The organism is Bradyrhizobium sp. HKCCYLRH1034, assembly GCF_051168375.1.
Classification (GTDB): domain Bacteria; phylum Pseudomonadota; class Alphaproteobacteria; order Rhizobiales; family Xanthobacteraceae; genus Bradyrhizobium.
Map to the genome: position 1 here is coordinate 113,659 of NZ_JBNPUW010000003.1, position 56,938 is coordinate 170,596.

The 56,938-nt window shown below is 66.1% G+C and carries 51 protein-coding genes (1 of these 51 cut by a window edge); 20 read left to right on the plus strand and 31 right to left on the minus strand.

Features of this window, described 5'->3' with window-relative positions; all coding sequences use genetic code 11:
- The 3 genes from ACQR0W_RS07630 to ACQR0W_RS07640 all read left to right on the plus strand — a co-directional run.
- Positions 1-1,056, plus strand: the 3' portion of a protein-coding gene (locus ACQR0W_RS07630) for an acyl-CoA dehydrogenase family protein (RefSeq protein WP_316170972.1). It extends 9 nt beyond the left edge of the window; only the last 1,056 of its 1,065 coding nucleotides appear in the window; its start codon lies beyond the left edge, outside the window; the stop codon is at positions 1,054-1,056.
- Positions 1,057-1,075: 19 nt separating this feature from the next.
- Positions 1,076-2,233 (plus strand): acyl-CoA dehydrogenase family protein, encoded by a 1,158-nt coding sequence (locus tag ACQR0W_RS07635; RefSeq protein WP_315752289.1) that lies wholly within the window; start codon positions 1,076-1,078, stop codon positions 2,231-2,233.
- Positions 2,234-2,387: 154 nt separating this feature from the next.
- On the plus strand, positions 2,388-3,194 hold the full coding sequence (locus ACQR0W_RS07640; protein ID WP_315752290.1) for an enoyl-CoA hydratase/isomerase family protein: 807 nt from the start codon (positions 2,388-2,390) through the stop codon (positions 3,192-3,194).
- Between the two features lie 110 nt (positions 3,195-3,304).
- Here ACQR0W_RS07640 and ACQR0W_RS07645 read toward each other — a convergent pair whose 3' ends face one another.
- The 3 genes from ACQR0W_RS07645 to ACQR0W_RS07655 form a co-directional block, all read right to left on the minus strand.
- Positions 3,305-4,078 carry a hypothetical protein gene (locus ACQR0W_RS07645; protein WP_316170973.1) on the minus strand — a complete coding sequence of 258 codons (774 nt, stop codon included), beginning with the start codon at positions 4,076-4,078 and terminating at the stop codon, positions 3,305-3,307.
- Positions 4,079-4,204: 126 nt separating this feature from the next.
- Entirely contained in the window at positions 4,205-4,999 is a 795-nt protein-coding gene (locus ACQR0W_RS07650) for an enoyl-CoA hydratase (protein ID WP_316170974.1), read from the minus strand.
- Between the two features lie 200 nt (positions 5,000-5,199).
- Complete coding sequence (locus ACQR0W_RS07655) at positions 5,200-6,384, minus strand: ABC transporter substrate-binding protein (RefSeq protein WP_316171116.1); 1,185 nt, start codon at positions 6,382-6,384, stop codon at positions 5,200-5,202.
- A 223-nt stretch (positions 6,385-6,607) separates the two neighbouring features.
- On the opposite strand from ACQR0W_RS07655, the gene ACQR0W_RS07660 reads away from it, so the two are divergent.
- Together ACQR0W_RS07660 and ACQR0W_RS07665 are read left to right on the plus strand one after the other, a co-directional pair.
- Positions 6,608-7,384 carry a thermonuclease family protein gene (locus ACQR0W_RS07660; RefSeq protein ID WP_316170975.1) on the plus strand — a complete coding sequence of 259 codons (777 nt, stop codon included), beginning with the start codon at positions 6,608-6,610 and terminating at the stop codon, positions 7,382-7,384.
- A 48-nt stretch (positions 7,385-7,432) separates the two neighbouring features.
- Positions 7,433-8,899 (plus strand): M48 family metalloprotease, encoded by a 1,467-nt coding sequence (locus ACQR0W_RS07665; protein WP_315715427.1) that lies wholly within the window; start codon positions 7,433-7,435, stop codon positions 8,897-8,899.
- 15 nt (positions 8,900-8,914) lie between these two features.
- Here ACQR0W_RS07665 and ACQR0W_RS07670 read toward each other — a convergent pair whose 3' ends face one another.
- The 6 genes from ACQR0W_RS07670 to ACQR0W_RS07695 form a co-directional block, all read right to left on the minus strand.
- On the minus strand, positions 8,915-9,328 hold the full coding sequence (locus tag ACQR0W_RS07670) for a hypothetical protein (protein WP_315752294.1): 414 nt from the start codon (positions 9,326-9,328) through the stop codon (positions 8,915-8,917).
- Positions 9,329-9,500: 172 nt separating this feature from the next.
- Positions 9,501-10,331 (minus strand): CarD family transcriptional regulator, encoded by an 831-nt coding sequence (locus ACQR0W_RS07675; protein WP_315825512.1) that lies wholly within the window; start codon positions 10,329-10,331, stop codon positions 9,501-9,503.
- A 501-nt stretch (positions 10,332-10,832) separates the two neighbouring features.
- Positions 10,833-11,171: a ferredoxin FdxA gene (gene fdxA / locus ACQR0W_RS07680; protein WP_315715248.1), complete on the minus strand. Its 339-nt coding sequence runs from the start codon at positions 11,169-11,171 to the stop codon at positions 10,833-10,835.
- Positions 11,172-11,285: 114 nt separating this feature from the next.
- The gene (locus ACQR0W_RS07685; RefSeq protein WP_315752296.1) at positions 11,286-11,591 is read right to left on the minus strand and encodes an RNA-binding S4 domain-containing protein; all 306 of its coding nucleotides are present in this window, start codon (positions 11,589-11,591) and stop codon (positions 11,286-11,288) included.
- Between the two features lie 22 nt (positions 11,592-11,613).
- The gene (locus tag ACQR0W_RS07690) at positions 11,614-15,183 is read right to left on the minus strand and encodes a helicase-related protein (RefSeq protein ID WP_315752297.1); all 3,570 of its coding nucleotides are present in this window, start codon (positions 15,181-15,183) and stop codon (positions 11,614-11,616) included.
- Between the two features lie 554 nt (positions 15,184-15,737).
- Positions 15,738-16,514, minus strand: coding sequence for a DUF3108 domain-containing protein (locus ACQR0W_RS07695; RefSeq protein ID WP_316166456.1), 777 nt, complete (start codon positions 16,512-16,514; stop codon positions 15,738-15,740).
- A gap of 615 nt (positions 16,515-17,129) precedes the next feature.
- Between ACQR0W_RS07695 and rpmB the strand changes: the two genes are divergently transcribed.
- Positions 17,130-17,438 (plus strand): 50S ribosomal protein L28, encoded by a 309-nt coding sequence (gene rpmB, locus ACQR0W_RS07700; RefSeq protein WP_172114511.1) that lies wholly within the window; start codon positions 17,130-17,132, stop codon positions 17,436-17,438.
- A gap of 343 nt (positions 17,439-17,781) precedes the next feature.
- Positions 17,782-19,044: a T6SS phospholipase effector Tle1-like catalytic domain-containing protein gene (locus tag ACQR0W_RS07705; protein ID WP_315715245.1), complete on the plus strand. Its 1,263-nt coding sequence runs from the start codon at positions 17,782-17,784 to the stop codon at positions 19,042-19,044.
- A 60-nt stretch (positions 19,045-19,104) separates the two neighbouring features.
- Here the strand turns inward: ACQR0W_RS07705 and ACQR0W_RS07710 are convergent, their stop codons facing one another.
- The 3 genes from ACQR0W_RS07710 to ACQR0W_RS07720 form a co-directional block, all read right to left on the minus strand.
- Positions 19,105-19,353 carry a hypothetical protein gene (locus ACQR0W_RS07710; RefSeq protein ID WP_315715244.1) on the minus strand — a complete coding sequence of 83 codons (249 nt, stop codon included), beginning with the start codon at positions 19,351-19,353 and terminating at the stop codon, positions 19,105-19,107.
- Between the two features lie 158 nt (positions 19,354-19,511).
- Positions 19,512-19,748: a transcriptional regulator gene (locus ACQR0W_RS07715; RefSeq protein ID WP_315715243.1), complete on the minus strand. Its 237-nt coding sequence runs from the start codon at positions 19,746-19,748 to the stop codon at positions 19,512-19,514.
- Positions 19,749-19,884: 136 nt separating this feature from the next.
- The gene (locus tag ACQR0W_RS07720) at positions 19,885-20,091 is read right to left on the minus strand and encodes a cold-shock protein (RefSeq protein WP_315715242.1); all 207 of its coding nucleotides are present in this window, start codon (positions 20,089-20,091) and stop codon (positions 19,885-19,887) included.
- Between the two features lie 458 nt (positions 20,092-20,549).
- On the opposite strand from ACQR0W_RS07720, the gene rpsU reads away from it, so the two are divergent.
- A complete protein-coding gene (rpsU, locus tag ACQR0W_RS07725) occupies positions 20,550-20,873 on the plus strand; it encodes a 30S ribosomal protein S21 (RefSeq protein ID WP_315715241.1) in 324 nt (107 codons plus the stop codon).
- Positions 20,874-20,920: 47 nt separating this feature from the next.
- On the opposite strand, the gene ACQR0W_RS07730 is transcribed toward rpsU, so the two are convergent.
- The 12 genes from ACQR0W_RS07730 to cobS form a co-directional block, all read right to left on the minus strand.
- Complete coding sequence (locus ACQR0W_RS07730; protein ID WP_315715240.1) at positions 20,921-21,109, minus strand: hypothetical protein; 189 nt, start codon at positions 21,107-21,109, stop codon at positions 20,921-20,923.
- Positions 21,110-21,368: 259 nt separating this feature from the next.
- Positions 21,369-22,979 (minus strand): ABC transporter ATP-binding protein, encoded by a 1,611-nt coding sequence (locus tag ACQR0W_RS07735; protein WP_315825514.1) that lies wholly within the window; start codon positions 22,977-22,979, stop codon positions 21,369-21,371.
- Between the two features lie 3 nt (positions 22,980-22,982).
- A complete protein-coding gene (locus ACQR0W_RS07740) occupies positions 22,983-23,822 on the minus strand; it encodes an ABC transporter permease (protein WP_316170976.1) in 840 nt (279 codons plus the stop codon).
- Positions 23,819-24,790 carry an ABC transporter permease gene (locus tag ACQR0W_RS07745; protein ID WP_316186614.1) on the minus strand — a complete coding sequence of 324 codons (972 nt, stop codon included), beginning with the start codon at positions 24,788-24,790 and terminating at the stop codon, positions 23,819-23,821. The genes ACQR0W_RS07740 and ACQR0W_RS07745 overlap by 4 nt, the downstream gene beginning before the upstream one ends.
- A gap of 78 nt (positions 24,791-24,868) precedes the next feature.
- Entirely contained in the window at positions 24,869-26,416 is a 1,548-nt protein-coding gene (locus ACQR0W_RS07750; protein ID WP_434840663.1) for an ABC transporter substrate-binding protein, read from the minus strand.
- A gap of 322 nt (positions 26,417-26,738) precedes the next feature.
- Complete coding sequence (locus ACQR0W_RS07755) at positions 26,739-27,161, minus strand: hypothetical protein (RefSeq protein ID WP_315715425.1); 423 nt, start codon at positions 27,159-27,161, stop codon at positions 26,739-26,741.
- 183 nt (positions 27,162-27,344) lie between these two features.
- On the minus strand, positions 27,345-28,445 hold the full coding sequence (locus ACQR0W_RS07760) for an LLM class flavin-dependent oxidoreductase (protein WP_315715235.1): 1,101 nt from the start codon (positions 28,443-28,445) through the stop codon (positions 27,345-27,347).
- Positions 28,446-28,626: 181 nt separating this feature from the next.
- Positions 28,627-30,519: an RDD family protein gene (locus ACQR0W_RS07765; RefSeq protein ID WP_316170978.1), complete on the minus strand. Its 1,893-nt coding sequence runs from the start codon at positions 30,517-30,519 to the stop codon at positions 28,627-28,629.
- Positions 30,520-30,610: 91 nt separating this feature from the next.
- Complete coding sequence (locus ACQR0W_RS07770; RefSeq protein ID WP_316170979.1) at positions 30,611-31,723, minus strand: NADH:flavin oxidoreductase/NADH oxidase; 1,113 nt, start codon at positions 31,721-31,723, stop codon at positions 30,611-30,613.
- Between the two features lie 103 nt (positions 31,724-31,826).
- Entirely contained in the window at positions 31,827-32,903 is a 1,077-nt protein-coding gene (locus ACQR0W_RS07775) for an esterase-like activity of phytase family protein (RefSeq protein ID WP_316170980.1), read from the minus strand.
- Positions 32,904-32,969: 66 nt separating this feature from the next.
- Complete coding sequence (gene cobT / locus ACQR0W_RS07780; protein ID WP_316170981.1) at positions 32,970-34,871, minus strand: cobaltochelatase subunit CobT; 1,902 nt, start codon at positions 34,869-34,871, stop codon at positions 32,970-32,972.
- A gap of 144 nt (positions 34,872-35,015) precedes the next feature.
- Entirely contained in the window at positions 35,016-36,014 is a 999-nt protein-coding gene (gene cobS / locus ACQR0W_RS07785; protein WP_315715231.1) for a cobaltochelatase subunit CobS, read from the minus strand.
- 295 nt (positions 36,015-36,309) lie between these two features.
- On the opposite strand from cobS, the gene ACQR0W_RS07790 reads away from it, so the two are divergent.
- Positions 36,310-36,966: a DedA family protein gene (locus tag ACQR0W_RS07790; RefSeq protein WP_315752305.1), complete on the plus strand. Its 657-nt coding sequence runs from the start codon at positions 36,310-36,312 to the stop codon at positions 36,964-36,966.
- A 14-nt stretch (positions 36,967-36,980) separates the two neighbouring features.
- On the opposite strand, the gene ACQR0W_RS07795 is transcribed toward ACQR0W_RS07790, so the two are convergent.
- The gene (locus tag ACQR0W_RS07795) at positions 36,981-38,204 is read right to left on the minus strand and encodes a citrate synthase family protein (RefSeq protein ID WP_316170982.1); all 1,224 of its coding nucleotides are present in this window, start codon (positions 38,202-38,204) and stop codon (positions 36,981-36,983) included.
- 83 nt (positions 38,205-38,287) lie between these two features.
- Between ACQR0W_RS07795 and ACQR0W_RS07800 the strand changes: the two genes are divergently transcribed.
- Positions 38,288-39,376, plus strand: coding sequence for a citrate synthase/methylcitrate synthase (locus tag ACQR0W_RS07800; RefSeq protein WP_316166241.1), 1,089 nt, complete (start codon positions 38,288-38,290; stop codon positions 39,374-39,376).
- Between the two features lie 43 nt (positions 39,377-39,419).
- Here the strand turns inward: ACQR0W_RS07800 and ACQR0W_RS07805 are convergent, their stop codons facing one another.
- Positions 39,420-40,064 (minus strand): J domain-containing protein, encoded by a 645-nt coding sequence (locus ACQR0W_RS07805; protein WP_315715227.1) that lies wholly within the window; start codon positions 40,062-40,064, stop codon positions 39,420-39,422.
- A gap of 110 nt (positions 40,065-40,174) precedes the next feature.
- Between ACQR0W_RS07805 and ACQR0W_RS07810 the strand changes: the two genes are divergently transcribed.
- The gene (locus ACQR0W_RS07810; protein ID WP_316166243.1) at positions 40,175-40,444 is read left to right on the plus strand and encodes a BolA family protein; all 270 of its coding nucleotides are present in this window, start codon (positions 40,175-40,177) and stop codon (positions 40,442-40,444) included.
- Between the two features lie 7 nt (positions 40,445-40,451).
- Here ACQR0W_RS07810 and ACQR0W_RS07815 read toward each other — a convergent pair whose 3' ends face one another.
- The 3 genes from ACQR0W_RS07815 to ACQR0W_RS07825 all read right to left on the minus strand — a co-directional run bounded on the left by ACQR0W_RS07815 (position 40,452) and on the right by ACQR0W_RS07825 (position 43,640).
- Positions 40,452-41,756, minus strand: a complete 1,305-nt coding sequence (locus ACQR0W_RS07815) for an HlyC/CorC family transporter (protein WP_315715225.1) — start codon at positions 41,754-41,756, stop codon at positions 40,452-40,454.
- Positions 41,757-41,829: 73 nt separating this feature from the next.
- Positions 41,830-42,978 (minus strand): 3-dehydroquinate synthase, encoded by a 1,149-nt coding sequence (aroB, locus tag ACQR0W_RS07820; RefSeq protein WP_315715224.1) that lies wholly within the window; start codon positions 42,976-42,978, stop codon positions 41,830-41,832.
- The gene (locus ACQR0W_RS07825; RefSeq protein WP_315715223.1) at positions 42,975-43,640 is read right to left on the minus strand and encodes a shikimate kinase; all 666 of its coding nucleotides are present in this window, start codon (positions 43,638-43,640) and stop codon (positions 42,975-42,977) included. Before ACQR0W_RS07825 ends, aroB begins: the two co-directional genes overlap by 4 nt.
- Positions 43,641-43,796: 156 nt before the next feature.
- On the opposite strand from ACQR0W_RS07825, the gene ACQR0W_RS07830 reads away from it, so the two are divergent.
- The 7 genes from ACQR0W_RS07830 (at position 43,797) to ACQR0W_RS07860 (ending at position 51,617) form a co-directional block, all read left to right on the plus strand.
- Positions 43,797-43,943: a histidine kinase gene (locus ACQR0W_RS07830; protein WP_315715424.1), complete on the plus strand. Its 147-nt coding sequence runs from the start codon at positions 43,797-43,799 to the stop codon at positions 43,941-43,943.
- A gap of 171 nt (positions 43,944-44,114) precedes the next feature.
- The gene (gene xerD, locus ACQR0W_RS07835) at positions 44,115-45,071 is read left to right on the plus strand and encodes a site-specific tyrosine recombinase XerD (protein WP_316166245.1); all 957 of its coding nucleotides are present in this window, start codon (positions 44,115-44,117) and stop codon (positions 45,069-45,071) included.
- Between the two features lie 219 nt (positions 45,072-45,290).
- A complete protein-coding gene (locus ACQR0W_RS07840; protein ID WP_316170983.1) occupies positions 45,291-46,253 on the plus strand; it encodes an acetyl-CoA carboxylase carboxyltransferase subunit alpha in 963 nt (320 codons plus the stop codon).
- A 294-nt stretch (positions 46,254-46,547) separates the two neighbouring features.
- Complete coding sequence (locus ACQR0W_RS07845) at positions 46,548-48,035, plus strand: L,D-transpeptidase family protein (protein ID WP_316170984.1); 1,488 nt, start codon at positions 46,548-46,550, stop codon at positions 48,033-48,035.
- A gap of 846 nt (positions 48,036-48,881) precedes the next feature.
- On the plus strand, positions 48,882-49,346 hold the full coding sequence (locus ACQR0W_RS07850) for an Rrf2 family transcriptional regulator (protein ID WP_315735202.1): 465 nt from the start codon (positions 48,882-48,884) through the stop codon (positions 49,344-49,346).
- A complete protein-coding gene (locus tag ACQR0W_RS07855; RefSeq protein WP_434840662.1) occupies positions 49,336-50,043 on the plus strand; it encodes a class I SAM-dependent methyltransferase in 708 nt (235 codons plus the stop codon). The genes ACQR0W_RS07850 and ACQR0W_RS07855 overlap by 11 nt, the downstream gene beginning before the upstream one ends.
- A gap of 260 nt (positions 50,044-50,303) precedes the next feature.
- Positions 50,304-51,617, plus strand: coding sequence for a hypothetical protein (locus tag ACQR0W_RS07860; RefSeq protein WP_316170986.1), 1,314 nt, complete (start codon positions 50,304-50,306; stop codon positions 51,615-51,617).
- 57 nt (positions 51,618-51,674) lie between these two features.
- On the opposite strand, the gene ACQR0W_RS07865 is transcribed toward ACQR0W_RS07860, so the two are convergent.
- Positions 51,675-52,568, minus strand: coding sequence for a hypothetical protein (locus tag ACQR0W_RS07865; RefSeq protein WP_315715215.1), 894 nt, complete (start codon positions 52,566-52,568; stop codon positions 51,675-51,677).
- A 321-nt stretch (positions 52,569-52,889) separates the two neighbouring features.
- Between ACQR0W_RS07865 and ACQR0W_RS07870 the strand changes: the two genes are divergently transcribed.
- Positions 52,890-54,962: a putative bifunctional diguanylate cyclase/phosphodiesterase gene (locus ACQR0W_RS07870; RefSeq protein WP_316170987.1), complete on the plus strand. Its 2,073-nt coding sequence runs from the start codon at positions 52,890-52,892 to the stop codon at positions 54,960-54,962.
- Between the two features lie 131 nt (positions 54,963-55,093).
- On the opposite strand, the gene ACQR0W_RS07875 is transcribed toward ACQR0W_RS07870, so the two are convergent.
- Positions 55,094-56,275 carry a substrate-binding domain-containing protein gene (locus tag ACQR0W_RS07875; RefSeq protein WP_316170988.1) on the minus strand — a complete coding sequence of 394 codons (1,182 nt, stop codon included), beginning with the start codon at positions 56,273-56,275 and terminating at the stop codon, positions 55,094-55,096.
- A gap of 185 nt (positions 56,276-56,460) precedes the next feature.
- On the opposite strand from ACQR0W_RS07875, the gene ACQR0W_RS07880 reads away from it, so the two are divergent.
- Positions 56,461-56,904, plus strand: a complete 444-nt coding sequence (locus ACQR0W_RS07880) for a MarR family winged helix-turn-helix transcriptional regulator (protein WP_315715212.1) — start codon at positions 56,461-56,463, stop codon at positions 56,902-56,904.
- The last annotated feature ends 34 nt before the right edge of the window (positions 56,905-56,938 follow it).

Genomic DNA, 56,938 nt, shown 5'->3' on the forward strand with positions numbered 1-56,938 from the left:
GCTGAGAACATCGTCGTTGCGACCGCGGAAAGGATCTTCGCCGATCTCGCCGACCCGCAGACGATCAACCACGACAAGGACGGCCGCTGGACGGCGCCGCTGTGGCGGGCGCTGAGCGAGGCCGGCCTGACGCTCGCCTGGGTGGGCGAGGAGTTCGGCGGCGCCGGCACTGACCTCGCCGATGGCTTTGAGATCATCAATGCCGCCGGCCGTTTTGCGATTGCGGTGCCGCTGGCCGAGACGCTGCTCGCGGGCTGGCTGCTGCAACAAGGCGGCATTGCCTCCCCCGACGGCGCCATGACGATCGCGCCGGCTCATCCGAGGGACCGGATCACGCTCGACACTGACGGCACCTTGTCCGGCCGTGCCCGCGGCGTGCCGTTCGCAAGGACGGCGCAGCACGTTGCCGTGCTCGCCGAGGGCGGAGACGGCGTGTCGATCGCGCTGGTCGAGACCGCGCGGCTGCGCATCGACGCGGGCCTCAACCTCGCCAACGATCCCAGCGACACGGTGACGTTCGACAAGATCATGCCGCTGGCATGCCGGCCGGCACCGGCCGGCTTCGACGGCACCACCTTGATGCTGATGGGCGGCGTCGCCCGCGGACTGCAGATCGCTGGCGCGCTGGATCGGCTGCTCGCGATCAGCGTCAACTATGCGGGTGAGCGCGTCGCCTTCGAGAAGCCGATCGGCAAATTCCAGGCCGTGCAGCACAACCTGGCACGGCTGGCCGGTGAGAGCGCCGCCGCGAGCGCGGCCGCGACATCCGCCGCGGATGCGATCGCGCGGGCCGCCGCATTCGACGAGGCGGTGTTTCTCGAAGCCGCCGCGGCCAAGATCCGCTGCGCCGAGGCCGCCGAGAAGGGCGCGGCGATCGCGCATCAGGTCCACGGAGCCATCGGCTTCACCACCGAGCACATCCTGCACCGCTTCTCGCTGCGCGCGCTGGCCTGGCGCGACGATTTCGGCTCCGAGAGTCATTGGGCCGTCGAGCTCGGCAAGCGCGTCGCTGCGCGCGGCGCCGATGAGCTGTGGCCGCTGGTCGCCTCGCGCTGACCCCGAAGAGGATTGTTGCATGAGCGCACTTCGTTTCGATCCGATCCGGCTGCCGAGGGAATGCGAGGAGCTGCGCAAGGAGGTGCGCGCCTTCCTCGCTGATGAGATCGCGGCCGGCACCTTCAACCCGTACCAGCCCAAGCGCGAGGACGCCGACGCGCGCGAGTTTGCAGCCCGCGTCGGCGCGCGCGGCTGGATCGGCATGACCTGGCCGAAGCAATATGGCGGCCACGAGCGCTCGTTCCTGGAGCGCTACGTCGTGACCGAGGAAATGCGCGTCGCCAACGCGCCGGTCAGGCGCTTCTTCGTCGCCGACCGGCAGAGCGGGCCGATCCTGCTGCGCTACGCGCCCGAGCATATCAAGATGGACATCCTGCCGCGCATCTGCCGCGGCGAGCTGTGCTTCGCGATCGGCATGAGCGAGCCGAACTCGGGCTCCGACCTGTTCGCCGCCAAGACACGCGCGACGAAGACCGAGGGCGGCTGGCTGATCAACGGCTCGAAGATCTGGACCACGTCGGCGCACATGGCCGACTACATGATCGCGATCTTCCGCACCTCGCCGTCGACCAAGGAGAACCGGCGTCATGGCTTGACGCAGTTCCTGGTGAACATGAAAACGCCCGGCATCAAGGTGAACCCGATTGGGCAGATCACCGGGCAGAAGGAGTTCAACGAGGTCGTCTTCACCGACGCCTTCGTGCCGGACGATCATCAGCTCGGCGAGATCGACGGCGCCTGGAAGCAAGCGACCTCCGAGCTCGCCTATGAGCGCTCGGGACCGGAGCGCTTCCTCGAAACCTATTACGTGCTGACCGAGCTGGTGCGCGCGGTCGGTCCCAACCCCGACACGCGCAGCGCGGAGGGCATCGGCCGGCTGGTGGCTCAGCTGCACACGATGCGGCGGATGTCGGTGTCGGTCGCCGGCATGCTGCAGGCCGGCAAGGAGCCGGTGGTCGAGGCCTCGATCGTCAAGGACGTCGGCACGATCTGGGAGCAGCAGCTGCCGCACCGCGTCCGCGACCTCGCCGCGTTCGTCGAGGAGAACGCAGGAAATCGCGAAACCTTGGAGAACCAGCTGACCTTTGCGATGCAGACCGCGCCGAAGCTGACGATCCAGGGCGGCACCACCGAGGTGCTGCGCGGCATCATCGCGCGCGGGCTGGGATTAAGGTGAGGGTCGACGACACGCCGCGATCGTCGCAGCCGCGCCCACGGGCAAGTAGCTCCGTCATCGCGAGCGCAGCGAAGCGATCCAGGACCGCACCAACAGTCTGGATTGCTTCGCTACGCTCGCAATGACGCTGGAGAAGCAGAATCGGAGACCCACCATGACCCACTTCCCTGACATCGGCGTCGAGATCCACGGCCATGTCGGCCTGATCGAGATTCGCCGGCCGCCGCTCAATTTCTTCGACATTGCGCTGATCAACCAGATCGCCGACGCGCTCGAAGGCTTCGACCGCGACATCGAGATCCGCGCCTCGGTGCTGGCGGCGCAGGGCAAGGCGTTCTGCGCCGGCGCCAATTTCACCGATCCGGCACGCCAGGCGCAGGAAGCGGCCGGCGCCAAAGGCGATCCGGCCGACAGCCTCGGGGCGATCAACCATCTCTACATGCAGGCGGTGCGGATCTTCCGCTGCAAGAAGCCGGTGGTCGCCGCCGTGCACGGCGCCGCCATCGGCGGCGGGCTCGGCCTCGCCGTCTCGGCCGACTTCCGCGTCACCTGTCCGGAAGCGCGCTTCTCCGCCAATTTCACCAAGCTCGGCTTCCACCCCGGCTTCGGCCTGACGGTGACGCTGCCGGAACTGGTCGGCAAGAACAACGCCGAGCTGATGTTCTACACCAGCCGCCGCGTCACCGGCGAGGAAGCGCTGAGGATGGGCCTCGCCAATGAATGCGTGCCGCAGGACCAGGTGCGGACGGCTGCGATGAAGCTCGCCGCGGAAATCGCCGAATGCTCGCCGCTCGGCCTGCTGTCGACCCGCGCCACGATGCGCGCCAATCTCGCCGACCGTGTGATGGCAGCAACCGAGCACGAGCTCGCCGAACAGACCCGGCTGCGCGCGACCGAGGATTTCAAGGAAGGCGTCAAGGCAACGGAGGAGCGGCGCTTCGCGAACTTCAGGGGGCGGTGACGAACCGCGAGCTTCGATCGACGTCATGGCCGGGCTCGTCCCGGCCATGACGTCTTGATACGAGGAAAGACGAACGTGGATGCCCGGTCAAGCTCGGGCATGCCGATCGACTAATTGGCGACCGCCCCCTGCAACGCGAAGGCAACGCCGCCAGTTGTGAAGCAACCGCCTGAAACCGCATAGCCACGGGCGCGCGCAGCGTCGGCCACACGTGCAGCATCGGCGACGCGGAACGTCAGGCCGCTCATGAGTTCGCGCTCGCCGGGTTCGACACGGATACGGGCGTTCGGCAAGTACAACCGCTCAACACCATCGCTGCCGGCCGCCGGCACCACATCGAGAATGCGCCCCCAATGCGCGGCAAGTAAAGCCGGCGCGGGGCTCTGCAGCACCACCTCGGTCAGCGCCGACGTCACGTCGCTGCGGATCGCGCGCGTCCAATCCGGCCCGGCGGGCGGATACGGGCCGAGCACATCGTCGCTGCCCTCGGTGTGATTGAGCTCGATGAAGGCGGCGCGGCAGTCGCGGGGATGCAGTTGCACCCCGTGATAGGGCGGATGATCGATGACGTTGGCGATCCGCACACCCATCTCGTTGGCACGGGCGGCACGGCCATCGGGATCATCGCAGGCGAAGATCGCCATGTAGCCACCGCGGCCGCCGGTCTTGTCCAGGAAGCGTCCCGCCGCGGTGTCCTCGCGGGTCGGCGCGATCACCTCGAGCAGGATCGGCCCGACCGGCAGCAGCGCATTCTCCAGCCCGTATTTGCCGACATGCGGATCGCGGTAGCAGACCTCCAGCCCCATGATCGCGGCGATGTCCGAGACCACCGGCTCGAGCCGGGGCGCGACCAGGCAGATCTGACGGAGGTGGAGGTAAGCCATCGCAGCCCTCTTTGCGGAATCCCCTGCTCACACAAGCCCGCCGCGTCATTGCGAGCGACGCGAAGCAATCCAGAGCTCAGGCCATAACCCTGGATTGCTTCGCCCGCAATGACGGAGAACGCGGAGCTATCGGCCCTGAAACACCGGCGCGCGCTTCTCGACGAAGGCCTTCGCCGCCTCCTTGTGATCCTCGGTGTCGCTGCAGCGCGAGTGATGCATCGCCTCGGCGTCGAAGCAGGCCTCCAGCGTCATCGTCTCGGCATTGTTGATGTTGCGCTTGATGTAGCCGAGCGTCACGCTCGGCCCCTGCGCCAGCGACATCGCCAGCGCGCGCGTGGCCGCTTCGACCTCGGCGTCGGGCACGACCTTGGTGACCATGCCCAGGGTGAGCGCCTCCTGCGCCGTCAGGACTGGCGAGGTCAGATACAGCTCCCGCGCCTTGGCGCTGCCGAGCAGTTGGGTGAGGAAATAGGTGCCGCCGAAATCGCCCGACAGCCCGACCTTGGCGAAGGCCGTCGTGATCTTGGCCGACTCGCCGGCCACCCGCAGATCGCAGGCCAGCGCGATCGACAGGCCGGCGCCGGCGGCCGCGCCGTCGATCTGCGCCACCACCGGCTTCTGCATCTGGTGCAGCAGCCGCGACACCTCCATGCGCTCGCGCAAGGTCGTCACCTTGGTCTCGAACGAGGGCGCGGTCTTGGCTTCGGCCATCGCCTTGACGTCGCCGCCGACGCAGAACGTGCCGCCGGCGCCCTTGAGCAGCACCGCGCGCACCTCCGGATCATTGGCCGCACGATGCGCCGCCTCGACCAGGCCCTTGGTCAGGTCGCTGTTGAGCGCGTTGCGCCGCTCCGGCCGGTTCATCGTGATCGTGAGCAGGCCGGAGTCGAGGTGCTGCAGAACTGTGGTGTTGGTGGTCATGGCCGGCGCTCCTTGTTGTTTCCCGGTGTTATGTCTCCGTCATTCCAGGGCGACGCGTCAGCGTCGAACCCGGAATCCCGAGCTGATGGACTCACATCGAGGTTCCGGGTTCAACGCTGCGCGTTGCCCCGGAACGACGGATGTCGCGGCAGCGTTTGCGCCTTGCTCAGGCGCGCCCCGGAATGCCGTCGCCCCGGCCGTCACTTCTTCACCAGCGGGCAGCGCGACGCTTCCAGCGGCTGGAACGCCTCGTTGCCAGACACGGTCGCGAGCAGCTTGTAGTCGTCGGACCTGGTCTTCGATTCCGATGGCTTCTTGACCTCGAACAGATACATGTCGTGCACCATGCGGCCGTCCTCGCGGATGCGGCCGCCCTTGGCGAACATGTCGTTGATCGGGGTCGCCCGCATCAGCTTCATGACGGCGTCCGCATCCGTGGTGCCCGCGGCCTTCACGGCTTTCAGATAGTGCGTGACGGAGGAATACACGCCGGCCTGGGCCGAGGTCGGCACGCGCTTGGTGCGCTCCATGAAGCGCTTGGTGAAGGCGCGGGTGTCGTCGTTGAGATCCCAGTAGAACGCTTCCGCGACCAGCAGCCCCTGCGCCGTCTCGAGCCCGACGCTGTCGATGTCGGAGACGAAGGCGAGCAGCGGCGACAGCTTCTGGCCGCCCTTGGTGAGGCCGAATTCGGCGGCCTGCTTGATCGCGTTGATGGTGTCGCCGCCGGCATTGGCGAGCCCGATCACCTTGGCCTTGGAGGCCTGCGCCTGCAGCAGAAAGGAGGAGAAGTCCGAGGTGTTGAGCGGATGACGCACGCTGCCGAGCACCTTGCCGCCCGACTTCACCACCACGGCGGTGGTGTCCTTTTCCAGATCCTGGCCGAACGCGTAGTCCGCGGTCAGGAAGAACCAGGTGTCGAGGCCAGACTTCACCGCCGCCAGGCCCGTGACGTTGGCCTGCGCAAAAGTGTCGAACACGTAGTGCACGGTGTACGGGCCGCAGGCCTCGTTGGAGAGCCTGACAGAGCCGGGACCATTGAAGATGATGATCTTGTTGCGCGCCTTGGCGATCTCGCCGGCGGCCAGCGCGGTGGCGGAGGCTGCGACATCCCAGATCATCTCGACGCCCTGGTTGTCGAGCATGTCGCGCGCGATGTTGGCGGCGAGATCAGCCTTGTTGAGATGGTCGGCCGCGATCACCTCGATCTTGCGGCCCAGCACCTCGCCGCCGAAATCCTCCACCGCCATCTTCGCCGCGGTCTCGCTGCCGGGACCGGTGATGTCGGCGTAGAGGCTCGACATGTCGAGAATGCCGCCGATCTTCAGCGGCGGCTTGCTCTGCGCATGCGCCACGCCTGCGGACAACGTCAGCGCCGACGCCAGCATAAACAACGACGCCGCCGCGCCGCGGATGGTTCTGCTCATCGATATCCTCCCTGCCGGGCGCGTCGCTACATGGCGACGGCCTCTTTGATAGTTCGCATCATGGCGCACGCTTTCGCATGCGGCAAGCGCTCAGCACGCTCATCAAAAGCGTCGCCGGTCGCCGCTTTCCGCTCAGTGGAATGGAAATTTCGTGCGATGATGCAGCATGACGAGAGAGCGCAGGATGCGGAGCAGACGGAGGCTGATTGCGCTCGGCGCGAGCGTCGCGACCATCGCGATGATGTCGGCGAGTCACGCCACACCGTGCATGTTCGCGGAGCTCGGCGAAGGCCACGTCAGCGAGATCATCGATGCACGCAGCTTCCGTCTCGACGACGGTCGCGAGGTCAGGCTCGCCGGCATCGAGGTGCCGCCGGAGGAGCAGCGCGCGACGTCGATGGATGCGTTGGGCGTGCTGCTGCGCGGCCGCGACGTCGTGCTGCGCGGAGAGGACGACACCCCTGACCGCTATGGCCGGCAGCGGGCCTTCGCGTTCGTGGCCGGCGCAGACCAGCCAGTGCAGAGCGAGCTGCTCCGGCAGGGCGCCGTGCTGCGCGGGGTCGACCTGCCCGACCGGGATTGCGCCCTCAGCCTGGGCGCGGCGGAAGCCGAGGCACGCAGCGCCGGGCGCGGCCTTTGGAAGATTGGGGCCGTCATAAAAAACACGGAAAGTCCAGACGATATTTTGTCTCGCGTAGGGCTATTTACGGTTGTCGAAGGGAAGGTGTTGTCCGTACGACAGACGGGGACAACAACTTATCTGAACTTCGCTCGTAGCTGGACACGGGGCTTCGCGGTGATTATTCCAAAGCGTATGATGGCGGTATTGGAAGGTGCCGGTATCGACGTCAAATCACTTGCGAATCGGCAGGTTCGCGTGCGCGGTTGGGTTGAGGCGCATGCGGGTCCGAGACTGGAACTGACACAGACTGCCCAGATCGAGATTTTGAGCGGGAATTGACCGCTGAGGTACGTGAGTAGCGACGTGAACCTGTCTGTTCGAAAGCGCATGACGGTGATGAACTGCGGTTCGCGGATCGCACCGGCGCTGCTGTGCCTGGGACTGGCGTTGGCCGGTTGCAGCGACATGGGCAAGTTGCAGCAGGCGACGGCGCCGATGCCGACGCCGCGGCCGAAGCCGGCGATGGTGCAGACGACGCCGGCGAGTGATCGCGAGCACGAGCGCATTCTCGCAACCTATGGCGGCGCCTATGAGGATCCCCAGCTCGAGGGCCTGATCGGCAAGATCGTCGACCGGCTCGTGGCCGTGTCCGATCGCCCCGACCAGGGCTACAAGGTCACGATCCTGAATTCCGGTGCGGTCAACGCCTTCGCGCTGCCGACCGGCCAACTCTACGTGACACGCGGCTTGATTGCGCTCGCCAACGACACCTCCGAATTGTCGTCGGTGCTGAGCCACGAGATGGCGCACGTGCTGGCGCGCCATGCCGCGATCCGCGAGGACCAGGCGCGGCAGGCCGCCGTGGTGACCCGCGTCGTCTCAGATATGGGCAACGATCCGGACCTGACGGCGCTGGCGCTCGCCAAGACCAAGCTGACGATGGCGAGCTTCTCGCGCACTCAGGAGTTCGAGGCCGACGGCATCGGCGTCGGCATCTCCGCCAAGGCGAAGTTCGATCCCTACGGCGCGGCGCGCTTCCTGAGCTCGATGGAGCGCAATGCCGAGTTGAAGGCCGGTAAAGTCGCAATCGACCCGCGCGCGCAGGACTTCCTGTCGTCGCATCCGGCGACGCCGGAGCGGGTGCAGAACGCCGCCGCCATCGCCAAGCAATACGTCTCCCCCGAGGCCAGGGAGCATGACCGCGAGACCTACTTGGCTGCAGTCGACAACATCGTCTACGGCGAGGACCCGAGCGAGGGCTTCGTGCGCGGCCGGCGCTTCCTGCATCCGAAGCTCGGCTTCACCTTCCAGGCGCCGGAGAACTTCACGCTCGACAACACCGCGCAGGCGGTGATCGGCGTGCGCGAAGGCGGCGCGCAGGCGATGCGCTTCGACGTGGTGCGCGTGCCGGCCCAGCAGACGCTCGGCGACTATCTGAATTCCGGCTGGATGGAGAACGTCGACAAGTCGGCGACCGAGGAGCTGACGATCAACGGCTTCCCGGCGGCCTCGACCACGGCGAGCGGCGATCCCTGGCAGTTCAAGGTCTACGCGTTGCGCGTCGGCAGCGACGTCTACCGCTTCATCTTCGCCTCGCGGCAGAAATCCACCGAGAGCGAGCGCAATGCGCGGGAGACGGTGAACTCGTTCCGCCGGCTCAGCCTGGAGGAGATCCAGTCGGCCCGGCCGCTGCGCATCAAGGTGATCACCGTGCAGCCGGGCGATACCGTCGAATCGCTTGCGCACCGCATGACCGGCGTCGACCGCCCGGTCGAGCGCTTCCGCGTTCTCAACGGCCTCGACGCCCGCGCCCAGGTCAAGGTCCGCGACCGCGTCAAGATCGTGGTGGAGTGACGGGGCTGCGGCGGCTCAGCTCGGCCAGCTTTCCGGAGGACGTCGTTCCAGCTGGGAAGTAGGAAAAACCGGCTCACGGCGCCGAATGTAGCCTATCATCTTTACGAGACGAGCAAGCGCGCCGACATCGCAGCCGGAGCCGTGGCCGACCACGAATTCGTCGAGGCGATGTAGAACATCCTGCTCTTCCGCACTGCCTATGGCCACCGGCTGGAGATCGTCCGGGTCCTGCTGTCCGTCGTGGACGAACAGCTCCCGGTGGTGCAGCCCCTCAGCATCGGGCATCCTCGATCGCTGCAGCCAGAGCGCGATCGGCTGACCGTCCACGGTCTCGAAACGGGCATCGTATGAACCGCCGTCGCGATACACGTCGACGAATACGAGCTCAGCAAGAGGGCTGGATGCCAGTCCAAGCACCGGATTTGACATGGCGTCCCCCTATGTCGAGGCAAAGCATGGGACGCCCGCTGCGCAGACACCCCCGCAGCTGACGATCCAAGAACAGTAGCGGGACGTCGTCAAGGCGACACGCCCAAACAAAAAAGCCCGACCTTGCGGCCGGGCTTTCGTAAGCAACTAATTCGAAAACGCAAACGGTCGATCAGGCGGCCTCGTCGGCCACGGCGGTGTCGTCGCCATCGATGTCGTCACCCTCGCCTTCCGCATCACCTTCGGCGACCGCATCGGCTTCGGTCTTGGCACCGCGGCGCGGGCTCTTGGCGAGCTGCGTCTCGATCTCCTTGACGGCCTCGGTCTCGGTCGAGTGCTGCACGACGGCGATCTCGCGCGACAGACGGTCGAGCGCCGCTTCGTAGAGCTGGCGTTCGCTGTAGGACTGCTCGGGCTGCGACTCCGAACGGTAGAGATCGCGCACGACCTCCGCGATCGCGACGATGTCGCCCGAATTGATCTTCGCTTCGTATTCCTGGGCGCGACGCGACCACATGGTGCGCTTGACGCGGGCACGGCCCTTCAGGGTCTCCAGCGCCTTCTTCACCAGCGCCGGGTCGGACAGCTTGCGCATCCCGACATTGGCGACCTTGGCGGTCGGCACCCGCAGCGTCATCTTGTCCTTGATGAAGTTGATGACGAACAGCTCGAGCTTGGCGCCCGCGATCTCCTGCTCCTCGATGGCCAGGATCTGGCCGACGCCGTGAGCCGGATAGACGACGAATTCGTTGGTCTTGAAGCCCTGGCGCTGGGTCGGCAGCTTCTTTTCCTCGACGCGCGGCGCGGCCGCGGCGGGAACAGCCGGCTTGGCGGCGACGGCGGGCTTGGCAACAGGGGCAGCGGCCGCGGGAACGGCGGTCTTGGTGGCAGCCTTGGGCGCAGCGGCGGCCTTGGCAGGCGCAGCCTTGGCAACAGAGTCCTTTGCAAGAGTGGTCTTCGCGGCGGATGCTTTCGCGGCAGTCTTGGCAGTCTTTTCAGGCATTGCGCTTCTTTTGTTCTTGGTGGACTTGGCAGCCGAGGCCTTCGCGGCAGCCCGAATCTCCTTTACAGGAGCCCGGGCACGGCCCTTGGAAACGCTGCGGCTGGCCGCGGCGGCTTTTTTTGTACTCTTGGAAGCACTCTTTTTACGCGTTTTCTGTGACACAGCCTGCGCGCGGAACTGCCACGCCCCTGTTTGATGTTGCGGGAACCTAAAAGGGCGGCCAAAAAAGGTTACGCATGGCCGGGTTCGGCTCTGAGAATGTGCTATATATAGCACATTTGCCGCAAAAATCAATGATTTAGAGGCCGCAGGGGCGGTATTGTGACGGATCCACGAAGTTAGGGTTAAGTGCAACGTGCCGGAATAGAACAACTCATGCAGCGGTTCCCGCTCACCGCATGAGGTGTTCTAGGCCATTGTTTCCGCGCAACGATTTCGATCGGCGCGATGGCGCCCCGCAGGACGGGGCGCGCTGGTGCCGCGCAGGTAGCGAGACGACCGTCAGTCTCCGGCGCCGGGCTTCGACGAAAAATATTTCTGGAACTTTCCATCCTCGCCGTCGTGCTCCTTGGCATCGGCCGGCGGGTCCTTCTTCTGGGTGATGTTGGGCCAGGACTTGGCATATTCGGCGTTCACGCCCAGCCACTTCTCCAGCCCCGGCTCGGTATCCGGCTTGATCGCGTCGGCCGGGCATTCCGGCTCGCACACGCCGCAATCGATGCATTCGTCCGGATGAATGACCAGCATGTTGTCGCCCTCGTAGAAGCAGTCTACCGGGCAGACCTCGACGCAATCGGTGTATTTGCACTTGATACAGTTTTCGGTGACGACGTAAGTCATCCAAGGCTCCGGAACGGATCGACAATTCGGCTGGCTTGGACTAGCGCAGGACGTGGTGTGCCGCAAGTGAAGCGGGGCGAAGAACTGAACCGGACATTGCTCTGGCGCAATCGATCAGGATCGTCCGCCATCCAGATCATCGTACAGTCCGCGCACCGAGGCAGCATCGCCGCGACGCTCGGCAAAGCCGGTCACCTTGAGAACGCGCACGCTGCGATCGAGCGCGATGGTCAGCACATCACCGGTCTTCACCCCATGGCCCGGCGAGGTCTCGCGCACACCATTGACCCGGACGTGCCCCGACGACACCAGCGCCGCGGCGCTGGTGCGCGCCTTCACCAGCCGCGCATGCCACAGCCATTTGTCGAGGCGCTGGCGCTCTGACGGGGTGTCGGACGTCGGCGTTGTCCTTCCAACCAATCTTGCCAACCGATCTTGCCGCTCAGTCCTTGCGGTTGTTCCCCGCGAGTTGCTCCTTGAGCGCGGCGAGCTTGGCGAACGGCGAATTGGGATCGACCGGACGGTCGCGATCCCGGCCGCCGCCGCTGCTCGATGCGTAGGGCCGCAGCGCCGGGCCGCTGTCGCGCTTGTCGCGCCCCCCCTTGCCGAAGTCGCGGCCGCCGCGCCCCTCGCGGTCACCGCCGAACTTGCCACCCTTGTTGCGATCACGGTTCTGGTCGCGCCCCTTGGCATCATGATCGCGGCGCGGCCCGCGATCCTCGCGCGCCGGAGCCGATGCGCCCTCGGCTGGTGGAGCCGCACCAGCCTCCGGCGGGCCCTTGCGGAAGTCCTTGCCGAACTCCTTCATCCGGTCGCGCCGGCCATGGCCGCGGTGATGGCGCTCGCGCGCCTCGCCGCCCTCGGCCGGAGCGGTCCCGGCCGGTGCCTGGCCGCCGCCGGCGGCCTGCCCGCGCTCATGCTGCGGACGGTTGGGCCGGCCGCGATGATGATGGTCGTGGCGCGGCCGGCGCTCCTCCGAACGCCCGCCCGGCCGCCAGACCTCGACCAGGACGGGCTCGGCAGCAGGCGCGGCCTCGGCGGGAGAAGCCTCGGTAGCGTTCGATCCAGCAGCAGTTTCCGCCGCGGCGGCTTCAGCCGAAGCGTCGCCGATGCTCGTTGCCTCGTTCGCGACGGCCTCAGCGGCTTCGGGCTGCGGCGCATCCGCAGCGACGGCGGTTTCCGCCTCGGCGACGACGCTTTCGGTAGCCGTCTCGGCCACGGACGCCTCGTCCGCCACATCCGGCGTGACGAAATCGACGGTCGGCAGCGATGCCAAGGCCGACACCGACGCGGCTTCCGCCTGCTCCTCACCGACCACCGCGGGCACGGCGACGGCCTGCTCGGTCACCGGAGCGACGGCGGCCTCCGCGACGGTGGGAACCTGCTCGTCGGCCGGCTCGCCGGCGACAACTGCGAGGTCCTCGGCCGGCACGGCCTGCGCATCTGCCGGCTCAGCCGGAGCGGCTTCCGCAGCGGCAGCCTCTGCGACGGCAGCAGCCTCGACGGGCTTCTCAATCGGCTTGGGCGGCAGCGGCGGGCGCTTCTCCATGCGATAGCCGAGCGCGCGCAGGATCGAGGCGAAGTCCTCGCCGGCCGAGCCGGTGAGCGAGGTCATCGCCTGCGTCACCACGAAGCCGCGGCCGTCGAAGGCGCCGGCCGGCTTTTCGCCCGGTGCATTGTCGCGCCAGGCCAGGGCGGGACGAATCAGGTCGGCCAGCCGCTCCAGGATGTCGACGCGCACGGCGCGCTCGCCCGCCTGCTTGTAGCCGAGCACGCGATAGGCATCGCGCGGCAGCGCCTTGTCGACCGGGAACGAGGTCCGGCCCGAGCTCGCCAGATGCTGCGCGCCGGTCAGCGCGGACATGTCGACATTGCCCTGCTTCTCGGCCCACAGCAGCGCAGCGAGCGCGCGCGCGGCGGGCTTGAGCAGCGCCGGGACGTAGATGTGGTAGGCACCGAAGCGCACGCCGTACTTGCGCAAGGTGGCGCGCGACGGCTGGTCCAGATCCTTCATCTCGGCGGCGATCTTGGCGCGCTCGATGACGCCGAGCGCCTCCACCAGCTGGAACGCGATGCCGCGGCCGATGCCGGTGATGTCCTCGGCCTTGGACAACTCGAACAGCGGGCCGAGCAGCTTCTCGATATGCGTCTTCAGCCACAGATCGAGTCGCGCCTGGACCTTGTCGCGCGCAGCACCGGTCAGCCGCTCGTCGGCGATGATGCGCAGGCGCGGATGCAGCGCGTCGTCGGCCGCGACCAGCTTGGCGACCGCGTCGCCGGTCCAGCGCACCGTGCCGTCGGCGGTGAGCACGATGTGCTCGTCAGGCGCGCTGGACAGCTTCTCGGCGCGCGCCTCGATCTCGCCGGCCAGCGCCTTCTGGGCAGCAGCCTGCAAGGCCTTGGCCTCCGAGCCGGCTTCGGCGGCGTCGGGCGCGAAGGTGAATCCATCCAGGCGGCCGATCGCGTGCCCTTCAACGATCACTTCGCCAGTCTTGCCGATTTCCGTATTCAAAACACTGTTCTCCCGCAGGCGCCGCATCAATACACTGGTACGACGATCAACGAAACGCTCCGTGAGCCGTTCATGAAGGGCGTCTGACAATTTATTTTCGAGTTCGCGGGTAATCCCCTGCCAATAATCAGGGTCGCGCAGCCAGTCGGGCCGGTTGGCCACGAAGGTCCAGGTACGGATCTGTGCAATCCGCCCCGACAGCGTATCGATGTCGCCATCGACGCGGTCGGCCTGATCGACCTGGGCCGCGTACCAGGCGTCCGGAATACGCCCCTTCTGCATCAGGAAGCCGAACACGGTGGTCACCAGCTCCGCATGGGCGGCCGGCGACAGCCTGCGATAGTCGGGAATCTGGCAGGTTTCCCACAGACGCTCGACCGCGGCCGCGCCGTGAGCGATGTCGCGCACCTCGGCATCGCGCGCGGCGTGATCGAGCACGCGCAGGTCCTCCGCAATCGGCGCGCGCGTCAGCGCCTCATGCGCCGGCGCGACCGCCAGCGAGACCTGAAGCGCGCTCAAGGACGCGAAATCAAGCCGGGAGTTGCGCCATTGCAGCACCTTCACGGTATCGAAGGCATGGTTCTGGAGCGCATTGACCAGCTCGGGCTCGAATGGCGCACAACGTCCGGTGGTGCCGAACGTGCCATTGCGCGTCGCGCGTCCGGCACGGCCGGCGATCTGGGCAAATTCCGACGGCGTGAGCCGGCGGAACTGATAGCCGTCATATTTGCGGTCGGACGCGAAGGCGACGTGATCGACGTCGAGGTTGAGCCCCATGCCGACCGCATCGGTGGCGACGAGATAGTCGACGTCACCGTTCTGGAACATCGCCACCTGCGCGTTGCGGGTTCGCGGCGACAGCGATCCCAGCACGACAGCGGCGCCGCCATGCTGGCGGCGGATCAGCTCGGCGATGGCGTAGACCTCGTCGGCCGAGAACGCCACGATGGCGGTCCGGCGCGGCTGTCGCGTGATCTTGCGATCACCGGCGAATTCGAGTTGCGACAATCGTGGCCGCGTCACCATCGACGCGCCCGGCAGCAGACGCTCGATGATGGGACGCATCGTCGCAGCACCCAGCAGCAGCGTTTCGTCGCGACCGCGGCGATTGAGGATGCGGTCGGTGAAGACGTGGCCGCGCTCCAGATCGGACGCGATCTGGATCTCGTCGACGGCCAGGAACGACACGTCGAGATCCCTGGGCATCGCTTCGACGGTCGACACCCAGTAGCGCGGATTTTTCGGCTTGATCTTCTCCTCGCCGGTGATCAGCGCGACGGCCTCGCTGCCGACGCGATCGGCGATCTTGTTGTAGACCTCACGCGCGAGCAGCCGCAGCGGCAGTCCGATGATGCCGGAGGAATGCGCGAGCATGCGCTCGATCGCCAGATGCGTCTTGCCGGTGTTGGTGGGGCCGAGCACGGCGGTGACGCCGCTTCCGGGAGCGCGGTCGGACGTGCGCTCGAAAGGCGAGGCAGCCGAAGAGGACGAAAAAGCCATTCGTTAAATGTGGGTCTCGAAGCCGGCGTTGGAAGCGCGCCGTTCACGCGCGACGGATGCGGAATGATCGTGTGTCTGGAGAGGCTGCGATGCTGACCCCTGTCTCACATTGTGACGCATATAGTGACGCAGCTTAAGCTTCGGAACGCCTTGAGAACGAATCGCGAAGGAATCGCTGACTCCGTCGGCTTTCCGGCTTCGTTCACCGCAACATCTCGCGCTCTGCCATCAAGCCAGCACTAGATCAAGTTTTCGCGGGCTCCACAAGCAACGCTTTCGCGATGGAACTGGCGCGCGTTCAGCGCGTCCCGAGTCGAATCAGAATCAGGGAAGAGTCAAACGGATTCACGCGCAGCAGACAGTATCGATAGGGGGTCCCGACAAATCGGAGCTCATGAGCCCGTCAGTCCGGAGATCATGCAGCGCGAACCCCGAATCTCCATCGGATTCAAGCGATAGCGGACGGCATGCCGTCAGGCCTTCACGCCACGGCCGCTGACGGGGCTGTGCCGCAACGACGAGATTCCGATGTGGAGGAGCAGCGAAACGACGCACTACTGGGTCTTGGCGACGTGCGGCGCCGCCTGGGTGATGAACGACGTCGCTTCCAGCATCGCGGTCCCCAGCGGGGTCGGGATCACCATCTTGAACGGCACCAGCACACGGGTGCCGGCGATCGGCACGAAGAAGATCTCCATGTTGCGGGCCTGAGCCAGATATTTGATGACCGGCCGGTCCGGGATGTAGCCCGCGACTGGCGTGAAGTAGATCGCGCAGACCAGGGCCGGGCCACGATAACCCTTGTCTGCCTTGACGTTCTCCATGCGCTTGTAGTCGAGCTTGAGCTCGTAGCGCATGCGTCCGTCGAACACGGGCGCAGCGCCGCGGCACGAGTCCGGCGACAGCAGCTCGCCGTTGCCCGGCACGCGCACCAGAGAGGCCGTCATCGGATCGAGCACGCCACGCTTGTGGGCATCCGTCACCGGAATGCGGTCGGGATCGACCGGAGGCGCCGGCTCGATGGCGAAGTCCTTCACAGTACCGTTCTGCAGATTGATGCGGATCTGCTCGGATTTCTTTCCCGTCGTGGTCGAGGCCTGGTAGCTCTGGCCGACCAGGGCGCCGTTGACGACGCGCCCCTGCACCGAGCCGGTGCCTGATCCTTGCGAGAAGCTCTTGAGCAGGCCGGCGGTGCCGCCCTGAGCCGCGGCACCATACTGATCATCCCCGATCTCGACCGCCCAGGTGCCCTTGCCGACGGGGATGCCAGCCAGGGAAGCCTCGTATTGAGCGTCCAACCGAGCCTGCGCCTGGGCGTTTTGCGCCAGCAACAACAGGCAGAGCGCTGCCCCGGCCGCGGCCAGGCGACAGGAGAGAAATGAGGGAACCGAGATGATGGTCACGTGACGAATGATCCTACCGATCCGCCTGCCTGAGCGCCGGACCGATCCGACGCGCCGTCCTTGCTACTTAAGCCAAAAACGCCTTCAAACAACGCGAACCGTCCGACAATGGCGGTTTGTCCAGCGCTTTGCAGCTGAACAGCACTCAGACCGTCATCCGCAGCTCTGCCGGAACCGAGCCGCGAACCTCCGACCGCGCCAGCATGCCGCCATTCCGGCATTTCGGACTGTTCGCGGGATATCCATCCATCACGTCCGAATGCGCCCTTTATATGGTCTAAACTATCGGCTATACTATTGATTATACGCCTGCTTTTCTGCTGGTTGGCGATTTCGGCCCGACCAGGAGGATGCACGGGTCGCGCCCTTCGGGTTCGCCGGCCCGGCTCCCTCTATTCGCTGCGGCCTTCAAAACCTTGACGAAAAGCCGCATCCCCCCTATACGACCGCATCTCCCAGAGACGAGCTGGACGAGTTTTGGACCCCCGCGGCCCGCCGACATAGGCGGACGAAGGGTGCGGGGATGAGAGAGGATTTATTGCCATGTCGCGGCGCTGTGAACTGACGGCCAAGGGTCCCCAGGTTGGCCACAAGGTCAGCCACTCCAACATCAAGACCAAGCGGCGCTTCCTGCCGAACCTGTGCAACGTGACCTTCATCTCGGATGCACTCGGCCGCAACGTGCGCCTGCGCGTCTCCACCAACGCGCTCAAGAGCGTCGACCACAATGGCGGCCTCGATGCCTATCTGCTCAAGGCCAACGCCGCGACCCTGTCGCCGCGCGCGCTGGAGCTGAAGCGCGCCATCGAGAAGAAGGCGGCGGACGCTGCCCCGGTCGCCAAGGCGAGCTGAGAGAGCAAGCCGAAATTCAGGATTGATGCAGAAGCCGGACGCGTCACGGGCGCGGCTTCAAGCTGAACGAGATGTCGAAACGGCCGGGTCGAGAGATCCGGCCGTTTTGCTTGCGGATGCCGTGACCAACTGACAACTCTGGACACGGGCAGCAGGCGTGGGGCGGCAGGACTGGTCGGGTGACCATCCGTTCGTACAACGGCGCCCCGCAGTCACTTCGCGATGTCCGCCGCGCCGCGCGCAACAGCGACCCAGACGAAGTGCCATAGGGAACCGACCTCCCCAACACCAGCCGGATGCTCTACACTCGTTGCGGTAGCATTATTGCGGACATTCCTTTGCCATGAAGAATATTGTCATCTGCTGCGACGGCACCGGCAACGAGATCAGCGAGAACATCTCGAACGTGCTCAAGCTTTATCGGTGCCTGCGCAAGACCGACAAGACGACACCGCATCAGGTCGTGTTCTACGATCCCGGCGTCGGCACGTTGACGCAGCCCGACAGCTGGCATCGCTTCAAGGCCAATTTCAACATGGTGCTGGGGCTCGCGACGGGCTACGGCCTCGACGACAACGTCATCAACGCCTACTCTTTCCTGGCCACGCAGTACCAGGACGGCGATCGCATCTTCCTGTTCGGCTTCTCGCGGGGCGCCTACACCGTGCGCGTGCTCGCCGGGCTGATCCACAAGATCGGGCTGATCTCGCCGGGCCAGATCAATCTCGTCGGCCCGGGCGTGATCGCCTACAAGAAGTATTCCTCCGACAATCCGAAGGCCGGGCGCGGCATCACCAAGGAGCTCGAGAGCACCGAGGAGGACGGGCCGATCCCGGAGAGCCGCGCCGACCAGGCGGCGCAGTTCGCGCGGATCACCTCGACGCGCTGGCCGACGATCCATTTCGTCGGCGTGTGGGACACGGTGGCGAGCGTGATCGTGCCGCGCACCGACCGGCTGTTTGCGCTGCCGAGCCTCGAGGAGCTCGCCTTCACGATCGAGAACCCGAGCGTGAAGATCTTCCGTCAGGCTGCGGCGATCGACGAGCGCCGCTGCATGTTCCGGCTGAAGCCGTGGGGGATGCCGCAGACCTTCACGCCGAACCGCTTCAACAAGGCGCAGGCGCGACCGCAGGACGCCAAACAGGTGTGGTTCGCCGGCGTGCATTCCGACGTCGGCGGCGGCTATCCCGAGGTGCGGTCGGCGGCTTCGAAATATCCGCTGCTGTGGATGATCGACGAGGCGGTCGAGGCCGGGCTGACGGTCAATCCGCGCACGGTGAATCAGCTCGCCTGGGGCGTGCAGCGCAAGAACAGTCCGTTCTCCTATGTGGCGCCGAGCGTCCAGGGCCCGCTGCACGATTCGATGACGCCGGCCTGGCGGCTGCTGGAATGGCTGCCGAAGAGCGCGACGTACAAGGAGTGGCCGGAGCGCAAGGCGCATTTCGGATTGTACGTTCCGAATTGCGAGCCGCGCTTCATTCCCGAGGGCGCGTTCATCCACGAGAGCGTGCTGATGCGGATCGCGGAATCGCAGGACTACCGGCCCGTCAATCTGCCCGCGTCCTATGAGCGCGTCCCGCTTCCGGTCAAACAGAAGGCGGAGTAGCAGCAACGGCGCGTTGCGCGTCGGGCAGCGTCTTCAGAGGCCCGCGTGTGGCGGATCGCCTCAGATCATGCGCAGATGGATGACGCCGTCGGTCACCTCGCCACGGGCGAACTGCTCGCGCGCCATCTGCTCGAACGCCGTGCGGTTTCGCTGCAGATAGGCGAACGCCTGGTTGCGGGTGCAAAAGCAGGTCTCGAGATGACAGACCTGCCGCGTGGCGCCGATTGCGAGCGCGAATGCGATCGTCTGGCCTCCACGCTGCGTCTCGTCCTTGGCGATGCGAACGTCTGTAGCTGTCGACTTGGCCACGTCAGCCTCCTCGGTACGAAGGTCGGGTCTGTACGCGGGACGCGGTTGAGACGTAATGATCAGGCATGGATCGCCCGTCTGTTCGAGCACCGGCAACGGATCCGAAGTTCCGATAGTTCCACCGGGCAGCCGACGTCGGAAGGCGAGACGAAACCGCCCTAGCGAGCGACCTTCTTCCGCCGCTTCGGCGCAGGCGCCGCGTCAGAACCCGCTTGCGCAGCTTCCGCTTCCTTGGCGAGCCGCAACACGCGCAGCCGCTCCATGTTCTTGCGGACCGCCGTCGCGCGCTGATCCCATTCGGCGCGCGCCTTCGCCCCGTCCTCGGCGGCGACGCGCTGGCGCTCCGACCGCGCAATGCTTTCGGGGGAGCGTTCTGACATCTTCTTGGTGGCCATCGACTGATCCTTCCGGAAACGCGGGTTACCGTCGAGACGCAGAAAGCCCGCTCAATACAGGATCGAGCGGGCAAACCGGCCATTTCAGTACATCCGTGAAATGGCCCAAGACGTCAGAGACGTCAGATCAGTGCGATCAGACCAGCGCGAGATTTTCTGCGCTGGTTTTACCGCGCATCTTGTCCGTCTTGACCTCAAAACTGACTTTCTGGCCTTCAGCCAGACCGGCGAGACCAGCGCGTTCAACAGCGCTGATGTGAACGAACACGTCGTTCCCGCCATCCTGCGGCTGAATGAAACCAAAGCCCTTCTGGCCATTGAACCACTTGACCGTACCCTGCATGTCTATCTCCAAATCATTCACCGCGCGACCATCACGCGATCTCATTCAACTGAGCGATGACTTTTGGAAATAGCCCACAGGCACATTCAGAAAGGCACAGCGGCTAATCGAACTACCTCAAGGTAGAGATTTTCTCGGGGATTACAAGGCCGCGCGGCAAATATAGTTTGCCGAGGGCCGGAACCGTTGAGTCGGCTCGCGCTGGCAATATCAGCAGATTGCCCCTATCTTCACAGCACCATCGGTAACGGCATGGCCATCGATGGCTGAGAGACACTCGTGCTCCCGCCTTCCGACGAAGGGGATCACCGTGTCTCGCACGTATCGTGACTCATAACATTGTGAGCAACACGTTTCATTGACGCCGCTCTGCTGAGCGCGCCGTTCGCCCCGCCGCAGCGCCGCTCGGCTTTGCCAACCGAATTTCATCGATAGAGATGAAGACAAGGAGGACACTTTTGCAGGTTCTTGTTCGTGACAACGACGTCGAGAAGGCGTTGCGCATCCTGAAGCGGAAGATGCAGCGCGAAGGCGTATTCCGCGAGATGAAGCGCCGCAGATCCTATGAGAAGCCATCGGAGCGCAAGACGCGCGAGAAATCCGATGCGATCAGGCGCCATCGCAAAGTCGCGCGCAAGCAGGCCATCCGCGAAGGGTTGCTGCCGGCGCCGGTCAAGAAGGTACCCGCAGCGCGGCCGGGCGCGCTCCCCTCAACGACCTCGACGCACACCGATCGTGAACGGCCGCGGGACCAGCTTACCGCTACGCCCCCGCGCAGCTGAGCAAGCGACGGCATGCCCGCCGAAATCGACGGGAAGAGGCTGGCGGTTCACGCCAGCTTCTTCGGCTGTTTGCCGGCGCCGTCAGCCGCTTCACGCGCCAATCGCTCGGCCTTCAGTCGCTCGCGGTTCTGATCGAAGGCGCTCTGCGCCTTTTCATAATCGCTTCTCGTCGGCTCGGCCGGCTTGAAGGCTTTTTGAGCCTCGCGCACGGCGGCCGTTGGCTTGCGCTCCGACATGATGAGAGTCCTCGTTGGGATGGTGAACGCCGCTGCGACATCCTGTCGAGACTGGCGCAGCACGGCACGGTTCAATGAAGGCCGCGGGTAGAGGGAGCACGAGCCCGCTGTCTTGGCGCGTACCAGCTCGGGCGACCACCCTGCGGCCCCATCGGGGTCCAGTCTTATTATAATCCAAATACGCCGAAGATGTTGCAAGCATTTGAACCCGACCCGGCACGATGCTCCATGGTTCCGACCGGCGGCCGGCTTACGCAAATCACGCCGTACCGTGCTTGCGGCCGGGAACGGCAGCGAGCAGCTCGCGCGTATAGGCGTGTTCGGGATTGGCGAACAGCGCCGCGGTCGGCTTCAGCTCGACGATCTCGCCCTTTTGCATGACGGCGATCCGATCGCAGATCTGCGCGGCCACCCGCAGGTCATGCGTGATGAACAGCATCGACAGACCAAGGCGCGCCTTCAAATCTTCCAGGAGCCGCAACACCTGCGCCTGGACTGACACATCGAGCGCCGACACTGCTTCGTCCGCGACGATGATCTCCGGATCCAGCGCGAGCGCGCGCGCAATGCCGATGCGCTGACGCTGGCCGCCGGAGAATTCGTGCGGATAGCGGCCGATGGCGCCGGCGTCGAGCCCGACCATGCCGAGCAGATCCTGGGCGCGCTTCAGCGCCGCGTCGAGCGGCGTGCCGCGCGCGACCATGCCGTCGGCAATGATGCGGCCGACCTTGCGGCGCGGGTTGAGCGAGGCGAACGGATCCTGGAAAATCATCTGGATGCGGTGACGCTGCGCGCGCAAGGCGCGACCCTCCAGCGCCGTGAGATCGACATCGCCGATCCGCACCGTGCCGCGATCGGCCTCGATCAGCCGCATCACCAGACGCGCAACGGATGACTTCCCCGAGCCGGACTCGCCGACGAGTCCGAGCGTCTCGCCCTGGTGGATCGCGAAATTGACCGCATGCGCGGCGCGCGTCTCGCGCTTCGGGCGGAACCAGCCGGTCGGCGTCACATAGGTCTTGTCGAGGCCGATCACCTCCACCGCCCGAGGCGCAGCCTCGCGTGACTGCCGCGGCGGCGGGTCGAACGACGGCACGGCGGCGAGCAGCGCCTTGGTGTAGTCGTGCTGCGGCTGGCCGAGCACGGCGGCGGCCGTACCCTCCTCCACCACCTTGCCATGGCGCAGAACGACGACCTGGTCGGCGATGTCGGCGACGACGCCGAAATCATGGGTGATGAACATCACCGCCATGTTGTGGCTGGCCTGCAGGTTGCGGATCAGCTTGAGGATCTGCGCCTGCGTCGTCACGTCGAGCGCGGTGGTTGGCTCGTCCGCGACGAGCACCGCAGGCTCGAGCGCCAGCGCCATCGCGATCATCGCACGCTGGCGCTGGCCGCCGGAGAGCTGATGAGGATAGGCGCGGATGATCCGTTCGGGATCGGGCAGGCCGACCTCGCGCACCAGCGCCAGCGCCTTGGCGCGGCGCTCGCGGGGGTTCAGCAGATCATGCGCCTCGAACACCTCCATCAGTTGCTCGCCGATCCGCATCAAGGGATTGAGCGCGGTCATCGGCTCCTGGAACACCATCGCGATGCGGCGGCCGCGCAGATCGCGCCAGCCGTCCTCATCGACGGCAAGCAGGTCGCGCCCCTCGAAGCGCATCTCGCCGCTCTCCACTTTCACCGTATCGGGCAGCAGCCCGAGCAGCGCATGCGCGCACATCGACTTGCCCGAGCCGGATTCGCCGACCACGCAGACGATCCTGCCCGCGGTAAGATCGAAGGAGACGCCGTCGACGGCGTGGGCGCGCTCGGCGCCCGGCGGCAAAGCGATACGGAGGTTGCGGATGGCAACGACGGGATCAGCCACGGCTCACCTGCCCTCGCGCGACAGGCGCGGGTTGAGCGCATCGTTCAGGCCCTCGCCGATCAAATTGAGGCCAAGCACCGACAACAGGATCGCGACGCCGGGAAACACGGTGATCCACCACGCCTGACGAATGACGGTGCGGCCGGCGCCGACCATGTAGCCCCAGGAGATCAGGTTGGGATCGCCGAGGCCGAGGAATGACAGAGAGGATTCCAGCAGGATCGCGGTCGCGACCATCAGCGAGGCCAGCACGATGACAGGCGACAGCGCGTTGGGCAGGATCTCGCGCCAGATGATCCAGGCATTGCTCTGGCCGGTGACGACCGCAGCCTGGACATATTCGCGGGTTCGCAGGCTCAGCACCTCGCCCCGGACGAGGCGCGCCACCGGCGGCCAGCTGACGAAGCCGATCGCGGCGACGATCGAATAGATCGACGGCTGCAGGATCGCGACCAGCACGATCGCGAGCGCAAAGCTCGGGATGGTCTGGAAGAACTCGGTGAAGCGCATCAGCGCGTCATCGACCCGGCCGCCGAAATAGCCGGCGATGGCGCCGAGCGGCACGCCGACGATCAACGCCACCAATGTCGAGACGAGGCCGACCAGCAGCGAGACGCGCGCGCCGAAGATCAGGCCGGCGAGCACGTCGCGGCCGAGCGCATCGGTGCCGAGCGGGACCTTCGACAGCGTGAACGGCGGAACGAACGGCCGCTGCGCCATGCGCCACGGCGAGTTGGGAAAGTAGAACGGGCCGGCCACCGCGACGACGATCGCCAGAGCGAGAATGATCAGCCCGATGATGCCGCTCGGGCTGCGCAGCATGGTTCGCCAGAACTGCCTCATGACGCGTACTCGATGCGCGGATCGACCAGGCGATAGACGAGGTCGGTGACGAGGTTGAAGATCAGCACCATCGCCGAGGAGACCACGAACACACCGAGCAGGAGATTGTAGTCGCGCTGGATCAGCGCGTCGTACATCAGCCGGCCGATGCCGGGCCAGGCGAACACGGTCTCGGTCAATACCGCGCCGCCGACCAGCGTTCCGGCGTGGACGCCGGCGAGGGTCACCACCGGCAGCAGCGCGTTGCGCAGCACGTGGCGGCGCAGGATGACGCCGTCACGCAGGCCCTTGGCGCGCGCGGTCTTGACGAAGTCGAGCCGCTTGACCTCGAGCATCGAAGCGCGGGTCATGCGGGTGTAGGTCGCCATGAAGAACAGGCCGAGCGTCACGGCCGGCATCGCGAGATGGGCGGCGACGTCGAGCGCGTGGCGGACTCCCGTATAGCCGGCACCGACCGTTTCATAGCCGAAGCTCGGCAACCAATCGACCCAGACCGAGAACAGCAGGATCGCGATCAGCGCGATCCAGAACAGCGGCGTCGCGTAGAAGATCAACGCGAGCACGGTAATTGCAGTATCGAGGATCGTGCCGGCGAAGCGCGCGGCGAGCGCGCCGAACAGGATGCCGAGACCGAGCGAGATCGCGAACGCCGTGAGCGTCAGCAGCAGGGTCGCCTGCAATCGTTCGGCGATCAGCCTGGCGACCGGCGCCTGCTGACGGAACGAGAAGCCGAGATCCAGGCTGGCGATACCCTTGACGTAGATGAGGAGCTGCTCCGGCAGCGGACGGTCGAGGCCGAATTTTTCGCGCAACTGCGTCACGAAGATCTGGTCCGAGGCACCGGCCTCGCCGGCCATGACCACGGCCGGATCGCCCGGCGCCAGCCGGATCAGGAAGAAATTCAGCACGATGATGGCGAGAAGGACGATGACGCCTTTCACGACGCGCTGGGCGATGAAGGAGAGCATGAAAGGTCCGTGAAGGTCAGCTCGGCGGGACAGCGAAACACCGGAGCGGGGGTCATGGCCGCGCCCCGGAGTGCACCACTATTTGTCGAGCCAAGCGTCTCGGAAGCCGTCGTTGACGCCGATGCCGGTGGTGATCAGGTTCTTCACCTTGCACTTGGTGATGGTCGGGAACTGGAGCTCGAGCAGCCAGGCCACCGGCACGTCCTCAGCCAGGATCTTCTGCACCTTGTCATAGGCCTCCTTGCGTTTGGCGTCGGTCGGCGCCGTGGCGCCCTCCGCGAACAGCTTGTCGACCTCCGGGTTCGAATAGCCCTCGACATTGTTGAAGAGCTGGCCCTTGGCGATCGCCGAGGTGATGTAGTTGCGGGACACGCCGAGCGCGGGATCGCCGTACTGATACAGATAGGTGAAGGCGATGTCGTAGTCCCACTCCATGATCTTCTGGTTGCCGCCGGGCACGTCGGTCGCGATCGTCTCGATGTTCATGCCGACGTCCTGAAGGTTCTGCTTCACCGCCTCGCCCCAGCGCTGCCAGGTCTCGCCATAGGCGAGCGGCAGCATGCGAATCTTCTCGCCCTTGTAGCCGGCCTCCTTGAGCAGCGCCTTGGCCTTGGCCGGGTCGTACGGATATCTCGGCACGTCGTCGGAATAGAACTTGATGGTCGATGCCGAAGGTCCGGTTGCGACCTTGCCGAGGCCGTTCCAGATCACGTCCTTGGCGAAGTCGCGATCGATGGCATACATGATGGCCTGGCGCACCTTCTTGTTGGCCAGGATCGGGTGGCGGTTGTTGAGCCACATCCACGACAGCGGCGAGAAGAACTCCCAGCCGGCCCCGGTGACGCAGGCGCCCGACAGCTTGGAGACGCGCGGCACGTCGAAATTCTCGATCGAGCCGCCCGGCAGCACGTCGACCTTGCCGGTCTCGAAGGCAACCGCGCGCGCGGCGGCGTCGGGAATGATCTGCCAGTAGACCTCGTCGAGATAGGGCTTGCCCTTCTCGTGGTAGTTCGGATTTTTCACCATCCGGATGAAGGATCCCTTCTGCCATTCCTTGAACATGAAGGGGCCGGTGCCAACAGGCGCGTTGTTGTTCGGATTGGTCTTGTAGTCGGTGCCTTCATACAGGTGCTTCGGCACCATCGGCATCGAGCCGACCTCGAAGATGCCGATGAAGGGACCGAACGGCTCCTTCAGCGTGAACACCACCGTGAGATCATCCGGCGCCTCGACCTTCTCGACAATCGCGAGGTTGTTGCGAGCGCGCGCATGCGTTTGCTTCAGCATGTCGATCGAGAACAGCACGTCGGCCGACGTGAACGGCTTGCCGTCGTGCCAGGTCACGCCCTTCTTGAGCTTGAAGGTGTAGACCTTGGCATCCGGGCTGATGGTCCAGCTCTCGGCGAGGCCGGGCAGCGGCTCCAGCTTGGGACTGTAGCGCAGCAGGCCTTCGAAGATGTTGCCGGACACCATCTGCGTCGGGCCGTTCTGGACCATCGCCAGCATCAGGCCGGGCGGCTCGGGCTGGATCACCGCGTTGACCACGCCGCCGATCTTCGGCTCCTCCGCTTGCACCGCGGACAGTCCGCAGCCAATGACCACACCCAGCAGCACCCGTTTCAACATGATGAACTTCCCAAATGTCATTGCCGGCCGCGATGCATCAAGCGCGCCAAGGTGCGCGATATCGCCATGCAGCTTCTGATGTGATGCCTGCTCTGGGCGCATGGACTGTTGGATCGTCCGCGCGCAGCGCTGTAGAACGGCTCCAATACGACTGCGGGCAACGCTTTGGAAACGTCGCCAGGACCTGTGTCGGTCGCGCAATGCGCCCACGAACGACGCGGCATCACAGGTCGAGCCCCTGATGCAAAGGCTCACACGATCATAATCGCCGCCGCAAGATGAAACTCGCGACAGCGTTAGCCCAAGAATTGAACAGGGAAAATCAGCGCCGCAGACGGGCGATCGCGCCGGAAACGATCTGCATGATCACGCCGATGATCCAGCCGACCATGATCAGCGACGTCCAGACGATGTGCGGATCTTCGCGCAGGATGATGATGGCAACGGCGAAGAACGCCGTGAGGGTTGCGAGGAAGGTCCCGAAGGCGCTCAGAAATTCGGCCGTATCGATCTTCGCCTCCGGCGAGTTCTCCTCATGAGGATGAAAAGGCAGTTGCGGCGTGTCGATGCCGAGATAGAAGCCCAGTGCCCCAGACAGCATCATCACGATCAGGAAGCCCTGTGTGGTCAGCAACGGAACGCTGGAGCCGACATGGGCTCCGACGAAGACGCCGCAGGCGGCGCCCGCCAGAGCCAGACCCGAGCGTTCGAGGATATGGGCAAACTTCCTGACGCGAAACCGCATGACCTGCCCCCAAATGTCAGACCCGCCACGCATGCGGCGGATTCGACGCCTGGATCCGTCCTAACGGCAAGACCGTCACCCAAACGTCAAATCTGAAGCTGCACTCGCGCGAAAATTTTAGCTACATTTCTTTTGACGCCAGCATTGCCCGAAAGGGAGAGTGAATGCTGGCGCCAAGAGAGACTAGGCGGCCTTGGTGAGGCCGGCATTGAGGTGGCTCAATCTCGGCATCACCTCCTGCTTCAACAGGCGCAGCGAGTTGTGCCAGGCTTCCGGCCTGTGCTTGTAGTCGAAGCCGAACACGCACAGCGTGCCGAAGCCGCCGACCTCATGCCAGATCTTCTCGATCTTCTCGGTCACCGTCGCCGGCGAGCCGACGATCCAGTTGCGCCTGGCGCAATAGTCCACCGTCACGTCGGAATCGGGCACGTCGGGTGAGTGCTTCAGATAGTCCTTGAAGCCGAAATGACCGAGCAGGGGCAGGAAGTACTCGCCCATCATCCGTCCCATCATGTCGCCGGAGGACAAACGCCAGGCTTCCTCGTCCGTATCGGCGACGAACACCTCGCGCACCAGCCGCCAATCGCTGCGGCTGGGCTTGCGACCGGACTTCGCGGCGCCGGCCTCGACGGAGTCCCAGTGCGACGACACATAGGCGGGGTTGAGGTTGAGGCTCATCGGGATGAAGCCACGCTCACCGGCGAGCTTCAGCGTATCGGAGTTCTTCGACAGGCCGGCGACGCCGATCGGCGGATGCGGCGCCTGCACCGGCTTGATGTGCGGCTTGAGGAAGTCGAACATCACGTCGGGCTTGGTCACCGTCCAGTACTTGCCCTTGTACGTCCATGGCGCGTCCTCGGACCACATCTTCAGGATGATCTCCAGCGCCTCGCGCGTCATCTCGCGGTTCTGGCCGCTCATGCCGTCGACGTTGAACATCGCCCAGTCGCTCGGCAGGCCGGATGCGGCAATGCCGAAATTGAGCCGGCCGTCGGAGAGGTGATCGAGCATCGCGACGCGATTGGCGAGCTCGGCCGGGTGATGATAGGGCAGCAGGAAACCGCCGGGCCCGAGCCGGATGTTCTTGGTTTCACGGAAGGCCTGCGCCAGAATGAGATCGGGTGCCGGGTGGGGCTCCCAGGGCGCGGTGTGATGCTCGCCGATCCAGGCTTCCTGATAGCCGAGCTCGTCGAGCCACCGCAGGACCTGCAGATCCCATTCCTGCCCTTCCTTCAATCCGCACTCCGGCGGATGCGAGGGCATCGTGAAATATCCGATTTCCATGGCGCTTTCCTCTCGCGTTTGTATTGCGGCGCATCTTCGTGATGCGCTCATCGTCACGCGAGACGAAACACGACCAGACGAGTCGGCATCGCCGCACGTGGTCTGCGAAGTCTAGCACGTCATGAGACGCCGACAATCACCGACTGTTTGAGGGGCGAGCACACGTCAGCGCAGCTCGCGGCTATTTGAGGCCCGTCATGGGTGATGGAAAGCGACCGGGAGGTTTCTCCGACTGGAGTCGCTGCACGAGGTCCGGCGGCAGGTAAACCGTGGGCCGCGGCGGGGCAGGTGCGGCCGACTGCTCGCTGTTCGGGGCGGCGCCATCCACCGCGATGGTTCGAACCTTCGTTGCCGACGCAGCCGCGGCAGTTGCGGTCGCAGGCACGAGGCGGGTCGCGACATGCTCCCTGAGCAGTTCGGCATGGTCAGGAAACCACATCGAGCTCGGCTCCGCCATATTGGCGCGTTCGGCAAAGGCGCGGGACAGCCCCAGGTTCTGCAGCCGCTCCTCCTCGATCGCTATGGTCCGGCTGCGCTCGGCAGCGGTGATTCCGCGATAGGAGGGCTGATGGAAACCGAGCCGTGCATCTGACACGACGATGCGGTCCTTGCCGCCCAAGAAGACAATGGTGCAGGCCGACAGGCATTGCTTCTCGACCAGGGTCGACAATCCGCGCGCCTTGATCAGGTCGGACATCCGTTGCGCCTCGCGGATGCGGCCGCCGGCCGAATCGAGCCGCACCGTCTTGACCTCCGACATCGCGTTCAGGAAACCTTCGAGCTCCTTGGCCGTGCCGTACTTGATGCCACCGGTGAATTCCAGCATTTCGCCAGAGGCGAGGACCTTGAATTGGTGCGGTCCCAGAGAGCTGTCGCCGGCGACGATTTCGGCAATGCCTGCGATCCGCGGCAGGCCTTGCGTGAAGAAATGCCAAACCGAGATTCCGACGCCGAGCGCGACCATGATCTTCGCCAGGCCGCCCCACGCGCCGTTGTCGCCACCGCTATAGCGCGTCGACGAGCGCCAGATGCCAACGGTCTGCCAAAGCGTGAACAACAAGATGCAGAGCCATATCACGCACATCAGGACGAGCGCCGGCAGCGGCTGCGCATCGAATCCCTGCTGCGCGACCAGCGCGGTCACGACTTCGATCGCGAGCGTCGCAATCACCCCGAGCAGTGCTCCGTTGACCCAGTACGACACGGGCAAGGACAGCTCACCGCGCCAGTGCCGGGCAAGGTAGCTCCGCTGCGGGCTCAACGGCGCGGGCGAGAGCGGAGTTGACGGCTCGGCACTTGCCCACCCGCGATCAACGCAATAGACGGCAGTGGTTGCGAACTGGTCGTACCAGCTGTCCCTTCGCATGTAGACTTGCCGCCATGCAGCGAGGCCGACGATCAGCAGCGGACAATACGATGCGAGCGTCACGCCAATGAGCAAGGATGCCGGCAACGCGGCGATGTCCAGGAATGATACCACGACCGACCAGATCAGCGCTGGACTCACGACCAAGAGCAGCAGGCCGTAACGCCGCCCGGCCGCGGCATTCGTCACTGCACTGCAATCGGCGCTCGCCAGACGAATACGACAAATCCTTCGGCCGGGCGTGCCGGCGGCCGTGTCGAATATGGCGCGCAGAACCAGCAACAGCGGCAGCAGGAAAATCCCGAGCGAGAGTCCCTTGACCGGAGTGCCCTCCGCATCGAGCATGCTGTCGACGTGGACTTCCTTGGTGAACGGACCGTCCCGCGTGACCTGCGCGACCCGCACCATGCGGGCAGAGGGCAGGCCGAACACGCTGTTTGTGCAATCGACGATCCGGTTGGGCTTGAGATCGGCGGGCACGGCGACCCCGGACGGGATCGCGTCAAGCTTCCTGCAGCTGATGGCATAGATGCCGTCGGCAAACTGAACGCGGCCGTGGCTCAGCGGAAAAAGGACCAACGCGCAGACCTGCAGAATGGCCGCGATGGCCACCATGTCGATCAGCAACGCGCCAAGCCGGCGCCAGACTCCGGCGCGCTTGGAGGTGCTACTGAGATCCTGGTCTGTCGCTAACCGCTCGGCGAACATCGCTTGCCATGACCCGCCACACGCGGCACCACCTTCGCACGCTACCTGGAATTGATTGCCGGGGCAAGCGATCACACCCGGAAGCGAGCGGTCAGCGTGCGCCGAACGTCGTCTTGCCGAACAGCTCCTTCTGCGTCGACGGCTGCGAGCGCCAATATTGCGGAGGTGCGGCGACTTGTCCGCCGAGCTCTGCTGCCGCGTGCCAGCCCCAGCGCGGGTCATAGAGCATGCCGCGGGCCAGCGCGACCATGTCGGCCTTGCCCGAGGCCACGATCTCCTCGGCCTGCTGCGCCTGCGTGATGAGACCGACCGCAATGGTGGGAAGCCCCGTCGCCTGTTTCACGGCCGCGGCGAACGGCACCTGATAGCCGGGTCCGAGCGTGATCTTCTGCAACGGCGACACGCCGCCCGAGGAGACGTCGATCCAATCGGCGCCGCGGTGCTTCAGCGCTTGCGCAAATATGATGGTCTGCTCGAGATCCCAGCCGCCGTCGACCCAGTCGGTGGCCGAGACACGCATGCCGACCGGCTTGTCCGCAGGGAAGACGGCGCGCACCGCATCGTAGACTTCGAGCGGAAAGCGCATGCGATTCTCCAGAGACCCGCCGTAGCTGTCGGTGCGCTGGTTGGCGATCGGCGACAGAAACTGATGCAACAGATAGCCATGCGCGCCGTGGAGCTCGATCGCGTCGATGCCGAGGCGCGCCGCCCGTTGCGATGCGGAAACGAACGCATCGCGGATGCGGGCCAGGCCCGCGAGATCGAGCGCCTCCGGCGCGAGCTCGCCCTCCTTGTGCGGCAGGGCCGACGGCGCGACCGTCTGCCATCCGCCGTCCGCGAGCGGAATCTGCTGTCCGCCATCCCACGGCTTGTGGCTGGAGCCCTTGCGGCCGGCATGGGCGAGCTGCATCGCAACCGCAGCCTTCGCATGTTTGCGAACCGAGGCCAGGATCGGCTTCAGCGCAGCTTCCGTCACGTCGTCCCACAACCCGAGACAGCCGGGAGTGATGCGCCCGATCGGCTCGACATGCGTCGCCTCGATGCAGAACATCGCCGCGCCCGACAGCGCCAGCGTGTTGATGTGGGTGAAGTGCCAGTCATTGGCCGCGCCATTCTCGGCCGAGTACTGGCACATCGGCGACACCATGATGCGGTTGGCGAGTTCGAGACTGCGCAGCTTGATCGGAGTGAACAGGGCGCTCATGCTGAGTTCCAGGTTGTGACGGTTGACGCGATGATCTGATGGCCGCGAGTGTCGATCATGGACGAGCCGCGGTCAACGCGAGCCGCCGCAGCGGCGTCGCAGCTCACTCCATCAGCGTGAACTGCAGCAGGAGCGTGCGCTGGATCATCGAGAAGTTGTCGTCGGACACCAGCGTCAGCACGGTCTCGCCCTCCGGCGTCACATGCGCATCGATGCCCTCGAGATTGTCGATCTCCTGGCCGAGATCGGCGGAGAAGATCGCCGGACCATCGACCAGCGCGCCCGGCGCAATCTGCGCCAGCGTCAGCCGGCGGATTCGAATGCCGACCCCGTTGAACAGCGAGAACTTGCGTTCGAGTACCAGAAGATCGCCCGACGGCAGCAGCACGGCATCGCTGACGTCGAAGTCGTTGCTGCGAACGATGCTGAACTGTCCCGCGGCCGGTCCGCCGATCAGGAAGGCCAGCAGATTGCCGTTCGGGTCCAGACCGCGCTCGGAGAGCGCGATCAGGGTGCCGGCGAGCGGCAGGCCCTTCGGCACGACCACCAACGCCTCCAGTCCCTTGTTGTGGGGCAGCCGCTTGGCGGCTGGCGGCAGCGGCACGATCTCGCCGCGCGCGCCGGTTCCACCCTTGGCGAAGTCGTAGCGCAAGAGCTGGTTGACGCGTTCGAGGCCGACATAGACGATGTCTCCATCGCGCGCGAGCGACTCGGAATCATACCAACCGCGATCGGTGATGGGACGTCCGTCCAGACCAAGCAGCGGCGCCGCTTCGACATCGGCGAGCCCCGCGATCTCGCGGCCGGAATAGGCAATGCGGCCAGTGAACCAGCCGCCCTTGTCGCTGACCGCGAGGAAGCGTTCACCCTTGGCATCGAGCCGGATGCCGGACAGGCCGCCGAAGCCGGGAAAGGACGAGGTCAGCGCCACGCCGCTGCGATATTGCAGCATCCCGAAGCGCAGATGCGTCCGATCGCGGAGGTCGAACGAGGGCAGCGGTCGCGCGTTGACCTCGATCTTGACCGCCGATGTGACGGAGTGCTCGTCGATGGTGACGCGTCTGCGAACCGGCGCCGGCGCAAGCTGCGCAAAAGCCGTCTTGGACCATGCGAATGCCGACACTCCGCCGATGGTCAGCGCGAGAAAGCGCCTGCGGTCGGCAATCGCCTGCAGCGACATCGTTAGCGGAGCCCCCTCCCCCACCTCCTCCGAGCCGGAGGAGGCACGCAGCCGGCCGACGGCCGCTTACGAATGCAGCCTGCGCTTTTGCCCCGGCGCAGGCTGCGGCGCCGCGTGGGTCTCGGTGAACAATTCGGCGAGCTTCTCGGTGATGGCGCCACCGAGCTCCTCGGCATCGACGATGGTCACCGCGCGACGGTAGTAACGCGTGACGTCGTGGCCGATGCCGATCGCGATCAGCTCGACCGGCGAGCGGGTCTCGATCTCCTCGATGATGTGGCGCAGATGCCGCTCGAGATAGTTACCGGGATTGACCGACAGCGTGGAGTCATCGACCGGCGCACCGTCCGAGATCATCATCAGGATCTTGCGCTGCTCGGCACGCCCGAGCAGGCGCTTGTGCGCCCAGTCGAGCGCCTCGCCGTCGATGTTCTCTTTCAGCAACCCCTCGCGCATCATCAGACCGAGATTCTTGCGCGCCCGCCGCCACGGCGCATCGGCCGATTTGTAGATGATGTGGCGGAGGTCGTTGAGGCGGCCGGGATTGGCCGGCTTGCCGGCGGCAAGCCACGCCTCGCGCGACTGTCCGCCCTTCCATGCCCGCGTCGTGAATCCGAGGATCTCGACCTTGACGCCGCAGCGCTCCAGCGTGCGCGCGAGAATGTCGGCGCAGGTCGCGGCCACCGTGATCGGCCGCCCACGCATCGAGCCGGAATTGTCGAGCAGCAGCGTCACCACGGTGTCGCGGAAGGTCGCTTCCTTCTCGCGCATGAATGACAACGGCTGATAGGGGTCGATGACGACGCGCGACAGCCGCGCCGGATCGAGGATGCCCTCCTCGAGATCGAACTCCCAGGCGCGGTTCTGCTGCGCCATCAGCCGGCGCTGCAGCCGGTTGGCGAGCCGCGCCACGATGCCCTGCAGATGCGCGAGCTGCTTGTCGAGATAGGAGCGCAACCGCTCCAGCTCGTCATGGTCGCACAGGTCTTCCGCGGCAATGACCTCGTCGAATTTCGGCGCGAAGGCGTGATATTCGGGGCCGCGCGGCTCGTTGGCGCCGCCGCGGTTCGGACGCGTCGCCTCGCCCGGCGTCTCGTCGTCGCCGAGTTCGCCGTCGTCGAGCGTGTCAGACGCCGAGGCCTGGGCCGCCTCCATCGCGCTCTCCGACATCTCGTCCGACGTCGTCTGCGCCTGGTCGGCGCTCATCTCCTGGGCAGCGTCGGAATCCGGCGAGCCCTCGGCGCCGGACTGCTCATTGTCGCCATCGCGATTTTCGTCGTTGTCCTCGTCCTCTTCCGAATCCGCGTTGCGCTCGTCGCCGAGATCCAGCGCCGAGAGCAGATCGTGAACCAGGTCGCCGAACTTGGCCTGGTCCTCGGTGAAACGGCCGAGTTCATCGAGGCGCTGGCCGATCCTGTCCTCCAGGAACGGACGCCAGAGATCGACCACCTTGCGCGCCGCGTTCGGCGGCGCCATGCCGGTCAGCCGCTCGCGCACCAGCATCGCCAGCGCATCCGACAGCGGTGCGTCGGCGCGGTCGGTGATCTCGTCATACTTGCCGCGATGGAAATGGTCGTCGAGCATCGCCGTGAGATTCTTGGCGACGCCGGCCATGCGTTTTGCACCGATCGCCTCGACACGCGCCTGCTCGACCGCCTCGAACACGCCACGCGCCTGCGGATTGCCCGGGATCAGCTTGCGATGGATCTTCGGATCATGGCAGGCGAGCTTCAGCGCGATCGAGTCGGCATGGCCGCGCACGACGGCGGCGTCGCGCTTGGTCATCTTGCGCGCCGGCTCCGGCAGCCGCGCCTTGCCCGGCGCGAGGCCGGGACGCTCGGCCGCGAAGGAGACTTCGAGCTCAGGTGCCCTGGCGATCGCGCGCAGGCACCCCGTGACCGACCTCTTGAAAGGTTCGGTCGGTGCTTCCTTGACGCCAGGACGGGGCTTGTTGCTCGGTGTGGTCATCTGATTCCTGCGGCTATCGTCCCGGCGAACGCCAAGCCCGATAACCACCGGCGTTCGTTTGTTCGCACTCGCTCTCCCGCATCACCCGACGAGAGAGGCCGCGGCGTATGGGTCCCGGCCCGAGGCCAGAACGACGCCGGTGTGTCAGCTCAGCGCCACGTTGATGGAGGATTCCGGCAGCTCCGCATTGAAGCAGCGCTGATAGAATTCCGCGACCAGCGGACGCTCGAGCTCGTCGCACTTGTTGAGGAACGTCACACGGAAGGCGAAGCCGATGTCACTGAAAATCTCGGCGTTCTCGGCCCAGGTGATCACCGTGCGCGGGCTCATCACCGTCGACAGATCGCCATTGGCGAAGGCGTTGCGCGTGAGGTCGGCGAGCCGCACCATCTTGTTGACGGTGTCGCGGCCCTGCGGGTTCTGGTAGTGCTTGGCCTTGGCCAGCACGATCTCGACCTCCTCGTCATGGGCGAGGTAGTTGAGCGTTGTGACGATCGACCAGCGGTCCATCTGGCCCTGGTTGATCTGCTGGGTGCCGTGATAGAGGCCCGAAGTGTCGCCGAGCCCGATGGTGTTGGCGGTCGCGAACAGACGGAACGCCGGGTGCGGCTTGATGACCTTGTTCTGGTCGAGCAGGGTCAGGCGGCCCGACACTTCGAGCACGCGCTGGATCACGAACATCACGTCGGGGCGGCCGGCATCATATTCGTCGAACACCAGTGCGACGTTGTGCTGCAGCGCCCAGGGCAGGATGCCGTCGCGAAATTCGGTGACCTGCTTGCCGTCCTTCACCACGATCGCGTCCTTGCCGACGAGGTCGATGCGGCTGATATGGCTGTCGAGGTTGACGCGCACGCAGGGCCAATTGAGTCGCGCCGCGACCTGCTCGATATGGGTCGACTTGCCCGTCCCGTGGTAACCAGTCACCATCACGCGGCGGTTCTTGGCGAAGCCAGCCAGGATCGCAAGGGTGGTGGCGCGGTCGAAGCGGTAGTCGGCGTCGACTTCGGGAACATGCGGGTCGCTTGCGGAAAAGGCCGGCACCTCAAGGTCGCTGTCGATCCCGAACACCTGCCGCACCGACACCTTCATGTCGGGCACACCGGTCATCTCCTGCGCATTGGTCGTAGCGGCGGTCGTCATTCATCCTCCGAGGTCCCGGGCATTCCCGAAACCAGATTTCATGTTTGGCTGCGGTTGAAGGGCTTCGACGCCAGCCTAGCAGAGAGCACGCGCGGGCAGAAGCCTAAGCCTTGATCAAAGTTCCGTCGTTATATCATCGAGATAGGCATGAGTGGCCGTTTTCGAAAGGCTGCCCTGCGAATCGTGCCACCTTTTCGCCCGCCGGCTCTTCCCAGGATCTCGACGTGGCACCCGGAGCCGGGGTTCCTACTTATCGAGGATCTCCCCGCCCACCCTCTGTACCAACAGGAACCGCGTGGCCCATCTGCTCGATCCCCTCATTGCCTTCGTCTCAGCGCATGCGGGACTGGCTTATCTCACCCTGTTTCTGGCCGCCCTGCTGGAGGCGATCCCGATCGTGGGCTCGGTGGTTCCAGGCACGACCATCATCCTGGCGCTGAGCGCATTGATTCCGGGCGGCGAGCTGACCCTGCAATGGGTGCTGGCGGCGGCGATCCTGGGCGCGGTGCTGGGGGACGGCGGGGCGTTCTGGGTCGGCCATCGCAGGCAGCGCGAGATCTTGACGAGCTGGCCGTTCTCGAACTATCCGCGCCTGGTGGCGCAGAGCGAGGCCCTGTTCCACCGTTTCGGCACCCTGGCGATCTTCTTCGCCCGCTTTATCGCGCCGATCCGCGCCGTCGTACCGATCACGGCCGGCGCGCTCGACATCCCTCCGCCCCGCTTCTACGCCGTGAACATCCCTGCCATCGTGCTGTGGGCCTGCGCCCATGTCCTGCCCGGAGTATTCGCCGTGCAGCTGTTGCACCGTTATGGCGGCATTCCGCATCATAGCCATATCGCCAAGTCCACCTGGATCATCGCGACTGTCGCGGGCACGATCGTGGTCTGGCTCGTGCTGTGGCTCGTGCGGAAGCGACGCGAAACGCAGCTGGCGGCCGGCACGGCGGAATAGGCGGACGGCGGTCGCTAGAGCGTCTCCAGGGTAGCGCCGCGCCCCGGGATGGGTCCGGTGTAGCGGGCGCGCGGCCGGATCAGGCGGCCGAACTGCAGCTGCTCGCAGGCATGGGCGATCCAGCCGACGCAGCGCGCCATCGCGAACAGCGCCAGCTCGCTTCCCGGGGGCAGCCGCAGGCTGTGAACCAGCACGGCCAGCGCGTAATCGATGTTCACGAATTCGCCGGTCGCTTCCGCGATCCGCTCGGGCACCTCGCGGGTGAATTTGCGCGGCGCACCGGCGCGCGTCAGCGCCTCCAGCAGCGAGATGGCGCGAGGGTCGCCGTGCTTGTAAACGCCGTGGCCGAAACCGGCGAAACGCTCGCCGAGCGCCACCCGCTCGCGGATCAGCGGCGCGACATCGCGATCGATGAGTGCCTTCACCAGTTGCGACGCCAGCACGCCGGCGCCGCCGTGCTGCGGTCCCTTGAGCGCCGCCAGACCCGCGATGACGGCATCGTAGAGGCTGAGGCCCGTCGACGCCGCACAGCGGACGGTGAAGGTCGACGCGTTCAGCTCATGATCGGCCAGCAGCACCAGGGTTCGGCGGATCAGGTCCGGCGCATGTTCATGTCCGGGCGCCCAACTCCGCGCGACCTGAACATGGAGCGGGTCGGCTGACGCTGGCTGGTTCAACATGGTTGCGACCACAAGCCGAACGATGCGCGCGCCGACCAGCGCCCGACCGTCGGGCGCGCGGTTGAAAGCCGCGGGATCGGCATGTGTCGCCAGCGCCAGCACCGCGATGGCGCGGTCGATCGGCGCCGCGCGCCGCGCAGCATCGGCGATGAAACCCATCTCCTCCGACACGGCCGGAAGATTGCCCGGCGCAAACGGATCGAGCGCGGTCACGTCCCACAGCAGCGTCGCAGCATGCTCCAGCGTGCCGCGCACGGCCAGGTCGACGCAATTGACGCCGCGATAGATCGGACCGGCTTCGGTGATCGTCGACACGGCGGAATCGAACACGGGGAGGTCCGCATCGAAGCTGCGGAAGGCGCGCGGCTCGGGGGCCGGTGCGCGCCTTTCCTTCAGGGCTCGGATGTCCTCGGCGCGATAGCGGTTGCTGCGCGAATTCGGAGACGGCTCGGAGCGGACCAGTCCGCGGCTGACATAGGCGTAGAGGGTGGCCGGCGAGATCGCGAGTTCCGCCGAAGCTTCACGGGCAGATAGGTAAAGTCCACTGTCTTTTTTCATATTGATCAGCTTAATCAAGATTGATCAAGTTGTCGACTGGGCGGATCTTGTCAGCGTGATCATTCTCGAAGGAGACCCTCGCCATGACCATCCAGCTCGGCAAGACCCCGATCGGCCTCGACGGCATCGCCGCCGCCGAGACCGTGCTCAGCCACGTCGACGGCCAGCGGGGGGAGCTCATCATCGCCGGAGCGCGTGTGGCCGATCTCGCCGCCGCCAGCGGCTTCGAGGGCGTGACCGCCCGGCTATGGAGCGCGGCGACGAAGCGCACCGTCGGCGAGGCCGAGGTCCGCGCCGGCCTTGGCCGTGCCCGCGAGCGTGCCTTTGCCCGGCTGCCCGAGCTGCTCGCCGCGACCTCCGGCCTGTCGATCATCGACGGCTTCCGCGCCGCCGTCGCGGCGCTGCGGTCCGAACCCGGGCTCGACGACGAAGCCACGATCGTCGGCGCCTGCCCGGTGATCGCCGGCGCCCTGGTCCAGCGCGCCCAGGGAACACAGCCGATCGCGCCCGACCCTGACGCCGGTCACGCCGCAGACACGTTGCGGATGGTCCGCGGCGACACGCCCGAGAGCGGCGAGGTGGCGGCGCTGGACACGTATCTCGTCACCGTCAGCGATCACGGCATGAACGCCTCGACCTTCGCCGCGCGCGTCGTCGCCTCGACCCAGGCCGACCTGTTCGCGTCAGTCACCGCCGGCTATTGCGCGCTCACCGGCCCGCTGCATGGCGGCGCGCCGGAGCCGGTGCTGGAAATGCTCAACGCGATCGGCACGCGCGACAACATCAGGCCGTGGGTCGACGCGGCGCTCGGCCGTGGCGAGCGGCTGATGGGGTTCGGGCATCGGATCTATCGCGTGCGCGATCCGCGGGCCGACGTGCTCAAGGGCGCGATCGAGCGGCTGGCGGGCAGCGGGGCTGATCTGCCTTTTGCGAGCGAGGTAGAGGCTTACATTCGCCAAGCGCTGCGGCGGAAGAATCCGGAGCGCGTGCTCGACACCAATGTCGAGTTCTTCACCGCCATCCTGCTCGATGCGCTGAAGATTCCGCGCCAGGCGTTCACGCCGATCTTCGCGGTGGCGCGTGCCGCCGGCTGGACGGCGCATGCCCGCGAGCAACAGCGCACCGGGCGGTTGATCCGGCCGAGCTCGGCCTATATCGGGCCGAAGCCCTGATACCTTCAACGCGACGTGCGGCAGCCTCGCGCGCTGCCGCGCGTCAGCCCTTCACCACCGTCTTCAGGTAGTTGTAGGCCTTGATGATCTCGATCAGGCGATCCTCGGTGGAACGGTCGCCGCCATTGGCATCGGGATGGTGCTGCTTCACCAGCGCCTTGTACTTGACCTTGACATCCTCGAGCGTCGCGTCGGGACCGAGGCCCATCACCTGCAGCGCCTTGCGCTCGGCGTTGAAGACCTTGCGCGTCTCGGCCTTGGGAGCCGAGCGGGGATCCGGACGCCAACTGCCGCGGCCGTTGATCTCGGCGAATACGCTGAACGGATCGGCGGCATCGCCGAGATCGCCCTCGGCGCTGCCGGTGCCGCGCTTGGCCGACGTGTTGGCACCCATCTTCCAGGTCGGGCGGTGTCCGGTCAGCGCATCCTTCTGATAGCGCGCGACCGCTTCGGCGTTCATCCCCGAGAAGAAATTGTAGGACTGGTTGTACTCGCGCACGTGATCGAGACAGAAGTGCCAATACTCGCGCGCGTTCTCGCGTCCCTTGGGCGCGCGATGCGAGCCCTTGTTCTTGCAGTCCGGCCACTGACAGGGCTGGGCCTCCTCGCGCACCACCGGCTGCCGCGCAGCCTGTTTCTTGGGCTTGATGCGGATGGAGTCGAAGAATTTGTTTGAATCGATCGGCATGGCCGACTTTGACTACGCAACGCGAAAAGCTTCAAGTCTTGACATTGCGAATACCTCAGGCGGGGACCGCCGATTGACGAAAAATAATTTGATGCGTATTTCCAGAGACCATGCGGACCCGAGATGCTATCATCGATAAGTTGCGCGAAGCTTTCTCGCCCGAAAGCCTCGATGTTCAAGACGAATCACATCTGCATGAAGGCCATGTGGGCCATCAGCCGAGCGGTGAGACCCATTTCCGCGTGTATATTGTGTCGCAGGCCTTCGCCGGCAAGAGCCGTGTCGATCGCCACCGCCTGATCAACGCCGCATTGGCAGCGGAACTTGCCGGCTCGGTGCACGCGCTCGCGCTGCATGCGAAGGCGCCGGGCGAGGCTTGATCCCCAATTAGAACGCCGTGCCCGCACGGCGCGGCCGCGCCTCCTCGGTTTCGCCGCGCGGCACCGGTACGATACGCAGCGCGGTGATGCGATTGCGCTCCCGGCGCAGCACGCGAAAGCGGAAGCCGTGGAACGTGAAGCTCTGGCCGCGCTCGGGGATCGAACGCGCCTCGTGAATGACGAGACCGGCAACTGTCGTTGCTTCCTCATCGGGCAGCGTCCAGTCCATCGCGCGATTGAGATCGCGGATCGGCACTGAGCCATCGACGACGACGGACCCGTCCGGCTGCAGGCGCACACCCGCGACCTGCACATCTTGCTCGTCGGAGATGTCGCCGACGATCTCCTCCAGAATATCCTCCAGCGTGACGATGCCTTCGACCTCGCCATACTCGTCGACCACGAGCGCGAAATGCGTCTTGCGCCGGCGGAACGCCTTCAGCTGTTCCGACACGGAGCGCATCTCCGGTACGAACCACGGCGGCAGCGCCAGTGAAGCAACGTCGATGTGCGACACATCGCCCTCGGCGGCGCGGATCGCACGCAGCAGGTCCTTCGCATGCAGCACGCCGATGATGTTCTCCGGCGTGCCGCGCCACAGCGGGATGCGTGTGTACTCGGTGGCGAGCACCTCGCGCACCAGTTCCTCCTGCGGCAGGTCCGCATTCACCATCACCATTTCGGTGCGGTGGACCATCACGTCGGACACCTGCAATTCGCGCAGATCGAGCAGGCCGCCGAGCATGTCGCGGTCCTGCTTCTCGACCTTGCCTTCATGATGCAACAGATCAACGGCACCGCGCAGGCGTTCGGTCGGCGACAGGATCGGCTGATTGGCCCCGACCTTGAAGCCGATCAGCCGCATCAGCCCGCGCACGATCGCCTCGATCACGGCAAGCACCGGACCGAGCACGAACACAGTCGCGCGCATCGGCCTGGCGACCGCGAGCGAGACGCGATCCGGCGCATTGATCGCGATCGTCTTCGGCAGCACCTCGGCAAAGATCACGACCAGCGCGGTCATCACGCCGGTCGCGTAGAGCACGCCGACCTCACCGAACCAGGCGGTAAAAATACCGGTCGCCAGCGCGGAGGCGCCGATATTGGCGATGTTGTTGCCGAGCAGCAGGGCGCCGATCAGCCGTTCGCGCATGTCGAACAGGCTCGACACCACATCGGCATCGCGATTGCCCTGCTTCGACAGCCGCAGCATCGAGGCGCGGGAGGCACCGGTCAGCGCGGTCTCGCTCAGCGCAAAGAAGGCCGAGGCGGCGAGGAGGAGGATGACGACGGAGAGTGTGAACCAGTCCATGACGCCGATGTCGCTCTGTAGGGAGGCCGCCGATGATCCGTTGGCACTGCTCAATACGGCGTAAAGCCCGGGATCAGCTTCTGCTGCGCAATTTGGCCTGGAGAAAGTCGCGGACGCGCGCCGGATCGACGTCCTTCGCGATGACGGCGCGGCCGATGGCTTCCATCAGGATGAAGGTGAGCTTGCCGCGCTTGACCTTCTTGTCCTGCGCCATCAAGGCCAAGAGCCGATCGGCGTCGCCGATCCCCTCCTGGGCGAAGCCGGCGATGTCCTGCAGATGGGTCGGCAGACCGACCGCGGCAAGGTGACGCTCGATCCTGACGACGTCGTCGGGCGGCAGCATGCCGAGCTCGGCCGAGAACTGCGCCGCCAGCACCATGCCGACCGCGACGCCCTCGCCATGGAACAGCCGGTCGGAGAAGCCGGTCACGGCCTCCAGCGCATGGCCGAAGGTGTGGCCGAGATTGAGCAGCGCCCGGTCGCCGGTCTCGCGCTCGTCGCGGGCGACGATCGCCGCCTTGGCGCGACAGGAGGTCGCGACCGCGTGCTCACGCGCCGCACCGCCCTTGACGATGTCGGCATGGTTGGCCTCGAGCCAGGCGAAGAAGCTGGCATCGCCGAGCAGGCCGTATTTGGCGACCTCGGCATAGCCGGCGCGGAACTGGCGCGGCGACAGGGTGTCGAGCACGGCCGTGTCGGCGATCACCAGCACCGGTTGGTGGAAGGCGCCGAGCAGGTTCTTGCCCTGGGGCGAATTGATGCCGGTCTTGCCGCCGACGGAGGAATCGACCTGCGCCAGCAGCGAGGTCGGCACCTGCACGAAATCGACGCCGCGGCGCAGGATGGCGGCCGCGAAGCCGGCGAGATCCCCGACCACCCCGCCGCCGAGCGCGATGACGAGATCGTTGCGCTCGATCCTGGCAGCGATCAGCGCCTCGCTGACCTTCTCCAGGCCGGCATAGGTCTTGGAGCCCTCGCCCTCATCGACCACGATCGTGGACGCCGGGATGCCCGCCTCCGCCAGGATCGCCTCGGCCGGCTTCAGCCAATGCGCGGCCACGGTACGGTCGGTGACGATGGCGGTGCGCACGCCGGGCCGCAGTGCCGCGATCCGCTGGCCGAGTGAAGCCACCACGCCGCGGCCGATGACGATGTCATAGGCGCGCTCGCCGAGCGCGACGTCGACGATGATCGGATCGGAATGCTTCAGTGGTGCTGTCATCGGAGCGCGCCCATCGCCTGCGGAGGATCGGGTTGAACTGGATCGGGTTGTGGTCCGGCCGGCCCCGCCTCGGTCTCCGGTGGCGAGAAGAACGCCTGCAGCGCCTCCATGCAGTCCTCGACAACGCGATCATGCGGCACATCGCGCGAGCAGATCGTGAGATCGGCAAGCTGGTAGACCGGCTCGCGCTCGACGAGCAGGCGAGCGACCGTGCCTTCCGGATCGGCGGTCTGCAGCAGCGGCCGGTCGGCCCGCCGCCGGACGCGGCGCATGATCACGTCGGCATCGGCCTTGAGCCACACCGAGACCGCCTTCTCCTGGATGCGCCGCCGCGTCTCCTCGCGCATGAAGGCGCCGCCACCGGTTGCCAGCACCGCCGGACCATTTTCGAGCAGACGGGCGATCACCCTGGCCTCGCCGTTGCGGAAATAGTCCTCGCCGCGCGACTCGAAGATTTCCGGTATGGTCATGCCGGCCGCGGTCTCGATCTCGGTGTCCGCATCGACGAAGGGCAGCCGCAACCGCGCCGCGAGCCGCCGGCCCACGGTCGACTTGCCGACACCCATCATGCCGACCAGCACGATCAGTCGCTTGCCGAGGCCTGCGAGAATCGCGGCCTCCGGAGCGGCTGGGCTGGGTGCGGGTTGCGTCGTGTCGGTCATCTCCAGGCTTCTAACCCAGCCCCTGCTGCTTTCAAAGGCATCCTGTTCCGTCCCCCCGAGCCAAGGCGAGCTGCCCGGTCTGCCCGACGGGCTTGCAAGGCCGATGCGAACATGTTGGATGAAACCGTTCCCTTTCTGGTGGCCTGCGCGACCGACATGCCCAGCCTGTTCCGCTTCCTGACCGTCATCGCCGTCATCGTCGGCGTGGTCTATGGCGCGATCTACGCGCTGGCGAATTTCGTCAATCCGAAGCCGCGCGAGATGACGGTGACGATCCCGCCCGACAGGTTCCAGAAGAGATGAACGGCGCCGCGGCGACGAACCGAAAAGCCACAGGGCATTGATTAAGAATTTTGCGGTTGTCTGAGGCGGCCGGGCGCCGCGATATCGGCCAGATTTGCAGTCACCGCTCGCCGTGCCGGCACGAATACCTCGTAGTGATTCGATCGCCTCGGACGCAGCGGATTTCACGACATGAAGGTCAAGGCCTCCGACGCCGGGCTGATGAGCCTGTTCCTCGACATGATGGCCGCCGAGCAGGGCGCCGGTCAGAACACGCTGGACGCCTATCGCCGCGACCTCACCGATCTCTCCGAATTTCTCGGCGGCAAGGCCAACGGCTTCGCCACGGCCGACACCCAGGCCTTGCGCGACTATCTCGCCGATCTCGACACCAGGGGTTTCAAATCCTCCAGCGTGGCGCGGCGGCTGTCGGCGATGCGGCACCTGTTTCGCTTCCTGCTGAGCGAGCGCATCCGCAGCGACGATCCCGCCGCCATCCTGTCGGGCCCGAAACGCGGCCGGCCGCTGCCCAAGGTGCTGTCGATCGGCGATGTCGACCGCATGCTGACCCGCGCCAAGGAGCTCTCCGAGGTCGCCGACGCCTCGCCGTCGCAGCGGCTGCGGGCGCTGCGACTGTATTGCCTGCTCGAGGTGCTCTACGCCACCGGCCTGCGCGTCTCCGAGCTGGTGGCGCTGCCGCGCACCGCGGCGCGCAACGACGCCCGCATGATCGTGGTGCGCGGCAAGGGCAACAAGGAGCGGCTGGTGCCGCTGAACCAGGCCTCGCGCCAGGCGATGGCCGACTATCTCGCCGCCCTGGATGCGCTGAAGCCCGAGAAGAAGGCCAGCGCCACCTTCGGCAAATGGCTGTTTCCCTCGTTCGGCGAGAGCGGCCACCTCACCCGCCAGCACTTCGCCCGCGACCTCAAGGAGCTCGCGGTGGCGAGCGGCCTGCCGGCCCGGCTGGTGTCGCCGCACGTGCTGCGCCACGCCTTCGCCAGCCATCTGCTGCACAACGGCGCCGACCTGCGCATCGTCCAGACCCTGCTCGGCCACACCGACATCTCGACCACCCAGATCTACACCCACGTGGTCGAGGAGCGGCTCAAGAGCCTGGTGCGGGACCTGCACCCGCTGGCCGAGACCTGACCTCGCTTCACACCTTCCCGAAACCAAATCCGCCGGCGTGACGCCCGGCCGGCTTGACTTCGCGCCCGTCTGCCCCGAAAGAGCGCCATCCTGCCCGCGATCCCGGCGCGATGCCTGGAGGCTGGGCACCGATCGTACCCTAAGCTCCTGAAGTCCTTCGGCTTCAGGTCCGAAGGTCGAACCGATTTCGTCTCCCAGCGCTCTTCCTTCAGCTCTTCCATGCCGGATCCCATGCGCAGCTACCTCGATTTCGAAAAGCCCGTTGCCGAGCTCGATTCCAAGGTCGATGAACTCCGGGCGATGGCCGCCTCCGGCACCGACATCGGCGAGGAGGTCAGCCGGATCGAGGAGAAGGCCGGCCAGGCGCTGGCCGAGCTCTACGCCAATCTGACGCCCTGGCAGAAGACGATGGTCGCGCGCCACCCGCAGCGGCCGCATTTCACCGATTTCGTCAGCGGGCTGATCACCGAGTTCACGCCGCTGGCCGGTGACCGCAAGTTCGGCGAGGACGCCGCCTTGCTCGGCGGCTTCGGCCGCTTCCGCGGCGAGCCGATCTGCGTGATGGGCCAGGAAAAGGGCGCCACCACCGAATCCCGACTGAAGCACAATTTCGGCATGGCCCGCCCCGAGGGCTACCGCAAGGCGGTCCGGCTGATGGAGATGGCCGAGCGGTTCGGCATCCCGGTGCTGTCGCTGGTCGATTCCGCCGGCGCCTATCCCGGCCTCGGCGCCGAGGAGCGCGGCCAGGCCGAGGCCATCGCCCGCTCCACCGACGCCTGCCTGTCGCTCGGCGTGCCGAATGTCGCGATCATCACCGGCGAGGGCGGGTCGGGCGGCGCCATCGCCCTGACCACCGCCAACCGGGTGCTGATGCTGGAGCACGCGATCTACAGCGTGATCTCGCCGGAAGCCGCCTCTTCGATCCTGTGGCGCGACGGCACCAAGGCGCAGGAAGCCGCCAACAACATGAAGATTACCGCCCAGGACATGCTCCGCTTCCACGTGGTCGACACCGTCATCAAGGAGCCGGTCGGCGGCGCCCACCGCGACCCGGCGGCCATGATCGCGGCGACCGGCGAGGCCATCGCCTTGGCGTTCGACGAGCTGAAGGGCCTCGACGCCGACGCGATCCGCAAGCAGCGCCGGCAGAAGTTTATGGACATCGGCCGCAAGCTCGGCTGACCGGGCCGGAGCCGAGCTCCCGGCGCTCGCGGTTTTGTGAGTCTTTCCAGCCGTTTGGCCGCATTTCGGCCCCGCCGGCGGGGTCTGCTGTTTAGGAGTTGTTGACCAAAGCGGCCGGGGCCTTTCGGCATCGCCGGGGCGCGGGTTGCGAGGCTTGGGGTCAAAGGCTACAATTTTAATCAATGGTTTGACGGCATGACGCAGGGTCGACCCGTGATTTATCCAGCTTTCGGGCCGATCGCGTGAGATGAGACTGGGGTGTTGCGGCATGCCGGGTTTGCGGGGAGCTTTGCTTTGATCAACCGCGCTTTCGTCCGGGTTCTGATGACCTCGGCGGTGTTGGCCGCCGGCGCGCTGCTGACGGGTTGCAACAGCGATCAGGTCGCGCTCGCCACCAACGCCAAGGCCAACCAGCCGGTGCCGCCGAAGCTCGTCGCGACGATGGGCGAGAAGGACATGGATCTGCAGTCGCCGATCCTGGTCCGCGTGTTCAAGCAGGAAGCCGAGCTCGAGGTCTGGAAGCAGGACCGCTCGGGCAAGTTCGCGCTGCTCAAGACCTATCCGATCTGCCGCTGGTCCGGCGATCTCGGACCGAAGGTGCGCGAGGGCGACCGCCAGGCGCCGGAGGGCTTCTACTCGATCAATCCGAGTCAGATGAACCCGCAATCGGCCTACTATCTGTCCTTCAACACCGGCTATCCGAACGCGTTCGACAAGGCGCTCGGCCGCACCGGCTCGCAGCTGATGGTGCATGGCGACTGCTCCTCGCGCGGCTGCTTCGCGATGACCGACGAGCAGATCGCCGAGATCTATGCGCTCGGGCGCGAGTCCTTCTTCGGCGGCCAGCGCGCCTTCCAGTTCCAGGCCTATCCGTTCCGGATGACGCCGGTGAACATGGCCAGGCACCGCAACAATCCGAACATGCCGTTCTGGCGCATGATCAAGGAAGGCTACGACCATTTCGAGGTCACCCGGCAGGAGCCGAAGGTCGACTTCTGTGAGAAGAAATACGTCTTCGACGCCCAGAAGCCGCCGGGCGCGACGCATGATCCGGTGTTCGACGCCTCCGCCAAGTGCCCGGCCTACGTCGTGCCCGACGAGATCACCGCCGCCGTGCGCGACAAGCAGCAGGCGGACGAGGCGGAATATGCCAAGCTCGTCGCCAAGGGCACGCCGGTCGCCAAGCTCAACACCGGCATCGATGGCGGCATGAACCCCATCTTCGCCAGCCGCGTGCCAGGGGCCTCCACCGGCCTGTCCGATGCCGGCGAAGCGCCGGGCCTGTCGCTCGCCAATTTCACGCCGGCGCCAGGCACGATCCCCGGTCATGTCAACCCGCCGCGCGCGCCCGGCGCCGACGAGGTCGCCGCGATGCCGGCCGGTGCGGCTCCGGCTCCCGCAGTGGCGCCCTCCACCCGGGTGGCGGCCGTCAGTGCGCCGGAGAAGCCGAGCTTCATGTCGAGCCTCGCCCGCAAGGTCGGGATCGGCGGCAATGCCGCGGCCGACACCAAGGCTGCGACCGCGAAGCCCGAGAGCAAGACCGCGGAGGCCAGGCCCTCGGAGATCAAGCCCGCCGAGATCAAGCCTGCGCCCAAGCCGGTCGCGGCGAAGCCCGCCGAGACCCGGCAGGCCGCCGCGCGGCCGCCGTTCAAGCCCGCCGCCGGCGACGCGCCCGCCACCACGGCCTCGGCCCCCGCGCAGACCCAGACCGCGCTGGTCTCCGGCGCCGTGCCAGTGCTGCAGTCGAACTCGTTCGACAGCCGGTTCGCAGGATTCAAATAGTAAGCCGTCCATCGAGCGCCGCTTTTTTTGCGAGACACCGAGTCCGCCGGACGCTAGCCGCGCGCTCGGGTGCCACCCTCCCCTGGAGGGGGAGGGTGGCACCGCGTTTGTGGTGCCGTCGTGGTCAGCAATCTCAAACTGCATTTGGGGACGCGCGTCATTGTCCTCGCGACGCTCTTCGCGTCCGAGTGATGCATTGATCTCACCCTCTTCCGAAGCGAGGGTGCAGGGAAGGCCGGACCTCGACTGAGGCCCGTGGCCCGCCTGCGAAAAAATGCAGGCGGCAGGTACCACAGGTCCAGCCGGACGATCCGGCCCTCCCTGCGCGATAGTTTTAACGGCTGCTTCGCGATCTCCCTGGGGACCGGGCTGTCTTGCCCCCATCACCGGCGAGATGCGCGGGGCATCATCAGCCGGCTTGACCTCAGCATCGGGAGGTCAGGACCACGCGACTTGACCGTGCGAGCCGATGTTGTTCGTCCGCGCGAATGATCACGCTGCAAACCGGCCCGCCCATCACGTCCCGCACTCCACGCTTCGTGACGACCGCGCAGCGCCCCTCGTCGATGAGGCGGGACGGACGGAATAGATCACGAAATTCCGAAATTTGGAAGCGGCATATTTTTGCTGATGGGACTGGACAGCCCAAATCAGCTTGAACGCGCGGGCAAATTCAGTTTTTCCGCGCAGCGCGTTTCTCATCGCTGCGAGGCATGGACCCGCCCGCCGCACGCGGGATGCAGGACCGAATCGCCCGACGGGCAGAGGCGCCAGCGTCGGCGCCCAAGCCTTCATGGCCGGGCCGGCCGGTTGACGGCTGGAATATCATGTCATATTAAAAGTTACATGAGACCCAACAGCCAGTTGTCCGGCATCCTGCACGTCCTGCTCCACATGGCGGAGCACGACGGTCCGGTCACGTCCGAGGCCCTCGCAGCGATGATGCAGACCAATCCGGTCGTGATCCGCAGAATCATGGCGGGCCTCCGGGACAGCGGCTATGTGCGCTCCGAGAAAGGCCATGGCGGCGGCTGGACGCTCGCCTGCGATCTGGCGACCGTCACCCTGCGCGACGTCTACGATTCACTCGGGCGTCCATCGCTGTTCGCCATCGGCCATCGGAGCGAGACTCCCGACTGCCTCGTCGAGCAGGCGGTCAATGCGGCGCTCGACACCTCCATCCGGGCCGCCGAGACCTTGCTGCTGTCCCGTCTCGGCGCCATCACGCTGGCGGCGCTGAGCGCTGATTTCCACGACCGCCTCGAACGACGCAAGCGACCTCGCAAAGGAGACATTTGTCATGCCGGCTGACATTGCCGACGGCGCTCAGCAGTTCATCCGCGCGTTTTCCGATCCCGAATTCGTCGCGCGCTACACGGATGGTCCACGGCGCTTCGTGCCCGGTCTCGACGGGCTGCACCGGATGACGGCGGTCCTGCTGGCCGAGCGGGCGCCCGAACATGCGAGGGTGCTCGTGCTGGGCGCGGGCGGCGGGCTCGAGCTCACCGCGTTGGCGGAAGCGCAACCATCGTGGACCTTCGTCGGCGTCGATCCGGCGCCGCAGATGCTGCGACTCGCCGAACGCACGCTCGGCGCGCGGACGAGCCGGGTCGAACTGATCGAGGGCACCATCGACGATGCGCCGGCCGGCCCGTTCGACGCGGCGACATGCCTGCTGACGCTGCATTTTCTGCCAGCACCGGAACGGTTGCGGACAGTCCGCGCCGTGCACGACCGGCTCCACCCTGGAGCGCCTTTCGTGGTGGCCCATAGCTGCCTGCCCAACGAGCCCGTCGAGAGGTCGCTGTGGCTGAATCGGTACGCGGCCTATGCCGTTGCGTCCGGCACAGACCCCGAGCAGGCCAGGACGATGCACGCGACCGTCGATGCCAGCGTCAACATGCTGAGCCCAGCGGAGGATGAAGCCATCCTGCGTGACGGCGGCTTTCGCGATGCCCGTCCATTCTTCACAGCGCTGACCTGGCATGGCTGGATCGGCCACGCCTGAACCGCCGCTGAGCATCACCGATGCCCCCTGAACGAACGCGATCAGGGCCTGCTAATTAGTTGCCCGGCCTGCGCCGGCATCCACGCATGTCCCTCCCCGCGGCCCCCGAAGAGGTGGATGACGCGGCTTGCGGACAGGCTTCGCGCCGGAGCCGTGCCACGTCTCAGCCTGCGTGATGTCGCGCACGGAGCGCCGGGACGCGATCTGCGACAAACGGCGCGTCACCCGAGGCGAGGTGACGCAACCGAGAGGAGCAGGTCATGAGCTTTTGGGATGATATCGGAGATGCCGTCAGTTCCGCCGTGGACGACGTGAAGGACGTCGCGAAGGATGTGGCGGGTGCGGTCGGCGGTGCGGCGGGCGCCGTGGTCGATACGGTCGAGCACGTCGCCGGCGATGCGGCCCATGCCGTGGGCAGCGTGGTGCATGGCATCGGCGCGCTCGGCGGCGAGGCCATCCATACCGTGGGCGGCGTACTCGGCGCGATCGGGCACGGTGCCGAGGCTATCGGCGGCGGCCTGCTTCACACCGTAGGCGACGTCGCGTCGACCGTGGTCCATGTCGGCGGCGACGTCCTCCATACCGGGATCAACGTCGCCGGCGACGTGGCGTCCGGGGTCGGCCACCTGGTACATGGCGACATCGACGGCGTCATCAACGACGTCAAGCATATCGGCGGCGACATCGTCGACGGCGGGCTCAAGGTCGGTGGCGACGTGGCGCATGGCGCCCTCGACGTCGCCGGCGACCTCGCACACACCGCGGTCGGCCTCGGCGAGGCCGGGCTGGAGGCGGCCGGCGCAGTCGGCCACGGCGCGCTCGGCATGGCCGGCACCATCGTCGGAACGGCCGGCGAGGTCGGCATGGACGCGCTCGACGCTGCAGGCGCCGTGGTGAAGGGCGGCTTCGACGCCGGCGTAGCGGTGGCCGACGGCGCCATCGGCGTGGTCACCGACACGGCGTCGGCGGCGGGCCACCTGATCGGCGGACCGATCGGCGAGGCGATCTCCGGCATCGCCCACGGCGCCGATGCGGTCGGCACCGGCATCGTCGATGGCGTCGGCCATTTCGTCGGCGAGGGTCTCAACGGGCTGGCACAGACCGCCGGCGAGTTGAGCCACTCTCTGGGGCAGCAGCTCGACGCGATCGGCCACGACCTGGGCTCGCTGGTCAACGACCTCAGCCATGGCGATCTCGGCGCGGCGATCGGCGACGTCTTCAAGCTGGCCCAGGACGGCCTGCGCAGCGACGGCAGCATCCAGATCGCTCATGCGGGACAGGACGGCGGCAGCCATGGCGGGTTCTGGGACTCGATCGCGCAGGCGATCCATCAGTCCGCCGACAACGTCCAGGGCAGTCAGGGCCCCGGCTTCCCCGGCCCGTTGCACGGCGAGGGCTCGTCGCACAACCCGATCATCGTCGACAATTTCGGCGACCATGGCCATGCGGGCAACACCGGCATCGTACCGCCGAATTTCGACCACGCGCCGGTGGCCGTGCACGACGCGCCGCACGCCGACTACAGCCACATCGTCCAGATGGACGACGCGCATCACTTCGCGATGCATGGCTGAGGCAACGCCGCTCGGCCGGCAGGCATCCCGCCGTGATCGTCACGGCGGGATGTCGCGTCAGGATCGATCGGCGTCGTGCTGGACGATGGCCGGCGGTGCACCGGTGGCCTGCGCGCGATCTCGCGGCAGGGGATCGTTCATCGCCGAGAGCGCGCATAGCGCCAGCGAGCCCCAGACGGCGGCGCTGAAATACAGCGACATCCAGGCGATCTCTTCCTTCCAGTGCTCGAACTCGTGGGTGACGGTCCAACGCGTGGCGGAGTCGCGCAGACCGGCGAGCGGATGCAGGAGTGGCGTGCCGGCGGCGCGCTCGATGCGCCAGCGCTTCACATACATCGGGACGTCGATCACGACCAGGAAGGCGAGATAGCAGGCGATGCCGACGAGGCCCGCGATCAGAAGGCCGCGCACCAGGCCGTCGAACTCCGGCAGCAGCCGGCCGAGGCCGATGCCGACGAACAGGAAGGCCACCGCCCACAGCGAGTTCTCGATCGCGTTGTAGAGGAAATTCCGGGTGACGACGGCGTACCAGGAACAGATCTCCGCGACGACGATCAGCGGCACGATGATGCGGGCCATGTTAACCGCGGTCTCGGCATCGGCGATCGCGCCGAGCTGCGCGAGGATGATGGCCCACTGCGCCGCGAAGGCGATCTCGGCGATGGTCGCGACGGTGCGGCCGATGAACACGCTCGACAGCCAGCTGTCGACCAGGCAGATGCGCTGCACGTCGGCGCGCGGCAGCACCGAGCGGAAGGCGCAGCCGAACACATAGGCCGCCGACAGCGCCAGCATCGAACTGGTCTGGGACGCCTGACCCGACGAACTGCTGCCGCCGTTGAGCTGCCGGTACAGGATGAACCAGAACACGATGTTGGCGAGGCTGACGAGCGTCAGCATCGCCCACCACAGGGCGACCGGGTTCGACAGGGCTCGCGACTGCGCACGCATCCGGGCACTCCAAATTTCATGTGAACGACATCGGATCGTATTAATTCCGTCATGCAGCGGCAACCCATTCCGGCCACGGAGGATCGCAAAAGGCCGTGTGCCGGCGAGCCCTGCGGCCTGCACTGGGAGTTTCGTCACGATGTCCCGAGTTCCCTGCAGCGCGGCGGCCCTTGCGCCTCGATGGTCGGATTCCAAACCCCTTGCATGGATCGGCACGGGCGGAGGTGCTGCCCGCGTTGACGCTTCGCTAACCGCGAATCGCGCGTGCCAAAACCGGTCCCGCCGCGGACCGTAGCTCGGCTGAGCGAGGGTACATTGCCGATGTTGACGATCCTGTCCTGCCTGCCCGCCGATCATGATCTGCGCTACGTCGCCGCCGCACTGCTCGTCTGCGTGCTCGGCTCGATTCTGTCCATGCGGCTGCTCGCGCGGGTCCGTCGCAACGCCGGCCTCCGCCGCTTCCATCTGCTGTTTCTGGCCGGACTCGTGGCCGGTGGCACGGTCTGGACCACGCACTTCGCCGCGGTCCTCGGCTACGACACGCCAGGATACCGCTCGTTCGAGCCGGCGATGACCTTCGCCTCGCTCGGACTGGCGGTGGCCTTTGCGTGGCTCGGCTTCTTCATCACGACACGCACCCAGCGCGGCCCGCTGATCGAGGCCGGCGGCGCGGTGTTCGGCTTCGGCATCGCCGCCATGCATTACAGCGGCATGAGCGCGCTCAAGCTCGACGGCGTGCTGACCTGGAACGTGCCGATGGTGTGGCTCTCGATCGCGCTTGCAACGGTGTTCGGTGCCGTTGCCGCCAACCGCATCGCGCGGCCGGTCACCCGCTTCTGCAAATATGGCAGCTCGCTCGCGATGGTGCTTGCGATCCTGAGCCTGCACTTCACCGGCATGCTCGCGTTGACCCTGGCACCCATGGCGGCCAGCAGCGCGCCGGTGCAGTCGCTGTCGGACAGCCTGATGCTGGTCACGGTCGTCACCGGCATCGGCCTGATCATGGCGATGGCCGCCTCGGCCTACATGATCGACATGCAGGCGACGCAGGAAGCGGTCGAAGGCTATCGGCAATTGGCGCTGCAGGACCCGCTGACCGGCCTGCCGAACCGCAGCGGCCTCGGCCAGCGGCTCGCGCCGCTGCTCACCGAGGGCGACGAGACCGCGCATCTGGCGGTGCTCGCGATCGACCTCGATCGCTTCAAGGACGTCAACGACGCGCACGGCCATGCCGCGGGCGATGCGGTGCTGACGGTGATCGCACAGCGTATTGCATCGACGCTGCAGCCGGGCGAGTTCCTGGCGCGAATCGGCGGCGACGAGTTCGTCGCCGTCAAGAGCGAGATCTTCGCGTGCACCGAGGCGGCGAAGTTCGCCGAGCGGATGCGCGCGCTGGTACTGGCGCCCGTCGAGTGGGAGGAGCGCAGCCTCTCGGTCGGCTGCAGTATCGGCATCGCGCTGCATCCCGACCACGGCCTGACCTCGGACGAGCTTCTCACCCGCGCCGATCTCGCGATGTACCGCGCCAAGAGTCTCGGCCAGGGCAAGATCTGCACCTATGAGCCGTCGATGGACGAGGCCAGCCGGCGCCGCGCCGAGCTCGCGATCGACCTCAAGCGCGCGCTGGTGCGCAACGAGTTCGAGCTGCACTACCAAGTTCAGAACGACACGCAGAGCGGCGGCATCGTCGGCTTCGAGGCGCTGCTGCGGTGGAACCATCCGGTGAAGGGCCGCGTGCCGCCGAACGATTTCATTCCGATGGCCGAACAAACGGGGCTGATCGTCGACATCGGCGACTGGGTGCTGCGCACCGCCTGCGCCACCGCCGCGACCTGGAGCCGGCCGTTCAAGGTCGCCGTCAACGTCGCGCCGATGCAGCTCAACCACGACCTGCCGAAGCGCGTCGCCGAGGTGCTGCGCGAGACTGGATTGGCGCCGGAGCGGCTGGAGATCGAGCTGACCGAGACCGGTATCATCGCCGACCGCCAGCATGCGCTGCAGGTGATGCAGGCCTTGAAGGCGATCGGCGTCACCGTGGCGATGGACGATTTCGGCACCGGCTATTCGTCGCTGTCGACCCTGCAGGTGTTTCCATTCGACAAGATCAAGGTCGACAAGAGCTTCATCCAGTCGGTCGAGACCAGCGTGCACGCCGCGGCGATCGTCAAGGCGACCCTGCTGCTCGGGCGCAGCCTCAACATCCCGGTGCTCGCCGAAGGCGTCGAGACCGAACAGCATCTCGCCTTCCTGCGCGAGGAAGGCTGCAGCAGCGTACAGGGCTTCCTGTTCGGCAAGCCGATGCCGCAGGAGGCGATCAGCCGGATGATTCGTGAGGTCGGAGGTACGCCGGCGGCTGCCGTCGACGTACAGGCCAAGAAGGCTGCGGCCGCGTGAGGGCAGATCTTGTCATCGTGATTGCCTTGCGGCTGAACTGAACAGGCGGCCGCGAATGTGATGGCTCACCCTCCCCTGGAGGGGGAGGGTGACCGCGGCACGCAGCCCGGCCGAGCTCGGCGCAGCGTTACTCAGAACGTGCGGATGATCTTGAAGTCCAGCCCGTCGGCCGCGGCGAGATGCATCGCCATGTCGGCGCGGCCCTGCCGGATCGTCACCTCGCCGCGCGCGCCGGAATAGACGATGTTGCGGCCGGCGGCAGCGAGCGGTCGCAGGGACAGCGAGCCGGCGCGCTCGGCCGCCGCCTTGAGAAAGCGCAGGCCCTCGTAGTTCGACTGGCCGACCGATCCGACCGGCGGCGCATCGGCGCCGAACATCGCGGTGTAGCGGCTCATGAACGCGTCATTGGCCTTGGAGCCGATGCAACAGAAATAGCCGGAGGCCGAATACAGGTTCTCGGTGTTGTCGGCGCCGATGCCGAGCAGCACCGTTTCGTCCACCGCGCCGGCGAGACGCAGGGTGGTCGCGGCGAGGCCCGACTCGCCGAAGGCGCGATTGAAGGTAATGCTGTCGGTGCCGATCAGCGAGATCAGCACGACGTCGGGCCTGGCGGCGCGGATCCGCGCCAGATGCGCCTCGTGATCATCCTCGCCCACCGGCACGAACTCCTCGCCGACCACCTGGCCGCCGGCCTCGGTGATGAAGGTCTTGGTCTGGAGGTGCGACTGCCACGGCCAGACATAGTCGCTGCCGATCAGATACCAGCGCCGGGCGCGCTTGTTCTCCGCCAGCCAGTGGATGGCGGGGCGCGTCTGGCTGTGCGGCGTCTCGCCGATCGCCATCACGCCGGGCGTGCGCTCGCCGCCTTCATAGACCGGCGTATACACATAGGGGATGCGTCCGCGGGTGAGCCGGCGCAGCGCCAGCCTCACCGCGCTGATATGCGAGCCCATGACCACGTCGATGTCGTCGAATTCGAGCGCGTCCCTGGCGCGCTCGGCCACCTCGTCCGCCGGCCCGCCGGAATCGTAGAACGACAACTCGATCTCGCGCCCGAGAATGCCACCGTGGCGGTTGATGTCGGACACCGCGAGCAACGCGCTATTGGTCGCGGCCGGGCCCCAGATGCCGGGTGACCCGGAGAAGGTGAGGAAGTTGCCGATGCGCAGCCTGTTCTGGGAGCCGCGCCGCTGGATACGGTCAGGATCGAAGGGGGCGAGTGCAGGAAGGCCGGCCCGCCGGGGCGGGCTCCTGAACAGCAGGGATGGCGGCAGACGGAGACGCCCGGCCGTGACAGATCCTGTCGAGAGCACACCCACTCCTTGGCCGCAACCGTGCCTGGCCCATTGTGGGCCGGCGGTCATACGCCGTCAAAATCAGCACGCGTTCGGCAAATATCCTATTCGAAAATGTTGAATGTTCAAGAATTGGGATGCATATAGATCGGGCAGCTACTGCCGGACATTCATTCAAGTCGGGACCGCAAGCGAAGTTCACCGTGGCCAAACCGCCCCATCCCAACAGCCCCCTCACCGAACATCTCGCCTACCTGCTCGCGCAGGCCAACCGGGAGATCAACCGGCAGCTGGAGTCACGCCTGAGCACCGAGGGCGTGCCCGTCGAGCAGTGGCGCATCCTCAAGGTGCTCTCCGACGGCGAGGGGCACTCGATGGGCGATCTCGCCGACGCGGTCCTGCTGAACCACCCGACCCTGACCAAGATGATCGACCGCATGGTCTCCGACTCGCTGGTCTACCGCCGCCAGGACGCCCACGACCGGCGCAAGGTGCTGATGTTCATCAGCGATCATGGCAAGGCGCTATGCAAGCGGCTGAACTCGCTGGCCGCCAGCCAGGAGGCGCACATCCTGGAGAACTACGGCGACAAGGCCACCGGCGAGCTGAAGCGGCTCTTGGAAAATCTGATCGACGCGGCGAGCTGAGGCACGCTGCGCGGCCGACATCAGGGCTAAGCTC

Excerpts from the sequence above, each read along its gene's own strand:
- ACQR0W_RS07635 (WP_315752289.1), top strand. The coding sequence starts at position 1,076 with ATGAGCGCACTTCGTTTCGATCCGATCCGGCTGCCGAGGGAATGCGAG.
- ACQR0W_RS07640 (WP_315752290.1), top strand. The coding sequence starts at position 2,388 with ATGACCCACTTCCCTGACATCGGCGTCGAGATCCACGGCCATGTCGGC.
- ACQR0W_RS07645 (WP_316170973.1), bottom strand. The coding sequence starts at position 4,078 with ATGGCTTACCTCCACCTCCGTCAGATCTGCCTGGTCGCGCCCCGGCTC.
- ACQR0W_RS07650 (WP_316170974.1), bottom strand. The coding sequence starts at position 4,999 with ATGACCACCAACACCACAGTTCTGCAGCACCTCGACTCCGGCCTGCTC.
- ACQR0W_RS07655 (WP_316171116.1), bottom strand. The coding sequence starts at position 6,384 with ATGCTGGCGTCGGCGCTGACGTTGTCCGCAGGCGTGGCGCATGCGCAG.
- ACQR0W_RS07660 (WP_316170975.1), top strand. The coding sequence starts at position 6,608 with ATGCGGAGCAGACGGAGGCTGATTGCGCTCGGCGCGAGCGTCGCGACC.
- ACQR0W_RS07665 (WP_315715427.1), top strand. The coding sequence starts at position 7,433 with ATGACGGTGATGAACTGCGGTTCGCGGATCGCACCGGCGCTGCTGTGC.
- ACQR0W_RS07670 (WP_315752294.1), bottom strand. The coding sequence starts at position 9,328 with ATGTCAAATCCGGTGCTTGGACTGGCATCCAGCCCTCTTGCTGAGCTC.
- ACQR0W_RS07675 (WP_315825512.1), bottom strand. The coding sequence starts at position 10,331 with ATGCCTGAAAAGACTGCCAAGACTGCCGCGAAAGCATCCGCCGCGAAG.
- fdxA (WP_315715248.1), bottom strand. The coding sequence starts at position 11,171 with ATGACTTACGTCGTCACCGAAAACTGTATCAAGTGCAAATACACCGAT.
- ACQR0W_RS07690 (WP_315752297.1), bottom strand. The coding sequence starts at position 15,183 with ATGGCTTTTTCGTCCTCTTCGGCTGCCTCGCCTTTCGAGCGCACGTCC.
- rpmB (WP_172114511.1), top strand. The coding sequence starts at position 17,130 with ATGTCGCGGCGCTGTGAACTGACGGCCAAGGGTCCCCAGGTTGGCCAC.
- ACQR0W_RS07705 (WP_315715245.1), top strand. The coding sequence starts at position 17,782 with ATGAAGAATATTGTCATCTGCTGCGACGGCACCGGCAACGAGATCAGC.
- ACQR0W_RS07715 (WP_315715243.1), bottom strand. The coding sequence starts at position 19,748 with ATGGCCACCAAGAAGATGTCAGAACGCTCCCCCGAAAGCATTGCGCGG.
- ACQR0W_RS07720 (WP_315715242.1), bottom strand. The coding sequence starts at position 20,091 with ATGCAGGGTACGGTCAAGTGGTTCAATGGCCAGAAGGGCTTTGGTTTC.
- ACQR0W_RS07730 (WP_315715240.1), bottom strand. The coding sequence starts at position 21,109 with ATGTCGGAGCGCAAGCCAACGGCCGCCGTGCGCGAGGCTCAAAAAGCC.
- ACQR0W_RS07740 (WP_316170976.1), bottom strand. The coding sequence starts at position 23,822 with ATGAGGCAGTTCTGGCGAACCATGCTGCGCAGCCCGAGCGGCATCATC.
- ACQR0W_RS07745 (WP_316186614.1), bottom strand. The coding sequence starts at position 24,790 with ATGCTCTCCTTCATCGCCCAGCGCGTCGTGAAAGGCGTCATCGTCCTT.
- ACQR0W_RS07750 (WP_434840663.1), bottom strand. The coding sequence starts at position 26,416 with ATGTTGAAACGGGTGCTGCTGGGTGTGGTCATTGGCTGCGGACTGTCC.
- ACQR0W_RS07755 (WP_315715425.1), bottom strand. The coding sequence starts at position 27,161 with ATGCGGTTTCGCGTCAGGAAGTTTGCCCATATCCTCGAACGCTCGGGT.
- ACQR0W_RS07760 (WP_315715235.1), bottom strand. The coding sequence starts at position 28,445 with ATGGAAATCGGATATTTCACGATGCCCTCGCATCCGCCGGAGTGCGGA.
- ACQR0W_RS07765 (WP_316170978.1), bottom strand. The coding sequence starts at position 30,519 with ATGTTCGCCGAGCGGTTAGCGACAGACCAGGATCTCAGTAGCACCTCC.
- ACQR0W_RS07770 (WP_316170979.1), bottom strand. The coding sequence starts at position 31,723 with ATGAGCGCCCTGTTCACTCCGATCAAGCTGCGCAGTCTCGAACTCGCC.
- ACQR0W_RS07775 (WP_316170980.1), bottom strand. The coding sequence starts at position 32,903 with ATGTCGCTGCAGGCGATTGCCGACCGCAGGCGCTTTCTCGCGCTGACC.
- cobT (WP_316170981.1), bottom strand. The coding sequence starts at position 34,871 with ATGACCACACCGAGCAACAAGCCCCGTCCTGGCGTCAAGGAAGCACCG.
- cobS (WP_315715231.1), bottom strand. The coding sequence starts at position 36,014 with ATGACGACCGCCGCTACGACCAATGCGCAGGAGATGACCGGTGTGCCC.
- ACQR0W_RS07795 (WP_316170982.1), bottom strand. The coding sequence starts at position 38,204 with ATGAAAAAAGACAGTGGACTTTACCTATCTGCCCGTGAAGCTTCGGCG.
- ACQR0W_RS07800 (WP_316166241.1), top strand. The coding sequence starts at position 38,288 with ATGACCATCCAGCTCGGCAAGACCCCGATCGGCCTCGACGGCATCGCC.
- ACQR0W_RS07805 (WP_315715227.1), bottom strand. The coding sequence starts at position 40,064 with ATGCCGATCGATTCAAACAAATTCTTCGACTCCATCCGCATCAAGCCC.
- ACQR0W_RS07810 (WP_316166243.1), top strand. The coding sequence starts at position 40,175 with ATGCGGACCCGAGATGCTATCATCGATAAGTTGCGCGAAGCTTTCTCG.
- ACQR0W_RS07815 (WP_315715225.1), bottom strand. The coding sequence starts at position 41,756 with ATGGACTGGTTCACACTCTCCGTCGTCATCCTCCTCCTCGCCGCCTCG.
- aroB (WP_315715224.1), bottom strand. The coding sequence starts at position 42,978 with ATGACAGCACCACTGAAGCATTCCGATCCGATCATCGTCGACGTCGCG.
- ACQR0W_RS07825 (WP_315715223.1), bottom strand. The coding sequence starts at position 43,640 with ATGACCGACACGACGCAACCCGCACCCAGCCCAGCCGCTCCGGAGGCC.
- ACQR0W_RS07830 (WP_315715424.1), top strand. The coding sequence starts at position 43,797 with ATGCCCAGCCTGTTCCGCTTCCTGACCGTCATCGCCGTCATCGTCGGC.
- xerD (WP_316166245.1), top strand. The coding sequence starts at position 44,115 with ATGAAGGTCAAGGCCTCCGACGCCGGGCTGATGAGCCTGTTCCTCGAC.
- ACQR0W_RS07840 (WP_316170983.1), top strand. The coding sequence starts at position 45,291 with ATGCCGGATCCCATGCGCAGCTACCTCGATTTCGAAAAGCCCGTTGCC.
- ACQR0W_RS07850 (WP_315735202.1), top strand. The coding sequence starts at position 48,882 with ATGAGACCCAACAGCCAGTTGTCCGGCATCCTGCACGTCCTGCTCCAC.
- ACQR0W_RS07855 (WP_434840662.1), top strand. The coding sequence starts at position 49,336 with ATGCCGGCTGACATTGCCGACGGCGCTCAGCAGTTCATCCGCGCGTTT.
- ACQR0W_RS07860 (WP_316170986.1), top strand. The coding sequence starts at position 50,304 with ATGAGCTTTTGGGATGATATCGGAGATGCCGTCAGTTCCGCCGTGGAC.
- ACQR0W_RS07865 (WP_315715215.1), bottom strand. The coding sequence starts at position 52,568 with ATGCGTGCGCAGTCGCGAGCCCTGTCGAACCCGGTCGCCCTGTGGTGG.
- ACQR0W_RS07870 (WP_316170987.1), top strand. The coding sequence starts at position 52,890 with ATGTTGACGATCCTGTCCTGCCTGCCCGCCGATCATGATCTGCGCTAC.